The sequence below is a fragment of the Streptomyces sp. NPDC034103 genome (genome assembly GCF_055575395.1).
Genome location: NZ_JBVISS010000002.1, coordinates 446,861 through 503,727 on the forward strand (window position 1 = coordinate 446,861; position 56,867 = coordinate 503,727).

The 56,867-nt window shown below is 70.5% G+C and carries 49 protein-coding genes and 1 pseudogene (2 of these 50 running past the window's edge); 20 read left to right on the forward strand and 30 right to left on the reverse strand.

Translation table 11 applies throughout. The annotated features are described in order from the left end of the window. Both ACZ56U_RS05200 and ACZ56U_RS05205 read right to left on the reverse strand, forming a co-directional pair. On the reverse strand, positions 1-339 hold the 5' portion of the coding sequence (locus tag ACZ56U_RS05200; RefSeq protein WP_469082663.1) for a DJ-1/PfpI family protein. Its footprint begins 423 nt before the window's first position; only the first 339 of its 762 coding nucleotides appear in the window; its start codon is at positions 337-339; its stop codon lies beyond the left edge, outside the window. Next, positions 336-1,322, reverse strand: coding sequence for a GlxA family transcriptional regulator (locus tag ACZ56U_RS05205; RefSeq protein ID WP_469082851.1), 987 nt, complete (start codon positions 1,320-1,322; stop codon positions 336-338). The genes ACZ56U_RS05200 and ACZ56U_RS05205 overlap by 4 nt, the downstream gene beginning before the upstream one ends. A 374-nt stretch (positions 1,323-1,696) precedes the next feature. Here ACZ56U_RS05205 and ACZ56U_RS05210 point away from each other — a divergent pair, with 374 nt between their 5' ends. The 4 genes from ACZ56U_RS05210 to ACZ56U_RS05225 all read left to right on the forward strand — a co-directional run bounded on the left by ACZ56U_RS05210 (position 1,697) and on the right by ACZ56U_RS05225 (position 4,151). Next, complete coding sequence (locus tag ACZ56U_RS05210) at positions 1,697-2,053, forward strand: PRC-barrel domain-containing protein (protein WP_469082664.1); 357 nt, start codon at positions 1,697-1,699, stop codon at positions 2,051-2,053. A gap of 184 nt (positions 2,054-2,237) precedes the next feature. Beyond that, a complete protein-coding gene (locus tag ACZ56U_RS05215) occupies positions 2,238-2,552 on the forward strand; it encodes a hypothetical protein (protein WP_469082665.1) in 315 nt (104 codons plus the stop codon). A 58-nt stretch (positions 2,553-2,610) separates the two neighbouring features. Further along, positions 2,611-3,387 carry an ANTAR domain-containing protein gene (locus tag ACZ56U_RS05220; RefSeq protein ID WP_469082666.1) on the forward strand — a complete coding sequence of 259 codons (777 nt, stop codon included), beginning with the start codon at positions 2,611-2,613 and terminating at the stop codon, positions 3,385-3,387. Then, positions 3,384-4,151 carry an ANTAR domain-containing protein gene (locus tag ACZ56U_RS05225; protein WP_469082667.1) on the forward strand — a complete coding sequence of 256 codons (768 nt, stop codon included), beginning with the start codon at positions 3,384-3,386 and terminating at the stop codon, positions 4,149-4,151. The genes ACZ56U_RS05220 and ACZ56U_RS05225 overlap by 4 nt, the downstream gene beginning before the upstream one ends. A 7-nt stretch (positions 4,152-4,158) precedes the next feature. On the opposite strand, the gene ACZ56U_RS05230 is transcribed toward ACZ56U_RS05225, so the two are convergent. Genes ACZ56U_RS05230 through ACZ56U_RS05240 form a run of 3 tightly spaced genes read right to left on the reverse strand, consistent with a single transcriptional unit; the run spans position 4,159 to position 6,098 of the window. Next, positions 4,159-4,644 carry a DUF5994 family protein gene (locus tag ACZ56U_RS05230; protein WP_469082668.1) on the reverse strand — a complete coding sequence of 162 codons (486 nt, stop codon included), beginning with the start codon at positions 4,642-4,644 and terminating at the stop codon, positions 4,159-4,161. Positions 4,645-4,646: 2 nt separating this feature from the next. Then, positions 4,647-5,048 carry a DUF5994 family protein gene (locus ACZ56U_RS05235; protein ID WP_469082669.1) on the reverse strand — a complete coding sequence of 134 codons (402 nt, stop codon included), beginning with the start codon at positions 5,046-5,048 and terminating at the stop codon, positions 4,647-4,649. 45 nt (positions 5,049-5,093) lie between these two features. Further along, positions 5,094-6,098 (reverse strand): acyl-CoA desaturase, encoded by a 1,005-nt coding sequence (locus tag ACZ56U_RS05240; protein ID WP_469082670.1) that lies wholly within the window; start codon positions 6,096-6,098, stop codon positions 5,094-5,096. Between the two features lie 359 nt (positions 6,099-6,457). On the opposite strand from ACZ56U_RS05240, the gene ACZ56U_RS05245 reads away from it, so the two are divergent. Together ACZ56U_RS05245 and ACZ56U_RS05250 are read left to right on the forward strand one after the other, a co-directional pair. Next, complete coding sequence (locus ACZ56U_RS05245; protein WP_469082671.1) at positions 6,458-6,802, forward strand: hypothetical protein; 345 nt, start codon at positions 6,458-6,460, stop codon at positions 6,800-6,802. A gap of 273 nt (positions 6,803-7,075) precedes the next feature. Further along, complete coding sequence (locus tag ACZ56U_RS05250; RefSeq protein ID WP_307031245.1) at positions 7,076-7,246, forward strand: DUF5670 family protein; 171 nt, start codon at positions 7,076-7,078, stop codon at positions 7,244-7,246. 158 nt (positions 7,247-7,404) lie between these two features. On the opposite strand, the gene ACZ56U_RS05255 is transcribed toward ACZ56U_RS05250, so the two are convergent. Next, a complete protein-coding gene (locus ACZ56U_RS05255; protein ID WP_469082672.1) occupies positions 7,405-7,896 on the reverse strand; it encodes a hemerythrin domain-containing protein in 492 nt (163 codons plus the stop codon). A gap of 347 nt (positions 7,897-8,243) precedes the next feature. On the opposite strand from ACZ56U_RS05255, the gene ACZ56U_RS05260 reads away from it, so the two are divergent. Beyond that, positions 8,244-9,089, forward strand: coding sequence for an RNA polymerase sigma factor SigF (locus ACZ56U_RS05260; RefSeq protein ID WP_469082673.1), 846 nt, complete (start codon positions 8,244-8,246; stop codon positions 9,087-9,089). 530 nt (positions 9,090-9,619) lie between these two features. On the opposite strand, the gene ACZ56U_RS05265 is transcribed toward ACZ56U_RS05260, so the two are convergent. The 3 genes from ACZ56U_RS05265 to ACZ56U_RS05275 all read right to left on the reverse strand — a co-directional run bounded on the left by ACZ56U_RS05265 (position 9,620) and on the right by ACZ56U_RS05275 (position 13,181). Continuing rightward, positions 9,620-10,552, reverse strand: a complete 933-nt coding sequence (locus ACZ56U_RS05265; RefSeq protein WP_469082674.1) for an anti-sigma factor RsbA family regulatory protein — start codon at positions 10,550-10,552, stop codon at positions 9,620-9,622. After that, entirely contained in the window at positions 10,552-10,908 is a 357-nt protein-coding gene (locus tag ACZ56U_RS05270; protein WP_469082675.1) for an STAS domain-containing protein, read from the reverse strand. Before ACZ56U_RS05270 ends, ACZ56U_RS05265 begins: the two co-directional genes overlap by 1 nt. A 302-nt stretch (positions 10,909-11,210) precedes the next feature. After that, a complete protein-coding gene (locus ACZ56U_RS05275; protein ID WP_469082676.1) occupies positions 11,211-13,181 on the reverse strand; it encodes a potassium transporter Kup in 1,971 nt (656 codons plus the stop codon). Positions 13,182-13,381: 200 nt separating this feature from the next. Between ACZ56U_RS05275 and ACZ56U_RS05280 the strand changes: the two genes are divergently transcribed. Beyond that, a complete protein-coding gene (locus ACZ56U_RS05280; protein WP_469082677.1) occupies positions 13,382-14,185 on the forward strand; it encodes an NAD-dependent epimerase/dehydratase family protein in 804 nt (267 codons plus the stop codon). Positions 14,186-14,260: 75 nt separating this feature from the next. Here ACZ56U_RS05280 and ACZ56U_RS05285 read toward each other — a convergent pair whose 3' ends face one another. The 7 genes from ACZ56U_RS05285 to ACZ56U_RS05315 all read right to left on the reverse strand — a co-directional run bounded on the left by ACZ56U_RS05285 (position 14,261) and on the right by ACZ56U_RS05315 (position 23,592). Continuing rightward, a complete protein-coding gene (locus ACZ56U_RS05285) occupies positions 14,261-14,692 on the reverse strand; it encodes an ATP-binding protein (protein WP_469082678.1) in 432 nt (143 codons plus the stop codon). A gap of 288 nt (positions 14,693-14,980) precedes the next feature. Further along, the gene (locus tag ACZ56U_RS05290) at positions 14,981-15,655 is read right to left on the reverse strand and encodes a lytic polysaccharide monooxygenase auxiliary activity family 9 protein (RefSeq protein ID WP_469082679.1); all 675 of its coding nucleotides are present in this window, start codon (positions 15,653-15,655) and stop codon (positions 14,981-14,983) included. A 290-nt stretch (positions 15,656-15,945) separates the two neighbouring features. Continuing rightward, the gene (locus ACZ56U_RS05295; RefSeq protein ID WP_469082680.1) at positions 15,946-18,990 is read right to left on the reverse strand and encodes an FG-GAP repeat domain-containing protein; all 3,045 of its coding nucleotides are present in this window, start codon (positions 18,988-18,990) and stop codon (positions 15,946-15,948) included. Between the two features lie 295 nt (positions 18,991-19,285). Further along, positions 19,286-20,173 (reverse strand): adenosine deaminase family protein, encoded by an 888-nt coding sequence (locus ACZ56U_RS05300; protein WP_469082681.1) that lies wholly within the window; start codon positions 20,171-20,173, stop codon positions 19,286-19,288. After that, a complete protein-coding gene (locus ACZ56U_RS05305) occupies positions 20,170-21,174 on the reverse strand; it encodes a class I SAM-dependent methyltransferase (RefSeq protein WP_469082682.1) in 1,005 nt (334 codons plus the stop codon). The genes ACZ56U_RS05300 and ACZ56U_RS05305 overlap by 4 nt, the downstream gene beginning before the upstream one ends. Positions 21,175-21,467: 293 nt before the next feature. Then, positions 21,468-22,787 (reverse strand): prenyltransferase/squalene oxidase repeat-containing protein, encoded by a 1,320-nt coding sequence (locus ACZ56U_RS05310; RefSeq protein ID WP_469082683.1) that lies wholly within the window; start codon positions 22,785-22,787, stop codon positions 21,468-21,470. Between the two features lie 280 nt (positions 22,788-23,067). Beyond that, positions 23,068-23,592 carry a MarR family winged helix-turn-helix transcriptional regulator gene (locus tag ACZ56U_RS05315; protein ID WP_469082852.1) on the reverse strand — a complete coding sequence of 175 codons (525 nt, stop codon included), beginning with the start codon at positions 23,590-23,592 and terminating at the stop codon, positions 23,068-23,070. A gap of 40 nt (positions 23,593-23,632) precedes the next feature. Between ACZ56U_RS05315 and ACZ56U_RS05320 the strand changes: the two genes are divergently transcribed. Next, positions 23,633-24,658 carry a DMT family transporter gene (locus ACZ56U_RS05320; RefSeq protein WP_469082684.1) on the forward strand — a complete coding sequence of 342 codons (1,026 nt, stop codon included), beginning with the start codon at positions 23,633-23,635 and terminating at the stop codon, positions 24,656-24,658. 65 nt (positions 24,659-24,723) lie between these two features. On the opposite strand, the gene ACZ56U_RS05325 is transcribed toward ACZ56U_RS05320, so the two are convergent. After that, entirely contained in the window at positions 24,724-25,308 is a 585-nt protein-coding gene (locus ACZ56U_RS05325; RefSeq protein WP_469082685.1) for a phosphorylase family protein, read from the reverse strand. 108 nt (positions 25,309-25,416) lie between these two features. Here ACZ56U_RS05325 and ACZ56U_RS05330 point away from each other — a divergent pair, with 108 nt between their 5' ends. After that, the gene (locus tag ACZ56U_RS05330) at positions 25,417-26,244 is read left to right on the forward strand and encodes an SAM-dependent methyltransferase (protein WP_469082686.1); all 828 of its coding nucleotides are present in this window, start codon (positions 25,417-25,419) and stop codon (positions 26,242-26,244) included. Between the two features lie 104 nt (positions 26,245-26,348). Here ACZ56U_RS05330 and ACZ56U_RS05335 read toward each other — a convergent pair whose 3' ends face one another. The 10 genes from ACZ56U_RS05335 to ACZ56U_RS05380 all read right to left on the reverse strand — a co-directional run bounded on the left by ACZ56U_RS05335 (position 26,349) and on the right by ACZ56U_RS05380 (position 37,829). Then, positions 26,349-27,920: an ABC transporter ATP-binding protein gene (locus ACZ56U_RS05335; protein ID WP_469082687.1), complete on the reverse strand. Its 1,572-nt coding sequence runs from the start codon at positions 27,918-27,920 to the stop codon at positions 26,349-26,351. Continuing rightward, positions 27,917-28,792 (reverse strand): ABC transporter permease, encoded by an 876-nt coding sequence (locus ACZ56U_RS05340; RefSeq protein ID WP_469082688.1) that lies wholly within the window; start codon positions 28,790-28,792, stop codon positions 27,917-27,919. Before ACZ56U_RS05340 ends, ACZ56U_RS05335 begins: the two co-directional genes overlap by 4 nt. Then, the gene (locus ACZ56U_RS05345; protein WP_469082689.1) at positions 28,789-29,742 is read right to left on the reverse strand and encodes an ABC transporter permease; all 954 of its coding nucleotides are present in this window, start codon (positions 29,740-29,742) and stop codon (positions 28,789-28,791) included. Before ACZ56U_RS05345 ends, ACZ56U_RS05340 begins: the two co-directional genes overlap by 4 nt. Next, positions 29,739-31,388, reverse strand: a complete 1,650-nt coding sequence (locus ACZ56U_RS05350) for an ABC transporter substrate-binding protein (RefSeq protein ID WP_469082690.1) — start codon at positions 31,386-31,388, stop codon at positions 29,739-29,741. The genes ACZ56U_RS05345 and ACZ56U_RS05350 overlap by 4 nt, the downstream gene beginning before the upstream one ends. Before the next feature lie 117 nt (positions 31,389-31,505). After that, a complete protein-coding gene (locus ACZ56U_RS05355; protein WP_469082691.1) occupies positions 31,506-32,315 on the reverse strand; it encodes a class I SAM-dependent methyltransferase in 810 nt (269 codons plus the stop codon). A gap of 14 nt (positions 32,316-32,329) precedes the next feature. Then, entirely contained in the window at positions 32,330-33,592 is a 1,263-nt protein-coding gene (locus ACZ56U_RS05360; protein ID WP_469082692.1) for an MFS transporter, read from the reverse strand. Beyond that, the gene (locus tag ACZ56U_RS05365) at positions 33,576-34,637 is read right to left on the reverse strand and encodes a dipeptide epimerase (RefSeq protein WP_469082693.1); all 1,062 of its coding nucleotides are present in this window, start codon (positions 34,635-34,637) and stop codon (positions 33,576-33,578) included. The genes ACZ56U_RS05360 and ACZ56U_RS05365 overlap by 17 nt, the downstream gene beginning before the upstream one ends. After that, the gene (locus ACZ56U_RS05370) at positions 34,634-35,731 is read right to left on the reverse strand and encodes a PLP-dependent cysteine synthase family protein (protein WP_469082694.1); all 1,098 of its coding nucleotides are present in this window, start codon (positions 35,729-35,731) and stop codon (positions 34,634-34,636) included. The genes ACZ56U_RS05365 and ACZ56U_RS05370 overlap by 4 nt, the downstream gene beginning before the upstream one ends. Continuing rightward, positions 35,728-36,576: a Rossmann-like domain-containing protein gene (locus ACZ56U_RS05375; RefSeq protein ID WP_469082695.1), complete on the reverse strand. Its 849-nt coding sequence runs from the start codon at positions 36,574-36,576 to the stop codon at positions 35,728-35,730. Before ACZ56U_RS05375 ends, ACZ56U_RS05370 begins: the two co-directional genes overlap by 4 nt. Further along, positions 36,573-37,829: an ATP-grasp domain-containing protein gene (locus ACZ56U_RS05380; protein ID WP_469082696.1), complete on the reverse strand. Its 1,257-nt coding sequence runs from the start codon at positions 37,827-37,829 to the stop codon at positions 36,573-36,575. The genes ACZ56U_RS05375 and ACZ56U_RS05380 overlap by 4 nt, the downstream gene beginning before the upstream one ends. A gap of 314 nt (positions 37,830-38,143) precedes the next feature. Here ACZ56U_RS05380 and ACZ56U_RS05385 point away from each other — a divergent pair, with 314 nt between their 5' ends. The 6 genes from ACZ56U_RS05385 to ACZ56U_RS05410 all read left to right on the forward strand — a co-directional run bounded on the left by ACZ56U_RS05385 (position 38,144) and on the right by ACZ56U_RS05410 (position 44,762). Beyond that, entirely contained in the window at positions 38,144-38,437 is a 294-nt protein-coding gene (locus ACZ56U_RS05385; protein WP_469082697.1) for a hypothetical protein, read from the forward strand. Positions 38,438-38,687: 250 nt separating this feature from the next. Beyond that, complete coding sequence (locus ACZ56U_RS05390; RefSeq protein WP_469082698.1) at positions 38,688-39,692, forward strand: TIGR03885 family FMN-dependent LLM class oxidoreductase; 1,005 nt, start codon at positions 38,688-38,690, stop codon at positions 39,690-39,692. Then, on the forward strand, positions 39,683-41,383 hold the full coding sequence (locus ACZ56U_RS05395; RefSeq protein ID WP_469082699.1) for an alpha-amylase family protein: 1,701 nt from the start codon (positions 39,683-39,685) through the stop codon (positions 41,381-41,383). The genes ACZ56U_RS05390 and ACZ56U_RS05395 overlap by 10 nt, the downstream gene beginning before the upstream one ends. A gap of 847 nt (positions 41,384-42,230) precedes the next feature. Beyond that, positions 42,231-43,136, forward strand: a complete 906-nt coding sequence (locus tag ACZ56U_RS05400) for an NADP-dependent oxidoreductase (RefSeq protein ID WP_469082700.1) — start codon at positions 42,231-42,233, stop codon at positions 43,134-43,136. 73 nt (positions 43,137-43,209) lie between these two features. Continuing rightward, positions 43,210-44,271, forward strand: coding sequence for an alkene reductase (locus ACZ56U_RS05405; protein WP_469082701.1), 1,062 nt, complete (start codon positions 43,210-43,212; stop codon positions 44,269-44,271). 11 nt (positions 44,272-44,282) lie between these two features. Continuing rightward, entirely contained in the window at positions 44,283-44,762 is a 480-nt protein-coding gene (locus tag ACZ56U_RS05410) for a MarR family winged helix-turn-helix transcriptional regulator (RefSeq protein ID WP_469082702.1), read from the forward strand. A gap of 82 nt (positions 44,763-44,844) precedes the next feature. Here the strand turns inward: ACZ56U_RS05410 and ACZ56U_RS05415 are convergent. Both ACZ56U_RS05415 and ACZ56U_RS05420 read right to left on the reverse strand, forming a co-directional pair. Continuing rightward, positions 44,845-45,102: pseudogene (locus ACZ56U_RS05415) on the reverse strand (RICIN domain-containing protein); the annotation flags it as partial. A gap of 93 nt (positions 45,103-45,195) precedes the next feature. Further along, the gene (locus ACZ56U_RS05420) at positions 45,196-47,964 is read right to left on the reverse strand and encodes a glycosyl hydrolase (protein WP_469082703.1); all 2,769 of its coding nucleotides are present in this window, start codon (positions 47,962-47,964) and stop codon (positions 45,196-45,198) included. A 550-nt stretch (positions 47,965-48,514) separates the two neighbouring features. Here ACZ56U_RS05420 and ACZ56U_RS05425 point away from each other — a divergent pair. Further along, on the forward strand, positions 48,515-49,348 hold the full coding sequence (locus ACZ56U_RS05425) for a PIG-L family deacetylase (protein WP_469082704.1): 834 nt from the start codon (positions 48,515-48,517) through the stop codon (positions 49,346-49,348). A gap of 449 nt (positions 49,349-49,797) precedes the next feature. Here ACZ56U_RS05425 and ACZ56U_RS05430 read toward each other — a convergent pair whose 3' ends face one another. Then, positions 49,798-50,403, reverse strand: coding sequence for a dihydrofolate reductase family protein (locus tag ACZ56U_RS05430; RefSeq protein WP_469082705.1), 606 nt, complete (start codon positions 50,401-50,403; stop codon positions 49,798-49,800). Positions 50,404-50,618: 215 nt separating this feature from the next. Between ACZ56U_RS05430 and ACZ56U_RS05435 the strand changes: the two genes are divergently transcribed. From ACZ56U_RS05435 to ACZ56U_RS05445, 3 genes are all read left to right on the forward strand, one after another. Then, a complete protein-coding gene (locus ACZ56U_RS05435; RefSeq protein WP_469082706.1) occupies positions 50,619-51,887 on the forward strand; it encodes a cation:proton antiporter in 1,269 nt (422 codons plus the stop codon). Positions 51,888-52,023: 136 nt separating this feature from the next. After that, entirely contained in the window at positions 52,024-52,149 is a 126-nt protein-coding gene (locus ACZ56U_RS05440; RefSeq protein ID WP_469082707.1) for a hypothetical protein, read from the forward strand. A 231-nt stretch (positions 52,150-52,380) separates the two neighbouring features. Beyond that, a protein-coding gene (locus tag ACZ56U_RS05445) for an amino acid adenylation domain-containing protein (protein WP_469082708.1) crosses the window boundary here: on the forward strand, positions 52,381-56,867 show its 5' portion. The gene runs 1,807 nt beyond the window's last position; 4,487 of the gene's 6,294 nt are visible here — the first part of the coding sequence; it begins with the start codon at positions 52,381-52,383; its stop codon lies beyond the right edge, outside the window.

The following is a 56,867-nucleotide window of genomic DNA, read 5'->3' on the forward strand; positions in this document are numbered from 1 at the left end:
GCCGCGGTTGCCCGCGCCCGGCACGAGCAGGACATCGAGATGGTCCACCTCACTGATGGACTTGTCGGCGACCACGGCCACGTCTGCCGTGTCGGTGCGGACCGCGCCGCGCCGCTCGGCGATCATCGTCACGGTCGCGTCCGGTAGCCGGGACAGCACCTCGGCCGGTCCGGTCGGGTCCAGCAGGCTGTAGCCGTCGTACAGCAGGATTCCGATGTTCGGTCCCGCACCGCCCCGCGGAACGGCCTGAGCCCCGGTCGGGGGCGCGGCCGTGGCGGCGAGGGCGGCCGTGGCCACGGTTCCCCGAAGGACGTTTCTGCGTGTCGTCGCATGCGTCATGGCCCGGGAGTCTTCTGCCTCGGCGCGATGCGCGCGGCGGGCATGTCCGGCATCCTGCGAATCCTGTCCCCCGTGACCCCGTAATGGTCGAGGAACGCCTGCCGCAGCGTCTCCGCGGACCCGAAACCGCAGCGACGGGCGATCGCCGCCATGGACAGTCCGCTGGACCGCACCAGATGTGCCGCTGCTTCGGTACGAGCCCCACGCACGGCTCGTGCAGGAGTCGTTCCGAGGTGCGCGGTGAACAGGCGCGTCAGGTGCCGAGGGCTGACTCCCGCCCGAGCTGCCAGAGCGGCCGGCGTGAGGTCCTCGGCCAGATGGCCGGCGATATGGCCCACCAGGTCCCGCACCAACCGGTCCTCAGGCGGTGGAGCGGCCAGGAACAAGGAGATCTGCGCCTGATCGGCCGGCCGGTGCAGGTACGTGACGAGTTCCCGGGCAACGGCACGAGCCAGCGTCGGCCCGTGGTCGTCCTCGATCAGCGCCAGCGTCAGGTCGAGCGCACTGGTCACACCGGCCGAGGTGTAGACGTTTCCGTCGCGTATGTAGACAGGAGCGACATCCACGGCCACGGTGGGGTGACGCTCGGCGAGTCGTTCCCCCCACCCCCAATGGGTCGTCACCCGCCGGTGGTCCAGCAGGCCGGCCGCGGCGAGCACATAGGCGCCGGTGCAGACCGAGGCCACCCGTCGACTGAGTCCGGCCAGCCGACGCACCTGACCCAGGAGCCGCTCGTCCGACGCCGCGCTCTCACAGCCGATACCGCCCACCACCAACAGGGTGTCCAGATGCCCCGCGACCATCTCCAGCCCCTGCCCCGCTCCCATCAGAATCCCCGCCGAGCTACGGGCGGCCCGACGTCCCAGGGTCCCCAACTCGATGGAGTACGGCGGCTCGGCGCCGTACCGGTTGGCGATGTCCAACGCGCCGCTGGGACAGGCCACGTCGAGAATCTGCGCGCCGTCGTAGGCGATGATCAACATGCGCCGGTGGTTGTCCATGCCCCGATACCAGCACAGCGCGCGACGCCAACTACCGGCGGGGCAGCGAGAGTTCTGACCGGCGGAGCTTCTGGGGACAGCCTTTGACGAGGCGCCGATGGGCGGTAAAGCCGGAGATTCGCTGTGGCAGTCCGGGGCGTACGCGATCCCGCGCGTGGCGGCGCGCGGCGGGCCTCGCGGCTCGGGTGTCGTCGCACGGAGGTGGGCGATGAAAGAGGCCCGAAGGGCCCTACGGCCGGCGGACGAACGGCTCCCACCCACGCGTTTCGACACAGCCCCATCGGGTCAGTCGTACAGCCCGGGGGAAGCACCGGCGACGGCAGGATGTTTCGGTCATACGACGACAGGGAGCGGCCATGATCCGTGCAGCCGACATCCGTGAGTGGCGCGACCATGACGTGGTCGACCCGAAGCAGCGCAAGATCGGCCTGCTCGAAGCGGTGTACGTGGACACGGTCACCGACGAACCGGCCATGGCCACCGTCCGCACCGGGCTGCCCACCCGCCACCGCCTGGTCTTCGTGCCCCTCGACGACGCGGTCCTCGGGCCCGACTACGTCAAGGTCTCCTACGACAGGGGACAGGTGCGCAAGGCCCCGTCGATCGGGACGGACGACGTGCTGCCGGCCGAGCAGGAGGAGGAGATCTTCCGGCATTACGAACTGGCGTACCGGCCGGGAGTCGGGGGCGAGCGTCAGCTCGCACGCCGCTGACCGGTTGCGCGCCGACGTACGTCTGGCACGTCAACCGTCCCCCGCCCGCATCACCCTCCGTGTGTGTACGGCAGTACGCTGGGTACACGGCGGCCCGTGACATCGGCCCTCTCCGTGCAGCACCGTCCGCGCAACAGAGGCCCTGCGCACAGCTGAAGCCACTCCCTGGAGGAGATGAGCGCAGATGAGCCCGCACCCCGCCGCTCTCTTCGACGGCTCCCGCGCGATCCCCACCGACGGTGAGCTGGACATGATGACTGCGCAGGCCTCGGCGCACGACCAGGAGGCCGCCCGGCGTGACGGCGTCCTGAATCGCCTGCGCGCGACGCGGCGTGAATGCCGTCGCCGGGGCTGGGCGCGCGTCATCCAGGTCCACCCGGGCACGCCCCTGCCGTTTCGGTCCCGCGGCCCGAAGGCCCGCCTTCTCCGGTACGTCGGCCCCCGGCACGCCTGGCAGGGCATGCCCGTGGGCCGCACGACGCCGGCCCGCCTCACATGAGGGCCGGTCGTTCCGCGCCGCGCGGCTCGCAGCCCGGCCCGTGGCAGACTCGGCCCTTGTGATCAGCGATGGCATGTCCGAGGTGCTGCGCCGGCTGCACCTCGACGGGCCCGGTGACTCGTCGTCGGCCTGGGCAAGGGCCCTCGGCGCCGAGGGCGTCGCGCTGACCCTGCTCGTCGGCGCCGAGCGGACGCCGGAACCACTGTGGTGTCACCCCGGGGTGAGCGCGCGGTTCGAGGAGCTCCAGTTCACGCTGGGCGAGGGCCCGGGCCCGGAGACGGTCCGCACCGGCTCGCCCGTGCTGGAGCCGGACCTGGAGCGGGTGCGCCCCGAGCGCTGGCCCGCGCTGCTGCCTGCCGCGGTGAAGCTGGGTGTGCATGGTGTCTGCTGCTTCCCGCTCGGCATCGGCGCCATCCGGGTCGGCGTACTGACCGTGCTGTGCGCCAGGGAGCAGCGGATGGGCGGGCAGCAGCACGCGGACGCCGGCGCCCTGGCGGCAGCGCTGACCGGCGCACTCCTGGGCGGGGAACTGCGACGCGACGGCAATGGTTCGGGGGGTGTCTCAGAACCGCCGTCGGGGTTGCACCGCCCGGCCGTGCACCAGGCCACCGGCATGATCAGCGTCCAGCTCGGCGTGTCCATGCAGGAAGCGCTGCTGCGCCTGCGGGCGCACGCCTACGGCAGCGCACGCCCTCTCGGTGAAGTGGCCCAGGACGTGGTCGCCCGAAGACTCCGATTCCGCGATGACCGCGCCGGCGACCTCATCGGCGACTTCACCGACGACTTCGACGACGATGGAAGCGGGCCTAATTCGCCCGACGGACGAAAGGGATGATCGGCATGGCCCGCGAACGACGTCTGGCCGAGATCTTCGTGGAGGTCGCGGATTCCCTCGTCGACGACTTCGACGTCATCGACCTACTGCAACGGCTGTCCACGCGCTGCGTCGAGCTGCTCGACGTGTCGGCGGCCGGCATCCTGCTCGCGGACGCGCACGGCGAACTCCAGATCATCGCCGCGTCGGACGAGCACACCCGGCTGCTGGAGTTGTTCGCGCTCCAGCACGCCCAGGGCCCGTGCGTCGAGTGCTACCGCACCGGCAATCCCCGCACCAACATCGACCTGACGCGCCCGGAGACGACCATGGCCTGGCCGCGCTTCGCCGCGCGCGCCCGCGAGACCGGGTACGTGGCCACCCACGCCATCCCGCTGCGCCTGCGCAATCGGGTCGTCGGCGCGCTCAACCTCTTCCAGACCGGGGCGCACCGCCTCGGCGACGACGACATCGCGCTCGCCCGCGCCCTCGCCGACGTGGCCACCATCGCGATCCTCCAGCAGCGCACGCTGGAGCAGTCGCACGTCGAGAACAGCCAGCTGGAGACCGCGCTGAGCAGCCGCATCCTGATCGAACAGGCCAAGGGCGTGCTGGCGGAGCGCTGGGACACCTCCGTCGACGACGCCTTCGCCGCGTTCCGCTCCTACGCCCGCAGCCGTCGCCTGCGGCTGGCGGAGTTCGCCGCGCAGATCGTCACGGGCGAATTCGACACCGCGGACATCCCCCCACCGGCACCGGAAAGTTCCGGGGACGGCCGCGGCTGACCGACGCTCATGCCCTGGTGTCCGTCCGAGTGCCGGTGTCGATGAGGATCTGCGTGGCCTGGACGGCGTTGTCGACGCGTACCGCTGCTGCCATCGCGGCGCGTGCCGCCCCGGGGGTGGTGTGCGGTGGGACCACGAGGAGGGAGAAGTGGTCCTGATCGGCCCGTGTGATCAGGACCGTGTTGTCACCGACCGGGAAGGAGTCGACACGGACGACGTGCTCGCCGAGGACCACCCGCGTCGGCAGCTCCTCCCAGGCGCTTGCGTCCAGGCCGACCCGCGTGATCGGGCCCAGCAGCTCGGTCAGCGCGCTGATCAGGGCGGGAAGCTCGGCCGCGATGTCACGCGAGCGCGGCCACCACGCGCCGTCCAGAACGCCCTGCCGGTCAGGCGTCGTCTCCAGCCGCACGACGGCCGTACCGGGCTTCACGGTCCGGTGGACGGCGTCCGGCGGGAGCGGGGTCACCCGCGGGGAGGCGCGGCCGGTACCCATGGTCAGTCTCCTGCGGCGGTGCCCGCCGCGGCCGTCATGAGCGATTGCGCGGCCTGCTCGCCGGTGTCCGGGGGGACGACGAGCAGGTCCCAGCGTCCCTGGCCGGGGGCGAGCAGGACGACGGTGTGCGGAGCGGCCACCGCCGGGTTCCTGTGCAGCCGTACGACCTGGTTGGACACGAGGATCCGGCCGGGCGACGCGGCCCACGTCGCCCCGTTGACCGTGACACTGCTGACATGGCCCCATTCCCGTGGCAACCCGGCCAGCAGGCGCGGGAGTTCGGCGAGGAGGTCGTAGGAGCGCGGCCACCACGCCCCGTCGAGTGGCCGGGGCAGGTCGGCGCGGGGCGCCAGGCGCAGACGCAGGACGGGGTGCGGGGGAGGCGGGGGTTGCAGTGTGGTCATGGGCCGGGCTCCTGTCGACTGCCGTGCGTGAGTGGGCCGTTGACGTCAGGCGCGACGGCGGGCCGCGACCCGCTCCGGCGTCGGCCAGCGCACGTCGTGCACCCAGCCGAGGCGTTCGAGGAGGCGGATGACGGCCGCCGACGGGTCGATCTGACCGCGGTCGACGCCGTGCCGGGCGCTGGTGGGGTCGGCGTGATGAAGGTTGTGCCAGCTCTCACCGAAGGAGAGCAGCGCCAACGGCCACAGATTGGTGGCGCGGTCGTGGCGCCGGGTGCGGAACGGACGGTCACCGATCAGATGACACAGGGAGTTGACGCTCCAGGTGACGTGGTGGAGCAGGGCGATGCGGACAAGTCCCGCCCACAGCAGGGCGGTCACGCCGTACAGCCAGCTACCACCGATGGCCCAGCCGAGCCCGAAGGGCACGGCGAGGGTGAGGACGCACAGGGCCGGGAAGGCGCGGGCGACGGCCCTGATGTCCCGGTCGGCGAGCAGGTCGGGGGCGTACCGGTCGGCGGGTGTGCGCTCGTTGCGGAACAGCCAGCCGACATGGGCGTGCAGCAACCCGCGCAACTGCCCGCCCAGATGCGTGCCGTAGCGGTACGGCGAGTGCGGGTCACCGGGCCGGTCGGTGAAGGCGTGGTGGCGGCGGTGGGTGGCGACCCAGCCGATGACATCGCCCTGGAAGCTCATCGAACCGGCCACGGCCAGCGCGATCCTCACGGGGCGGACGGCCCGGTAACCACCGTGGGTGAGCCCGCGGTGGAAGCCGACCGTGACACCGAGACCCGTGATCGTGTAGAGGACCGCGGCGAGCACGATGTCGGTGGGGTGGATCAGGCGCCCCCACAGCAGCCAGCCGGCGAGGCCGACGGCGACGAAGGGCAGGACGACGATCATCGCGGTCACGGACACGTACACGCGGTCGGCGCCGGTACGGGCGGGGGGCGAGGCGTCCGCGGGGAAGGGGGAGGTGCCGTCGTAGCGCTGGGGCGGCACGGCGGTGTCCGTCGGGGGCGCTGTGAGAGGCGCGACCGGGCTGGGTGACATGGACGGGGCTCCTGACCTCGGTGAGGCCGCTCTGACGGAAGTGCGGCCGGGGTCACGGGCTGCCCATGGGGCGGGTGGTGTGCTGATGACGGCCTGATCGCCTGGCACGACACACCCGCGTTCTCTCCACCCTACTCCTCGCGCCGGTGAACGGCCGGACACCGCTGGTCGGCGCCCTCCGGCGGGCGCGCCCCCGGCCGTCGGCGCGTTGACACCCACCGCCGCCGGAAGTTGACTGGCACAACGGCGCGGGGCCGGCAAGGACAGACCGGCTCTCCCGAGCCCGCAGCAGACCGTCGAGAAGACGAACGGCGTCTTCGGACGGTGTTCCCTTCCCCAGGAAAGCGGTACATACGACGATGTACGACCAGACACGCGCCCAGCAGCCCGCGGACCGGCCCTCGGCTCCGGACGAACGCCGCTCCACGGGCCCGGAGCCGCTGCTCCCCTCGGACGGGCGGGAGGAGATCGCGCGCCGCCTCGGGCATGCCGTCAACTCCTTCGCGGACAGCCCGCGCGAGGCGCTGGAGGAGGCCGAGGGCGCGTTCGACGCGGCCACCGCCCAGCTGGTGGAAGCCCTCGCGGAGCGGCGGCGGGCGCTGCGCGAGGGGTGGGCGGACCTCGACCCCGAGGGCCAGTCCATGGAGTTGCGGCTCGCGCTGCGGGAGTACCGGGAGCTCACCGGACGGCTGCTGCGCGCGTAGGCGACCGCGGGAGGCGATGCGCGCGGTGCCGCGACGGCACCGCGGGAGGTGACCGCCCCGACCTCGCTTGCCCGGGGTCATGGGGCGCGCGCAGCCCTCAAGGCTGCCGAACGGTCCGACCGCGCGAGAGCACGACAAGCCCGCCGGGTGGCGATGAGGTGGGTGCTGAGGGGAAACTAATGTCAGTTCCCGGATGCGCCGTGAAGAAACCATGAAAATCGACCGCGTGTTCCCGTATTCACGGGGCATGAGGAGCGACGGAGGTTGATAACTATGGTTCCCCTGCTTCTCGTTCTTCTGCTGGCTCTGATTCTCTTCGGTGCGGGTTTCGCATTGAAGGCACTGTGGTGGATCGCCGTCGTCGTCCTGGTCGTCTGGCTGCTCGGCTTCGTGATGCGTTCCGCGGACACAGGTGGCCGCAAGGGACGCTGGTATCGCTGGTAATCCGCTTCCAAGCGGCGAACATGCCTGTGGGCCCCCGAATGCATCGGGGGCCCACAGGTATGTCCTGGAAAACATCCGCCCGGAAAGACGGTGCGGTCAGCTACCGACTTCCCGGGAGTCGCCCACGCGAGGGGCGAGAGCCCGGCGACGGGGCGCCGTCAGGAGGCGACGATGCGTCGCACATTGTCGACGTCACCGCAGCCTTCCTTCAGCTGACGTGCGCGTTCTTCGGCGAACGCCTCGCCCAGCTCCTCCCGGCGCTCCATGGCCACGTTCTCGCGCGCTCCGTTGAGAATGGTGCGCTCTTCCTCGTCGGCGTGGTGGGTGACGGCCTGCACGAGCTCTTCCAGCTTCTCGTCCCACTCCTCGGAGCCGACCTCGTCGACCTCCAGGAGTTCCAGAAGCGCCTTGTTGCCCTCCTCGTGCTCCTCCTCGCCGTGTTCCACCTCTTCGTCGTCGATGTTCTTGTAGCGCCTGAGGGCGGGATAGACCTTGGCCTCTTCCGCCTGTGCGTGCGCGATCAGCAGATCGGAGAATTCCCGGAGGGCGGCGGCCCGGTCGGCTTCGACGCTGCGCATCTGACGAAAGAGTTCCTCCATCTTCCGGTGGTCCTGGAGAATGAGTTCAACGACGTCTCGAGTCTGCGCCATGGGATCAGGCATCGCTTTCTTGCTCGGGAAACCTTGCTGGCAATCATGCGGGAAAACCTTGCCGGAATCCTGTTACCCCGTCCGGCGCGGTTCAGCAGCCGGCCTGACCACGGGCGAGCGGGGTTCTGGCGCGGCGGCGAGGCGAGATGCGGCGCGGCAGCGAGGCGAGATGCGGCGGGGCGGCGAGGCGAGATGCGGCGGGGCGGCGAGGCGAGGTGCGGCGCGGGGGAGAGGTGAGAGTGGCGCGGGCCGAAAAGTCGTAGGCATGACCGCGGGGCGAGGGGGTAGACGCGCCAGCGGTGAGCTGAAAAGGCCGGAGTCGGCAGGAGCCGACAGGGGAGGGACACATGATCACGGGTACGGCAGCGAAGACGGATGCGCACTGCGATGCACTGCCGGAGGTGACCGACCCGTCCAAGGTCGCTCCCAAGGACGCGCGTGAGCTGACCCGCGTGTTCTTCCAGCAGCTCGCCCGGCTCGAGGAGGGCACGCCGGAGTACCAGTACGCGCGCAACACCTTGATCGAGATGAACATCTCCCTGGTTCGCTACGCGGCCTCGCGGTTCCGCAGCCGGGACGCGGAGGAGATGGAGGACATCGTCCAGGTCGGGGTGATCGGTCTGATCAAGGCCATCGACCGGTTCGAACTCTCCCGCGAGGTGGAGTTCACCTCCTTCTCGATCCCCTACATCGTGGGCGAGATCAAGCGCTTCTTCCGTGACACCACGTGGGCCGTGCACGTCCCCCGCCGCCTCCAGGAGGCCCGCGTCCAACTGGCGCGTGCCACCGAGGAGCTGAGCAGCCGCCTGGGCCGTACGCCGACCGTGGCGGAGCTGGCCCAGCTGATGAACCTGGAGGAGGCAGAGGTCATCGAGGCGCGGCTGGCCTCCAACGGCTATCGCTCCTCCTCCCTGGACGCGGCCATCAACAACAGCGAGGACGGCGAGACGGCCCTGGCCGACTTCATCGGCAACGAGGACGGCGCGCTGGAGCTGGTGGAGGACTTCCACGCACTGGCTCCGATGATCGCCGGTCTCGATGAGCGGTCGCGCAAGATCCTGCACTGGAGGTTCGTCGAGGAAGCGACCCAGGCGCAGATCGGCGAGCGCCTCGGCGTCTCCCAGATGCATGTCTCCCGGCTGCTCTCACGCACCCTGACCCAGCTCCGCGAGGGCATGCTCACCAACAACTGACACCGCCCGGCAAAGCGGGGCCTCCGCGGAGGTGGCGTGGTGTCCGCCCCCCTCTGGCGTGCCCCGTCGCATCCGTGGGCGTTGGCGTGAGCTGCGTGGCCTGGCAGAGTGCCGGCCGCGCAGCTCATTGCTGTGTCTTGCTGGAGTTTCGGGTTTCGGGTGCGCGACAGGCGTCGGCCGTTCCCAGCTGTGGTCCGTCCGTAACCGCTCGCTCGACCTCTGCCTGGTATCCCTGTGCATCGAACCAGAACCCAGGCAGGCCGACGCCGAGCTCGTCGGGGTTGCGCCACTCGCTCCAGATCACGTGGTCGCCGGCACGCCGGATGGTCACGTGGAGGGCGCCGGAGCATGCCTCGGTGCATGCTGCCTCGGCCAGGTCTTCGCCACGCTCGGCGAGTGCGTACCGAAGGTCGAGAGCCAGAGAGAACGCCTCTGTCCGGGCTGCTTCGCCATGACTCGTCGATCAGTGCCGCCTGAACGCAGGCTGGGCGGGCGGCCGCCCGGACAGGGCAGGCCGCCCACGCATGCTGTTACAGGCCGAGGTAGAAGCGCACCGTCGTACCGTCGTCCCTGGTGTGCACGCGCACCAGGTCGGACACGTAGTTGACCAGAATCAGGCCCCGGCCACCCACCTGCCCACGCTCCGGCGGGCGGCGGCCGGCCAGCGGGTCGGTCAGGCGGCCCGTATCGCGGACCTCGATCACGAGCTGATCCTGCTCGGCCCAGACCGCGAGCGTGCCATGGCCCCCGCCGTGCACCACGCTGTTGGTCGTGAGTTCCGCGACCGCCAGCTCCGCGTCCATCAGCCGCTCACCGGTCAGACCCAGCCGCGTGGCCTGGTCCAGAGCGAAACGGCGGACTGCCGGAAGGTCCTCCTCGCCGTAGGAGAAGACCGCGGCGTCCGGCACCGTCGGCAGCTCCTGGTTGTAGCGGGAGACGAGCGCCTGCCAGTCGTAGACGTCGCTGGCCCACTCACGGCCCTCGCCGTCGATGAGGGTGGGGTGCGTGACGCGGGCATCGGCGATCACCTGCTCATCCAGCCGCACCTCGTCGTACGGGCACAGGATCGTCACCGCCCTGCCCTCGAAGGCGGCGTTGATCAGAGCCTCGTGCTGCGCGCACGCCGGGTACTCCACCGCGCTGCGCCCGGCCCAGATCGGTTCACCGATGATGCGTACCCGGCCCTGCGGGTGCGCGTCGGCGAATCCGCGCAGCACCTTGGGGATGATCCGCCCGGGATTGCGGCCGGCCTCGGTCATGTCCAGGAACAAAATGTCCTCGGCATCCGCGCCCAGCCCGTTCCTGATCAGTTCGAGGTTGGGACCGGGCACCGCGACGGCCAACGGCTCGCCCTTGTCCAGCCCTTCGCGCAGGAACGACACCGTCTGCCGCGTGTACTCGTCAGCGGTGCGGTAGAACAGGGCAGGGTGTACGAACGCCTCGTCGGTGGTCACCGTGCTCATCACAGAGCCACCTCGATCCGGTCCAGACCCGGCCAGAACAGCTCCAGAACCCGAGGCAACTGCGGCGGCGGATGTTCCACCACGACCCGTCCGTCCGGCAGGTTCATGGCGGTGACCGCCAGCGCGCTCACTCCGGCCACGTCGACGAACGCCACATCCGACAGCTCCAAGTACGACACGCCCGCGTGCCGCCGGGCCAACTCCGCAAGGGCCTGTTCCCAGGACGAACGTGTAAGGGCGCTGATCTCGCCACGAGCACGTATCCCAGAACGACCGCCGGGCAACGGACTCACCTCCAACGCCACCTCCCCACGCGTTACCGGGCCGGTTCCGCCCACCACATGTGGGGTATCCACGCTCGGACTCCTTCACCCTTCAGGCCAACGGCCGACCGCCCAGGTACGGGCGGACGGATCCCCAGCGGGCGAGTCTATCCCTACACGGAGGCCGACCCCGCTGTTGCGGGCGGTGCATCGCGTGAACGGCGTTGGCGTTCAGGGCTCTGGGCGACCGGACGGGTACGGGGAAGCCAGGCCGGACTCAGGTCGCAGAGATGTCGGAAGCCTCCACAAGGACGTGCACTTTCCACGGGCAGTCGGTGCCGATGTGCGAACGGTGAGGCAGTCGATGCACGGCCAGGCCTCCCCTCATCGCACATCTACACCTCGATGTGCGAGCCCATGATGACCGTGCGGTCCCGGGGCAGGCTGAAGTGCTCGGCGGCGTCGGCCGTGATGTAGGACGTGGCGATGAACAGCCGCTTGCGCCAGGGCGCCATCGTCCGTTCCTTTCCACGCCGAAGCTCGATCTTCGACAGGAAGTAGGAGGCGTCGTCGAGCTGCAACCGCCCCTCGGTCTCGTCCGGCGACAGCATGGCCAGCGTGCCGGGCACGTCCGGTGTCTCCATGTAACCGAAGCGGGCGGTGACGTGGACGATCCCGTCGTCGGTGTAGCCGAGGTCGTCCACGACGATCCGCTCGTCGGCCGGGATCCGGGGGATCGGTTCCGTGGTCAGGGAGAGGATCACGACCTGCTCGTGCCGCACGTGGTTGTGCTCGACGTTGGCCCGCATGGCGAGGGGGGCGGTCGCCTTGTCCCGGTTCAGGAACACGGCCGTGCCGGGGACCTGGCGCGTGGCGGCCTTGCCGCTGCGGAGGTCGTCGACGAACTCGGGCAGTGCTCCTTCGGCGCGCGCTCGTTGCGCGGTGACGATCTCGCGGCCGCGCTGCCAGGTCGTCATGACGGTGAACGCGGTGAGGCCGATGAGCAGCGGCAGCCAGGCGCCGTGCACGAGCTTGGTCATGTTGGCGGCCACGAACAGCAGGTCCACCAACAGGAGCAGGCCCCCGCCGACGGCCAGCAGCCACGTGGGCGTGCCCCACTTGAGTCGGGCGACGTAGAGGAACAGCAGGGTGGTGATGGTCATGGTTCCGGTGACCGCCATGCCGAAGGCGTAGGCCAGCTCCGCGGAGCTGCGGAAGGCGAAGACCAGGGTGAGGACCGAGAACATCAGCAGCCAGTTGATCCAGGGCACGTAGATCTGGCCGATGGTCGACTCGGAGGTGTGCGCGATGCGAAGCCTCGGCAGATAGCCGAGCCGGGCGGCCTGGGAGGCGACCGAGTAGGCGCCGGTGATCACCGCCTGGGAGGCGATCACGGTCGCCGCCGTCGCGAGCAGGACCATCGGCCAGCGTCCCCAGTCGGGCACGAGCAGGAAGAACGGGCTGCTGATGTTGTCCGGATCGTCGAGGATCAGCGCGCCCTGCCCCATGTAGCTGAGGACGCAGGCGGGCAGGACGAGGAACAGCCACCCCCGGGTGATCGCCCGGCGGCCGAAGTGGCCCATGTCGGCGTAGAGCGCCTCCGCGCCGGTCACCGCGAGGACGATCGCGGCCAGGGCGAAGAATGCGGTGCCCCAGTGGCCGAACAGGAAGCCCAACGCGTACGTGGGGGACAGCGACTTGAGGATGTCCGGGTGGTCGCTGATGCCGACGACGCCGCAGGCGCCGATGGCCAGGAACCACAGGATCATGACCGGTCCGAACACCCGCCCCACCGCCGCGGTTCCTCTGCGCTGCACGAGGAAGAGGGTCACGATGATCACCGCGGTGATCGGCACGACCGCGTCCCCCAGGGACGGTTCGACGACCTTGAGCCCTTCGACCGCGGAGAGCACAGAGATCGCCGGGGTGATCATGCTGTCGCCGAAGAAGAGCGACGCGCCGAAGATGCCGAGCGCGGCCAGAGCGGCGGCCGCCTTGCCGCCGCGCTGCGAACTCCACCGTCGCACCAGGGTGATGAGCGCCATGATGCCGCCCTCGCCGTCGTTGTCGGCGCGCATCGCGAGCAGGATGTAGGTGACCGTGACGATGATCATCACCGACCAGAACACCAGCGATACCACCCCGTACACGTTGTCCGTGCTGACCGGGACGGGATGCGGGTCGGCCGGGTTGAACACGGTCTGGAGGGTGTAGATCGGGCTGGTGCCGATGTCGCCGAAGACAACGCCGAGCGCGCCGACGACCACAGCCAGGCGCACCGTGTCGCGCGTCCGGCCCCGATCGGCCTCCTGCACCCGCGATGCGGCTCCGTGAGCCGACTCGGTTCCCTGCGGGCCATCGGTCATGGCGCTGGCTCCTCCTCGTGCGGACCGCTGATCCGCGGACCGGGCTGTCGGGCGGACGATACCGGGGCATGCCCCAGGCCCGGAGCAGCCCCCCACGCGTCCACATGTGCTGATCGTGCGGTGCTCCGAGATCCGGATTCGAAACCCGGAGGAGGAGATGGCTGGCAGAATCGGGACCTTGTCGAGCATGCGGGGGCGTAGTGGATCTGGGAACGGTGGCGGTCACCGGCGCGGCGGGCACCATCGGGTCTGTGGTCCGGGTGGCTCTGAGAGGCGATGTGGACCGGCTGGTCCTGTTGGACCGTGTTCCGCTCCGGGCGGAGACGGCAACGGAAGAGGTGCGCCTCGTCGACCTGCGTGACGCGGCAGCGGTGGAGTCGGCACTGGCCGGTGTGGATTCGGTGCTTCACCTGGGCGGAGTGCCGGATGAGGCGCCTCTGACCGATCTCCTGCAAGCGAATGTGTTGGGCACCCATCATGTGCTGGAAGCAGCGCGGCGGGTGGGAAGCCGGCGTGTGGTGCTGGCCAGCAGCAACCGCGTCACGGGGTTCTATCCCACTGCCCATCGCACAGGTCCGCTGGAGCCTGCGCGGCCGGACGGCCTGTACGGGGTGAGCAAGGTAGCTGTTGAGGCCCTGGGCCAGCTGTACGCGGACAAGTTCGACCTCTCGGTCATATGCCTGCGCATCGGCAGCTTCGAGGACGCGCCCACAGAACCTCGCCACCTGGCGACCTGGCTCAGCCCGCGTGACGCCGTAGGGTATGTCCGGGCGGCACTAACCGCCCCGCAGTCCACCCGCTTCGCCACGGTGTATGCGGTCTCCGCCAACTCCCGACGGTTCTGGGAACTCCCTGACGAGTCAGTGCTGCCTTACACACCTGTCGACAACGCCGAGGCTTATGCCGCGCGCGTAACCGACGCGGACGTTCCCGTCGATCCCTCGGCACCTCAGGCCGGCCCCTATGCGACGCCTGAATTCACCCTGAAGCACATCTGGCCCTGACTCTGGTCGGCCAGACGGCGGCCGTTACAGGTCTTGTGCCGGACCAGCCACAGCCGGCGTCACCGGTGAGCGGACTCAACTGTGGCTGTCCTCACGGTCGGCGGCGGCCGCGGGGGAGCCGGGGCGGAAGCACGCTGTCACGGTCTTGCCGTGGCGTTGGCACTTCGTCGCCCAATCGTCGGCGAGCGTGCGCACGATGGAGACCCCTCGACCGGAGACCGCACCCGGCTCCGGTTCGCGCTGCTGTGGCAGCGACGGATCATCGTCGTGGACGCTCACCTGAAGACAGTCGCCGTCCCATGTGAGGACCAGATGTGCGTCGCTGTGGGCGTGGATGTGCGCATTGGTGATCAGTTCGGACACCGCCAGCACGATGGCGTCCACCGTGTCCGGTTCGTCGGCGGTCCAAGGCAGGGACTCGAGCCGGCTTCGTGTCCACTCCCGGCCGACGCGGACTCCTTCGGACATGGGAAACGAGTGCGCCCACCCCATTGCTTTGACCGCCACTGTCCGACTTCCTCTCCTTGGCCCACCAAAGGTCACGTGCACGCACCGTGTACCCGAACCCCGAGTCGACAGGCACGACGACGCCTTTCGTCGAGGACGCGGTGGCAATCAGGGGCACCAGCACCGGCGCCTCCGCCGGAGGTGTCAGAGCAGCACGCCTACGAGCGCGGGAAGCTCCGTCGGGGCGGGGTGACCGTATGGGTCCCCTGCCCCGACGGAGCTCGGTCGGGCGGATGGCGCGTTACCGGCGCCCGGCACAGGCGGGTGCCGTGTGCGATGCTCCTCGGCTCAGCCGAAGTTCACGTCGCTGCACCACATGTAGGTCTGGTCGAGGTGTGAGGCCTGCCAGATCACGAACAGGATGTGGTGTCCGCTGTAGCCGGAGGTCCGGACGGGGAACGTGATGTCCTTCGCGGGGGCGTAGCGGCCGGTCTGCGTGATGAAGTCGAGGTTGCTCCAGCCCAGGGTCTGGGTCTTGGGGTCGAAGCCCTGCTTGCTCACGTAGACCTTGAAGTAGTCGGCACCGTGGGACGCCTGGTCGTACAGGTGGACCGAGAAATTGCTGCTGACGTTGGTGGTCTTCCACGGCCCGGGCTTGTTCAGGCTGGCGTTCCTGGAGAGGTTGTTGCTGCAGAGCGTCCCGTCGGGGGTCCGCGCCTGGAACTGGCCGCCGAGGCCGTCGCGGAGGGCGCTCATCCAGTTCCACATGGTGTCGGCGTTGGCCTGGAAGGCCTGCCAGCACATGGGGTCTTGGGTCTGCATGGCCGGGTTCGTGTGGTTGCTGCCCCACGTCTTCCAGCATTGGTAGGCGCGGGTGGCGGGGTCGACGACGGTGCCGTGGGCCTGGGCGGGGGTCGACCAGGTGAGCGCGCCGACCACCAGGGCGAACAGCATGACGAGCGCCTGGAGAGGCCGGCGGAGCGATGACCGCGAACGCCCGGTTAACGGACTCTGGTTGCGCATGTGGGGGGACTCCTTCCAGTTGCAAGGCTGTTATGGGAGCGCTCCCAACGCTAGGACTTCTGAGGGAGATGTCAATGAAGCAAACGGAGTTGATTACAGGGGTGGACGGCGACCTGGGAATCTGGCGTGAGCCGGGGGTCAGAACCGTTCCCGGGACCGGAAAGCGGGGATGCGGCTGGGACTGGCGCGCTTGACCGGGCGGCCATCGTACGACTTCCGCACGGTGGTCGCCCGGGGCCCGACCGGCCTCGGCTAAAGCCCGGTCAGCCCGATCACCCCGGGCAGCCCTGTCAGAACACGCCCTTGTATCCCTGCCACCCGGTCGCGATTTTCGTACGGGCCCCGAACGACCCCTTGCCGTCGCCGTTGTTGCGCCACACCGTGCCCGAGGTGTCCCGGGAGATGATGTCCGCCTTGCCGTCGCCGGTGAGGTCGCCGACGCCGACGACGACGTTGTACGACGAGCCCCAGTTCGCGGCGACCTTCACCCGAGCCTTGAAGCCACCGGTGCCGTTCCCGTCGTAGCGCCACAGGGTGTTCGACTTGTCCTGGGCCAACAGGTCCCCGCGGCCGTCGCCGTTGAAGTCGCCGACGCCCACGACCTTCTTGTACGTCTTCCAGTTGTCGTAGAGCTTCACCCGCGCCGACAGCTTGCCCGCGCTCGTGCCCTTGTAGAGGTACACGGCGCCGGTGGAGCTGTTGCGGGCGATGAGGTCGGGCCGCCCGTCGGCGTTCACGTCTCCCGGCGAGGTCAGGACGTCGTACTGGTTCCAGCCGTTGCCGAGCGAGGTGCGCGGGGTGTCCGTGCCGAACACCTGCCCCTGCCAGGTGCGGTACACCCTCAGCTCACCGCTGCTGAACCGGACGAGGACGTCATTCTGGCGGTCGCCGTTCAGGTCGCCGAACGGGACCAGGGTCACCGAGGAGGGCCAGCCCGAGGCGGACATGGCCTTGTCGAGGCCCCCCGTCCCGTTGCCGGGGCGGTAGCTGATGACACCGGACGGGCTGAGGGTCATCACGTCGCCGATGCCGTCGGGCGTCCAGGTGTCGTAGTTGATGAAGTCGCGGCGTACGGCGGCTCCCTGGGACACGCGCACCGTCTTGGTGACGGTCAGCGCGGGCCCTGACCCGTCGGCCGGCGGGGCCGTCAGCTTGAGGGTGTACGTGCCGTTGGGGACGTACACGCCCTTGCCGTCGCGACCGTCCCACCGCACGGCCAGGTTGCCCGACACCTCCCCGCCGGAGAACGTACGGGCCACCGCGCCGGTAGCCTTGCTGGTGAGCGTGGCCTTCCAGGAGGCGGCGGGCTTGGAGAGCAGCCCGCGCCACTGCCACGACCAGTCGCGGCCGTATTCGGAGGTCACCTCGGACTCGATCACCCCGAGCGCCTGGGTGGCGGTCCCGCTGGGCACCAGGTGGATCCGCCGGTCCGCGTCGACGTAGGCCGCGGGACCGCCGAACTTGTCCACGGTCCAGGTCACCCCGCGCCGGCTGGAACCGCCCGCCGCGAGATCGCCGATTTTATGGGTGGCCGCGGTGCCGTCGGCGAAGGAGGTGAGCAGGAGCGCGCCGGCCGCGGTGTCGTGCCGTACGACATAGCCGTCGCCGAGCAGGGCCTCGCCGGACGGGACGGTGATGTTCTTCTTCGCCGTACGGTCCCACACCCCGGCCGTCGAGGTCGGGCCGCAGGACCAGTAGATCCAACGGCCCACCGTCTGAAGGTCCTTGGCCACGCACGGGGCACCGGTACTGATCGTGTCGGTGACCTCGCCGGTCTTCAGGTCCTTGGCGGTGACGACACCTGTGCTGGAGCCCGGCGTCCAGACCTTGGTGCCCCAGACGGAGGCGGCCGTGACCGAACGGGTCACGATCGGCTGGAGGTCGGAGTACACCCCGAGGTCGCCGATGTACTGCTTGGCGGGGGAGGCGCCGTTGACGATCGCGTAGCGGCCGGTGACGTCGAGGAGGGCTCCGGAGGCGGAGGGCACCCGGAAGAAACCAGCCACGTCGTTCTTGAAGACCGACTGGACGTATGAGCCGCCGGTGGGGTCGGAGTCGGCGGTGAACGTCACCGCGCGGCCGTCCCCGGTGGCGTACGGGCCCACGTTGTTGCCGTCCCAGGCCTGCCAGGTGGGTGCGCCCGGCGTGCCGTCGGCGGCGATCGGCCGGGTGTAGTACGCGCCCATGAAACTGGCGTCGGCCTCGTCGGTGGCCAGCATGCCGTTCTGAAGCGACAGCCGGTCGATCCTCGCGGCGACCGGCGGTACCGCGGTCAGTTTCGTCGGCGTCGGGGCGGCCGCCCCCGTGTCGGCGAACCGGCGCACCGCCCAGTCGCCGGAGTCGGTGCCGCCCACGGCCAGCAGACCGCCGTCGGGCGTCGTGACGAGGGAGGTGTTGGCGTGCCGGAGCAGAGTGACCGGGTCACCGCCCGTCAGGGGTATGGCCATCAGCCGCTCGCCGGACTTGTCGACCCAGTCCTGCGGGCTCGCCGGCACGGAACGGGCCACCAGCAGCCAGTTCCCGGCGATGCCCACGGACGGGGTGCCCTCCGTGCCGGGCAGCTTCAGCGCCGTCCCGGGGGCGGAGAGGTCGGCGCGGTCCAGGACGTGGGCGGACCACAGGCCGGACCACCAGACCAGCCGGTCCGCGCTCAACGCGACACCGGTCGGCACGACGTTCAGGGTCACGTCGCCGGTGACCTTCGCTGTGGCCAGGTCGACCAGCATCAGGTGCTGCATGCCGTTCGGCGGTGCGTAGGTGAGGACTGCGGTGGTGCTGTCTCCGCCCAGGACGGTGAAGTTGGTGGTGACGCCGGTCGGCCATCCCTCGACGGGGGTGCCCTCGGCGGCCGCGCCCGGACCGTAGAGCCACGGCGTGCGGTTGCCGTCGGTGTCCCGCGCCTGGGTCAGCACGTGGGTGCCGAAGGCGGCTTGGTAGGTGCCGTGGGTGAGGACGACGTCCGTGCTGGTCCCGGCGGCCATGTCCTTGAGGACGACCTTCTTGGTGGGCGGGACGACCTCGGCGACGACGTCGGACGACGAACCCAGGTACCCGGGGATGTCCAGGGAGGGCAGGTTACCCAGTTCGGTCGTCGCGCCCGTGGCGTACGACGTCCACAGGTAGCCGGAACGACCCTCCTGGGCGTGCAGATAGCCGGTGGGCCCCGCGCTGCGGATCCGGTCCACGCGCGGGGCGTAACGGTTGGACTGGAAGACCTTCTCCGCCGCCAGGGTGGTGCCCGCGGAGGCGGTGGCCGCGCCGGTGATCCCTGCGGCGGTCGCGGCGAGGACCGCGATCGCGGCTATGACCCCGCGGGTAGTGGTAGGTCTGGTCAACGTCGGCTCCTGGGCCTCTGGTCGGGACAAAGGCAGAGCATGACGGGACGACGATGGCCCAACAGGCGCACGTCACATGAACGGTGGAAAGTCCCCGGCCCCCCGGCCGTCCCCCCAAGCACAGCCGCATGAGGCTAACACCGGCCTGCGCGGCAGCGTGGCCGACCCTCACCGGACGCGCCACGCGCCGCAATTGGGCGTCGGCTTCCCCTCCCGGGGTGCCCCCGGCCGCTCGGAGGGTGGGCTGCCCGTGAGACCTGGGACCGTGCTCGGTACGCAGATCCAGACCAAGGGGTCAATCGATGGGGAACTCGGTGAAGCAGAACGGCAGCGCTCGCTTCTGCAGGGCGAGGACCTCACTGGTCGTGCAGTGAAGCACTTCCGCGGCCGTGGAGATCTCCGCCGGGAATGACCGTCCGGTGTGGAGCGGCACGTCGGCGTTGAAGGAGACCAGCACACCATGTTCGATCATCGTCCGTACGGGATGCTCTTCGATGTCCCGTACTGCGCCCAGTGCCTCGTTGGAGGTCAGCGAGACCTCGACGTGTATGTGGTCGCGTGCCAGGCGGTCCATGAGCGCCTTGCTCGACGCGGCGGCGATGCCGTGGCCTATGCGCTGCGCACCCAGTCGGTCCAAGGCCGACCAGATGTGCCGATCGGATCCGAATTCGCCGGCGTGGACCGTCACTCCACGACCGGCCGAACGCGCCGCCGAGCAGAACGTCTGAAAGCGGTCGACATCCGGGTGCCTTCTCTCGTCCCCGGCGAGATCGACGCCGACGAAGGTGGAGGGCAGGCGAGCCAGCGCTGCTGCGCACTCCTCCAGCGTCTCGTCAGGGCAGTCCCGGTTCAGCAGCAGCACGGCTCGTACATACGGGTCACGTAGGTGGTCAAGCACTCCGTGCGTGATGCCGAGGACGTCCTCCAGCGACAGCCCGTCGGTGAGGAAGCGCCTGGGCGACACGCGCAGTTCGACGTAGTCGACCCCCTGGGCGACGTGCTCGGCATGCACGTCCCGCAGGAACCGTCCGAGATCGTGACCGCTGACCCGGACCCGGTCCGGTGTGTCGACCCGGTGGGCGTCGAAGAACGCCGCACTGGAACGGGGACGCCGACTCGGCAGGCCCACTGCCCGGCGTTTGCGCTCCTCTGGCTCCAGATGCAGGTGCAGGTGCGGTATCACGCCGGCTTCCTCAGGAGAGCCTTGATCCAGCGCTGGACGTTTGAGGAGGAGTCCAACTCGTCCTCCGACCAGGTTCTGAGCACCTCGAAGCCACTCTTGTCCGCCAGGCTCCGGAGACGGTCGACCCGGTAGAAGTAGAAGTGCCGCCGAGGCGACCCGTCACCGGCCATCGGCAGCGCGACATGCCCCTCTCCCTCTTTGACCGAGACCTGCGCGACCCCCCCGGGCCGCAGTACACGATGGAACTCCTGCAACGACCGTAGAAAGTCCTCCGACGGAAGGTGCAGCAGCACGGCCGAACACCAGACCGCGGCCACGCAGTGGGCGGGAAGGGGCAGACTCCGCACGTCACCCAGGACCGGCAGGGTCCGGTCGTGGACCGGCGCGTGGGACAGCAGTGACCCACTGGCGTCCAATGCCAGCACATGCTTTCCCCGCTGCGCGAACCGGAGTGCGTCGCGTCCGGCACCGGCCCCCGCATCCAGTACGACACCGTCGACGGTACCGGCCAGTTCGTCGATCTCGCCGGGAAGGGCGGAGCCCGGTGCGAACGAAGCCGTCCGGCGGGCGTAGGACTCGGCCGCGCTGTCGTAGGCGAGCACGGTTTCCTCCATGGGCCCCAGAGGCTGTGCCTGCCGCGCCTTTTGCAAGGCCGCGGTGGTCCAGCGGGCATTGCCCAGGAAGGGGAACGCCGCCCAGTCCCACAGGTCGGGCTCGTTGAGCAGACCGGCCCACACGCGTCGTGCGTACTGCGAAGGTAATTTCGGATCGATCAAGAGATGGCCCTCGTCCTGTTTCCAGGAGCAGTAGTAGTAGTTGCTGTGCCGCGCTGCCGCGGCCGCCAAGCCCGCCGAAGTGGTGATGCGTCGACTTCCGGGAGGGACGAACGACTCGGGGTCCATGCCATGCTCAAGCGGGAACAGGTGGAGATGCGCGTGGGTGACGCACGAGCCGCCGCCTCCCTCGCGTGAGCCGGAGGAGCCGTGCTCCACGAGGACCACGGCCCCGCCGAAGGTACGACGTATCAGCTCTGCGGCTCCCCATGCCGTGCGGAAGACATGGGTGCGTTCACCTCCGGGTAACTCGCCTACGCTCAGCGCGTGATGGTGAGGCACCACGAGTGCGTATCCAGGCACCACGCAGCCCAACCCGGACAGGACGTCAGCGGCCCTGGTGCGCATCACCAGCCGGGAGAAGGCGTCGTCCAATCCAGGAAGACGCGGGTCACCGGTCGCCGCGCTCCCACTCCAGCGCACCTCGTCACACAGCTCGCAGGGTCCGTCGGCATCCCTCCTCACGGCCCCGCCCCCACTCCGGGGGAGTGCCGCCGTTGCCATAGATAATCGAAAAGCATGAGTAGTAGCGGAACTATGAGCGACATCAGGAATTCCGACAAAGACAGGCTTCCGCTGATCAACAGTCCTAGCGGAATACCCGTGGCCGCGACGGAAACCAACCACAGTATGGCAGTCAGGCGTTTCGTCCGGATCCAGTCCCGCAGAATGCTCCGCACCAGCAGACCTCGCGAGAAGCGCCGCCCCACGTCTTCGTTCTGCACGATCACACAACCGGGAAAGAGCAGCGACGCCCTGCTGTTCGGCGTCGTGAGGATGGTCGACCTGGCCAGCGCCAGAGCGTTGACGAACGGCCAGATCGCCCATATGGACGGCCGGGTCGGACTGCGAGGCAGTTCCCACACCCCGCTTTCCTGCTGCGTATCGAGTATTCCCTGGAGCGTTTCGAAGACCTTCGGCTGAAGCGGATCGACCACACCCGCCGACAACAGAGCACTGATCGCGAGAGGCCCCGCGAAGTGCGGCAATGAGTTCTGGAAGACGGCGGTCGCACCGGCCTGCGCGAACGGCACGTCGTACTCCTCCACCGTGGTGCTGCGCTCGACGTGGGTCCCGGGGCTCAGCCCCTCGAGCAACCACTCCGTAGTGCGACGGATGGTGTTGACGCTCAACGCGCCCGGAATGCGAGTCAGAGCCATGAGGGCCCAACTCGTGTGGACCAGCGTGGGCTCAGCATCCGGCAGCGGGCCCCAGGCGGGCACCCCGGGGTTCTGGGCGTCGATGAGCCAGCGCTGCGCCTGGGCCAGCGCGGCCCGGTCCCCGCCGCACTCGTCGAGCGCCAGAACGGCGAGCGCGGTGTGGAACACACGCGAAGGCTGCCCGGCGTACGATCCCCAGCCGCAGTCGACGTTCTGGTTGTCCCTGATCCACTCGGCACCGCGCCGCACACTCGCACCGCCGCTGAGCAGTCCCACGTCCGGCCTGCTCAACGCACGGACCACCCATGCCGTGGCCTCGAGGATGGGAAAGCCGTTGGTCGTGCGCACAGACCAGCCACCGCTGTGCGGATTTCCCGGGTGGGTCTGCTGGCCGATCAAATAGGCCAGCACGTCAGGAGCCCTCTCGAACACGACCCCGGGAACGCTGAAGGTGAAGAGCCCGACAGCTGATGCGGTGATCCCTGGAAGGGGATCATCCAGGTAGTGGTACCAACCCGCCGCCCCGGAACCGGACCGGAAATTCCGCCGCAGACAACCATGCGCACGATCGATTGCTTCAGTTAACGCATAACCGTCCAGATCGGCCGTCGATCGCGCCATGACATCCCCCTGAAGTGCCACGGAATTGCTCTCGTGCCGCCATGATGCCCATCGCACCGGGGCATGATTCGCCATCGGCGGCAGACGGCCCGAAAGACGCATGATCCGGGGCTTGCCGCTTGCCTTCCGTCCTCAGAACGGCCAACGGGACTGCTGTCGTTGCCGTCGCACCGGTGGTAGGTCGGTTCGATCCAGGTGACGATCGCGACCCGCACCTCCTGGTGGGTGGCCAAGGCGCGGAGATTGAGGGCGTGCTTCTGTGGCGGTGTGAGGCAGTTGATCAGTCGCCGCCAGCAGGGTGCGGATGCTCCATGCGGGAGAGCCATGCCGTCAGCAGCGTTTCGAGTGCCGAGGCCTCGGTGGGCGACAGGAGATCGAGCAGGCGCCGCTCGTTGTGCATGTGGTCGGTGAACGCGCGGTCGATGAGTTCCAGTCCGGGTCTGGCAAGGGCGACGATTCGGCCCCGTTGGTCGCCGTTGGACCGGCGGCGGGTGACGAGTCCGGCTCGCTCCAGGCGATCGATCCTCTTTGTCATCGCGCCGGTGGTGACCATGGTGTGCGCGGCGAGCTCGCCGGGTGCCCGTTCATACGGCTCGCCCGCGCGCCGCAGGGCGCACAGGACGTCGAATTCTCCCTCGCTCAGGCCGTAGCGGGCGTAGACGAGGCGGAGTTCCTCACTGAGGTGGTCTGCCAGACGGTGGAGTCGGCCGATCACTCCTTGCGGCGTGATGTCGACCTCAGGTCGTTCGCGGCGCCACTCTTCCTGGATGCGGGCTACGCGGTCCACGGGTTGCCGGTTGTCCATGACCCCCATATTAACTTCCCGGGAAGCTATGTTGTCTTCCATGGAAGCTAATGTCCGTTGGGTTGTGCTGACCGCAGTCGCGCCGGTGGCCTGGGGGTCCAACTACTTCGTCACCCGTGAGTTCCTCCCGGTGGACAGCCCGGTGTACGGGGCTGCCCTGCGAGCGCTGCCCGCCGGCCTCGCCCTACTGGCCTTCCGCCGACGACGGCCCCGTGGTGCCTGGTGGTGGCGGTCCGCCGTACTGGGCCTGGTCAACGTGAGCGTGTTCTTCGTCCTCGTCTACGCCGCCTCCCAGCTGCTGCCCGCGAGCGTCGCCTCGACAGTCATGGCGGTGTCTCCGCTGACGATGATGTTGATTGCGTGGCCCCTGGTGTCCGAGCGGCCCCGGGCCGCACACCTGGCCGGTGCCCTGGTCGGGCTCGGCGGCGTATGTCTCATGCTGCTCACGGGGGCAGGAGCGACAAGCGTGCCGGGGATCCTTGCCGCGGCGGCGGCCGTACTCGTGTCGTCCTTCGGGCACATCCTGGCCAAGCGGTGGGGCGGCGAAGCCGACGTGATAACCACGACCGCCTGGCAGCTCACCGCAGGGGGTCTGCTCTTGCTTCCGGTTGCCGTGGTGGTGGAAGGCGCTCCGCCCACGCTCTCCGCATCCGCGCTCCTCGCCTTCTGTTACGTCGCCATGGTGGCTACCGCATTGGCCTTCACCGCCTGGTTCGTCGGCTTGCGATACCTGCCTGCGGGCACCGTGGGGCTGATAGGACTCCTCAACCCGGTCACCGGCGTGCTGTTCGGCACAGCACTCGCCGGAGAAGTGCTGACCATTCAGCAACTCTGCGGACTCGCCCTGGTCCTGGCAGGCGTCACCCTCGGTCGCCCCGTGCCTGCCGGCCCACGTGTCCGTGATCAGGCATCCGGTTATCTTGAACCTGGGCCAAGAGCGAACGACCGAGTTGCCTGCGGGGAGGCGTCGCTCGAACAGGGCGGCCAAGTCGCTGTTCCACAGACCGGTGACATCCCTGACGCTCTAGAAGGCGCTGGTGGCGCAGGAGCTGAGGATGCCAAGTAGGAAGGCGTTCATATGGGGCTCTGGTCGGGGGAGCTCTCGTGTAGTTGTGCCGGTGCCAGGATGGGTCAGCAGAGGTAGGGGAGCAGGCGGTTGAGGACGTGGGCGGCGTTTCGGCTCGCGAGTTCGTGGTGGCTGTGGCCCTTTTGCTCGTCTGCGTTGTCGGACACGCCGCGGATGACGATCCAGCCGGGATTGGCCGTGCCGTGGACCGAGTTCTCCTGCCAGTACTGGCTGAGGCCGCCGGCCTCCATGTCTACGGCGAGGACTTTTTCGTGGTAGGCGGTGAGGTAGGTGCGGATGTCACTGGCCCGGTCGGCGATGACGGCCTCGCCGGACCCGATGACCCCGGGGTAGATCTCATACTGCTCGTCGGCGTGTGCGGTCATCTGACCGTTGATGCGTGCAGGCGTCCCGTGGTCGGTGAAGTAGGCATTCACGGCGTGCACGATGTGGGCCGGCGCCTGCCGGTGTTCGCCGCGGCGGCGGGTGTCCCCCCGAGGATTGATACTGCGGTTTTCGTAGTAGACGACGTCGGTGGAGACGATGACGTTGCCGATGCGGGCGTGGTCGTCATGGATGCCGCCGGCGATGCCGACGAGCGCCCACAGGCGGGGGTTGTAGTGGCGGCGGAGGTTTTCCAGGGCGGCCATGGTAGACCGCTGACCCTGGCTTTGCGTCTGCGTGGGCCCCCGCCACGCGCTGCCTTGAGTGATTGGAGGCGCTCAAAACAGGCGTGCGCAAGCGGTGTTGACGGGAGAATGACCGCCATGATGTACAAAGGCTCCCCCATCGACCCGACCAAGCCCAGCATCGCCCGCGTCTACGACTACCTGCTCAACGGCAAGGACAACTACGCGGTGGACCGTGAGATCGGCGACGTGTTCAAGCGCGACCTGCCCGGCTCGGTGGCCATTGCCTTTGCCAATCGGGCGGCCTTGGCCCGGGCGGTCAGAGAGATCGCGAGGACCACCGGTATCCGGCAGTTCGTCGACCTGGGCAGTGGCCTGCCGACGGCGGACAACGTTCACCAGGTCGCGCAACGGCACGCCCCGGAATCCCGGGTGGTCTACGTCGACAACGATCCCCAAGTCCTGGTCCATGGACGGGCATTGCTGGAGAGCAACGAACGGACCCGCGTCGTCCCGGGCGATGTGCGTGACCCCGAAGCCATCCGCACTCACCCAGATACCGCCGAACTCATAGATTTCGCTCGACCGGTGGCTGTCATGCTCAGCGCCATCCTCCACCACGTCAACGATGACGAGGACCCTGCCGGTATCGTCCGCTACTGGCGCCGGCACGTCCCCTCGGGAAGCTACTTCTTCATCAGCCACTTCCGCTCGGGCAACAACCCGGAGACAACGGAGGCCGAGGCTGTCCTCCAGCAGACGTTCGGCCGCGGTCGGTGGCGCACCGACGCCGAGATCGCCTCACTGCTGGACGGCCTGGAGATCCTCGATCCAGGCGTCGTTCCCGCGTCGTTGTGGCGTCCCGATGAGAACGGTGAGCCATGGGACATCGGTCAAAGGAAAGAACTCACGGTCTGGGAGCAACTCATCGTGGCCGGGCTGGCCCGGAAGGTCTAGGGTCCGTCTTCAAAGATCATCGGGCGGTGGATCACGGTGGGGTGCTACGCCGCCATGAACTGCCGCGGTCGGCTCGTGTCCCACCACGTCCACCGGGCGACCGGTCACGTGCCCGTTCCGGCTGCCAGGCGTGCCGTGGTTTCCATGAGCGAGATGGTGAACGGGTGGCCGGGGGTGGTCAGGACGCGTTCGGCTGGGCCCTGTTCGACGAGTTCGCCGGCGTCCAGGACGGCGATGCGGTGGGCGAGGGCCGCGGTGTCCAGGTCGTGGGTGATCAGCACCAGGGACAGGTCGTCGCGGTCGCGGACCAGTGTCGTAAGGATGTCGAGGATGCCCCGGCGGGTGATCGTGTCGAGGCCGGAGGTGATCTCGTCGCAGATGAGGACGCGAGGGCGGGCGAGGAGGGCGCGGGCGAGGGCGGCGCGCTGGAGTTCGCCGCCGGAGAGCTGACCGGGGCGCCGGTGGACCAGGTCTTCGGGGAGGCCGAGGCGGGTCAGGGCGGTTCGGGCTTCCCGGGTCGCGGTGTCCGCGTCGGTGCCGCGCAGGCGGATCGCGGTGCGGGCGACCTGGTGGAGTACGGGGCGGTGTTCGTCGAAGGCGGCGCCCGCGTCCTGGAAGACGTACTGCACGGCCGCGAGGTGCGTGCGGCTGCGGTCGCGCAGGCTGTGGGGCAGCGGTGTGCCGTCGAGGAGGACCTCTCCGTCGTGGTCACGGTGGAGACCGGCGAGGCAGCGGGCGAGGGTGGTCTTGCCGCTGCCGGAGCGGCCGACGACGGCCAGGCATTCGCCCGGGTGCAGGTCCAGGCGGGGGGTGCGCAGCACCACGGTCGTGCCGTGCGCGCCGTCGTGGTGGCGGGCGGTGAGGTCGCGTACCCGCAGGACGGGCCGCTCGGTGCCGGTCGAACCGGCCGGTGCCGGGAACTGCGGCCGCTCACTGAGCAGTTCGCGGGTCCATTCGTGCTGGGGCGCGAGCAAGACGCGTGGTGCCGGGCCCGACTCGACGACCCGACCCGCCCGCATGACGATGAGCTCGTCGGCGAGTGCGCGTACGACGTCCAGGTCGTGGCTGAGCAGGACGACGGCGATGCCGCGTGCCGCGAGGGCCGCCAGCTGGTCGACGATACGGCTCTTGGTCAGGGCGTCCTGGCCGGTCGTGGGCTCGTCTGCCACGATGACCCGGGCGCCGAGCAGCAGGGCCTGCGCGAGGACGACCCGCTGCTGCTGACCGCCGGAGAGCTGGTGCGGGTAGCGCCGCAGTAGGTCCTCGGCGTCCGGGAGTTGGGCTTCGGCGAGGGCGTGCAGGACGCGTTCGCGGGCCGCCGACCGGCGCCGCCCCAGCGGAAGGTGGGCGACCTGGGCGCGGGCGATGTCGGTGAGCAGCGCGGCGATACGGCGGGCGGGGTTGAGGACGGCTGCCGGGTGCTGGGGGATGTAGCCGACCAGGCCGTCGGCCGTCAGGCGTACGTCGCCGGTGACGTGGGCGCCGGGCGGGTACTCACCGAGCAGGGCGAGGCCGGTGGTGGTCTTGCCGCTGCCGGAGGCGCCGACCAGCGCCGTGACCTTCCCGGGCAGGGCCTTGAGGCTGACTCCGTCGACGATCGCCCTGCCGTCGATCTCGACGCGCAGGTCGCGGATCTCGGCCACGGGATCCGGGGTGGTGTCGTTCTCGTGGTTCACGGACGTGCTTCCTTCTCTGTCCGGCTTCGAAGGCTGCCGCTCGCACCTCCGGATGTGGCCGTGCGCGCGGGGGCGCCCTGTCTCCCGCCCTTGTCGAGCGCGGCGTCGAAGAGGAGGTTCGTGCCCATCGTCAGGCCGACGATCATCAGGGCGGGGACCACGACGGCCCACGGCTGGACGAACAGACCGGTGCGGTTGCGGTCGACCATGACCGCCCAGTCGGCGGCGTCCGGGGCCACGCCGACGCCGAGGAAGGCGGCCGTGGCGACCAGGTACAGCACCCCGGTCAGCCGGGTGCCGGCGTCGGCGGCCAGGGTGCGCAGCATGGAGCGGCCGACGTAGCCGACGGCCATGCGCCACCACGTCTCGCCCTGCATGCGCAGCGCCTCGACCGCGGGGCGGGCGGCCGCCTCGGCGGCGGCAGCGCGGACCAGGCGGGCCGCGTCGGGCACGTTGACCGCCGCGACCAGCAGGGCGAGGCCGACGGCGCCGGGGGAGAACACCGTCGCCGCCAGCAGGATCAGCAGCAGCGACGGGACGGCGAGCAGCACGTCCAGGGGCCGCATCAGCAGCTCCTCCAGCCAGCGGCGGTGGGTGAGCGCGCTGAGCAGTCCGACGGGAAGGGCCACGAGGTAGGCCAGGGCGGTAGCGGCGAGGGCCGTCAGTACGACCGGCCGACCGCCGTGGAGCACCTGCTGCCAGACGTCACGGCCGACGAAGTCGGTGCCGAGCCAGTGCCCGTCGCCGAGGGTGAAGGACGGGGCCCGGGGGCCCGGTTCGCCGGCGAACAGCGGGCCGAGGAGCGCCAGGGCGAGGGGGAGAGCGATGACCGCGATGCCCAGGTTGAAGCGGCCCGTACGCAGGTTCCTCACGCGGCCACCCCCGCCCGGGGCGCGAGCCGGTGGGTGACCAGGTCGGCGCCGAGGTTGAGCATCACGGTGAGCACGCCGAACACCACGGCGAGACCCTGGACGACGGGCACGTCGCGTTCGGCGACGGCGTTGAGCAGGACGGTGCCGAGTCCGGGGATGACGTACAGCGCCTCCACGACGATGACGCCGCACAGCAGCCAGTCGATGGTGCGGGCGAGTTGCTGGGCGGCGGGAGCGAGGGCGTTGGGCAGGGCGTGGGTGTAGCGGATGCGGGCGCCTGCGATGCCGTAGCGGCGCGCCTGCGCCACGTACGGGGAGGCGAGCGCGTCGATCATGCCGGCGCGTACCAGACGGACCAGGGAGCACACGGGCCGGGCGAGCAGGACGAGGACGGGCAGGACGAGTGCGGCCGGGTGGGCGAGCAGGTCGGTGCCGTAGCCGACGGCGGTCGGTGGCAGCCAGCCCAGCTGGATCGCGAGGACGGTCACCAGCAGCACGCCGAGGGCGAACTCGGGCACCGCGTACACGGCGAGCGTCGCGGAGCTGATGAGCCGGTCCGCCAGGCGCCCCTCGTGGCGGGCGGCCAGAACGCCTAGGCCGAAGCCGACGGGGATGAGCAGGGCGACGGTGAGCGTGGCCAGCAGCAGGGTGGGGCCGAAGCCGTCGGCGATGTACTGGCTGACCGGGCGGCCGGAGGCCAGGGAGGTGCCGAAGTCGCCGTGCAGCAGGCCCGCCGCCCAGTCGGCCAGCCGCTCCACCGCCGGCCGGTCCAGGTGCATGGCCTCGCGGATGGCCTCGATGCGGGCAGGGTCGGGCTGGTCCCCGGCGAGGGCGACGGCGGCGTCGCCCGGCAGCGCCTCGGTGAGCGCGAAGACCAGCAGCACGACGGTCACGGTCTGCGCGACGCCGAGGAGCAGCCGCCGGGCGACGAAGGAGCGCAGTCCGCTCACGCGAGCCACACCTTGTCGAAGCGGGCCCAGTCGATGGTGTTGGCGGGCGCCTTGGTCTCAACCCCCTTCACCGTGCGGGCCGTTCCGATGATCCAGTCCGCGAAGCCCCAGATCAGGAAGCCGCCCTCGGAGTACAGGCGGCGCTGCATGCGTGCGTAGACGGCGGCGCGTTCGGTCTTGTCGGGGGTGGACTGGGCCTGCTGGTAGAGGGCGTCGAAGTCCTTGTGCTGCCACTTGGTGGCGTTGGTGGTGGAGTCGGTGAGCAGGCGCTGGGAGATGTGTGCCTCGATGGGCATGGCGCCGGAGCGGTAGCAGCACAGGGTGCCGCCATCGAGGATGTCGCTCCAGTAGGAGTCCTTGCTGCCCATCTTGACGTCGATGGTGACGCCTGCCTTCTTCGCCTGGTCGCGGAAGATGCTGGCGGCTTCGGTGAATCCGGCGGCGACGGCCGAGGTGTCGAGGGTGACCCTGAGGTTCTCGGCGCCGGCCTGCTTGAGCAGGGCGCGGGCCTTGTCGAGGTCCTGCTCGCGCTGGGGCAGGCCGTCGGCGTAGTACTCGTAGCCCTTGCCGAACAGGTCGTTGCCGATCTCCCCGGCGCCGGACAGGGCGCCGTCGACGAGTTCCTTGCGGTCGGCGATGAGGAAGAACGCCTGGCGCACCCGCTTGTCGTCGAAGGGAGCCCGGTCGGTCTTCATGCAGAAACCCTGCATGGCGCTGCCCCGCAGCCGCACGATCTCGATCTGTCCCTTGCCCTCGTGGGCGCGGGCGGTGGTGGGGTTGAGTTCGTGCGCGTACTCGACCTGCCCGCCGATGAGGGCGTTGACGCGGGCGGACTCCTCGTTGGCGACGACGAACTCGATCTCGTCGAGATGAGGGGCGCCCTCCCAGTAGTCGTCGTTGCGGCGGAAGACCGCTGAGCGGCCCGGGGCGAACGACACGAACCGGAACGGTCCCGAACCGATCGGCTCCTTGTCGAACTCGGTGGCGTTCTCGGGCACGATGTATGCGCCGAACGCGGCCAGGACGTTGGGGAATTCGGCCGTCGGGCGCTTGAGGACGAACTCGATCGACCGCTCGCCGGTGGCGCGGCTGGCCTTGAGGTCGATCGGTTCCAGGGAGGCCTTGGCTCTGAACGCCTGCTTCGGGTCGGCGATGCGGCGGTAGCTGTAAAGGACGTCCTTCGCGGTGACCGGTCTGCCGTCGTGGAAGGTGGCCTCGCGCAGGGTGACCTGCCAGCGGTCCAGGGTCTTGTTGGACTCCCACCTGTCGGCGAGGCGGGGTTGGGCGGAGAGGTCGGGGCCGTAGTCGGCGAGCTTGTCGTAGAGGGCCTTGGCGCGGGCGACGTCGGCGAACAGGTTGGCCAGGTGCGGGTCGAGGGTCTCGCTGGCGCCGCCGCCCGCGAACGCGGCGCGCAGCCGGCCGCCCCGCTTCGGTGTGCCGTCGCCCTTGCTCTCGCCGTCTCCGGAGCCGGAGCCGGAGCCGCCGCATCCGGCGAGGGTGAGTGCGCCGAGCGAGGCGGCACCGGTGGCGGCGAGGAAGCCGCGTCGGCGCAGGCCCGGGAAGCCCCGGGACGAGCGCAAGGGGGCCGGGGTCTCCGCCGACGGCAGGTCCGGAGAGGGGAAAGAGCGGGCGGATTCGTCGTGCATGCGTGGTTCCTCAGGTGTGTGGATGCGCCATTGCGGCGCGGGGGTGGCAGTTCTGGGGCGTCAGGACGCGCGGACGTGCCCGGTCAGGTTTGGGGCGTCAGGAGTCGGGGGGCCCGGTCAGGAGGGTTGGGTCAGGCGGGCCACCACGTGCAGCCGGTCGGCGTCGGCGGCACGGCCGGGAAGGAGACCGTCGTGCCACGGCGGCTCGGTGCGCGGGCCGGGACCGTCGTGGAGCTCGAGGACCTCGAAGCCGTGCGCGGCCAAGAGGTGGCGCAGCTCCTGCGGGAACAGCAGCCGCCATGCGGAGCGTTGCTCGACGGGCTCCGACCCGTCGTCCGCGGTCCACACGCGCGTACGGCGCAGAAGTTGGGCCGTACGGTCAACGGCGAGGGTGGTGGTGGAGCGGTAGGCGATGCCCCGCCAGGCGAACTCGTCCGTCCTGGGTGTGTCGAGCAGGTCGGTGCGGCCCAGGAAGTAGGCACCGTTGCGCATCTCCGCGACGAGCAGTCCGCCCGGGGCCAGGGCCCGGCGGCAGGACGACAGGAAGGCGTCGAGCTCGTCGTTGGTGTGGCAGTACAGCAGGGCGCTGTCCAGGCACACGACGGCGTCGAACGCGTCCTGACCGAGGTCGAATCCGCGCAGGTCGGCGCGCACGTACTCGGGGCCGGGATGGTGCGCGCGGGCGTGCGCGAGCATCGCCTCGGAGAGGTCGGCGCCGGTGACCGTGCGGTCGGCGGAGTGCAGGTGTGCTGCGTCGCGTCCGGTGCCGCAGCCCATGTCCAGCACGCGCGAGCCTGCCCCGTGCCGTCGCAGGCAGTCCTCGGTCCAGCGTCCGGCGAGCCGGTCGGGGTCGGGGAAGCGGGCCTCGTACAGCTCGGGGTTGTCCGTGAGCAGGTTGTGCGTACGCGCGGTCGTCGTCGAGGTCATGTCGGTGTCCTTCCTCAGGCGGTCGCGGGTACGGGGGGCTTCGACGGTGTCGGCAGCGATCCCAGCCGACGCAGCCAGGCCACGCCCAGCGCGGACGCGAGCCCGAACAGCGCGCAGCACGCCCACGGCAGCCAGTCGGCGCCGCCGTGCCTCCCGGTGTCCATGGCCCAGCCGACGACGGTGTTGCCGACGGCTGCGGCGACGCCCGAGACGACGTAGAAGATCCCGAAGTAGGTGCCGGTCAGCTCGGGGCGGCCGAAGCCGGGGATCAGCTCCATGACGAACGGCTGGGCGACCATCACACCGAGGTAGAGCAGCAGGGCCCCCGCCAGCACGGGCAGGGCGCGCAGTGCCGCGTCCACCGTGCCGTCCGGCCCACCGGAGCCACCGGCCACCATGGCGGGTGGCAGGAACGCCAGCGCCATCAGGCCGAGGCCGATGGAGATCCAGCGTGCCCTGTTCCCCCGCTCCTTGAGGGCGCGGGTGATGCGCAGCTGCAAGGTGAGATTGGCGAGGGTGCCGACGACGAAGACGAGGCCGGCCGCGCCGTCCCAGCCGGTGGCCTGCCGTGCGCCGTCGGGCAGCAGCAGGTACAGCTGGTTCTCCAGGGTGAACATGCCGACCATGGCGAGCGCGAAGGCGAGGAAGGCGCGGTTGCCGAGGACCTCGCGCCAGTCCGCGAGCACCGTGCCCTTGCTCGGTTCGACCCGCCGGGCGGGCAGGACCAAGGCCTGCGCGACGGTGAGGACCGCGAAGATCGCGGCGGCGGTCAGGGCCGACGTGCGGAAGTCCACGAGCAGCAGTGCGCTGCCCAGCAGTGGCCCGATCAGCGCCCCGATGGTGGCGAACACGTTGAACAGGGCGAACGCCTCGGCCTTGCGCTCGTCGGCCTCCTGGGCGATGTAGGTGCGTACGGCGGGGTTGAACAGCGCCCCGGCGAAGCCGCTGAGCACGGAGGCGGCGAGCAGGACGGCCAGGTGGTCGCCGAACGCGAACAGCGCGAACCCAACCGTGCGCAGCGCACAGCCGGCGATGATCACACCGCGCGCGCCGAGCCGGTCGGAGGCCGAGCCGCCGATGATGAACAGGCCCTGCTGGCTGAGGTTGCGCACGCCGAGCACGACACCGACGACGGCGGCGGACATGCCCAGGTTCTCGGTGAGGTGGGTGGCGAGGTAGGGGATGAGGAGGTAGAAGCCGGTGTTCACGCCGAGCTGGTTGACCAGCAGCAGCTGGACCGCGAGCGGGAAGCGGCGCATCTCACGCCACGTCTGCACGGCTCACCTCCCGCAGCTCGACGCCCAGCCCGGGCAGGCCACTTGCCCGTACGTAGCCGTCCTCGCCGCCGATACCGGTCCACGGGTCGTGGGCGAGCAGCAGGTGTCCGTCGAGGTCGGCCCAGCGGGCCCGGTCGGCGAGGTGGACGGCGGGCGCGAGGCCGAGGCTGCTGGCGGTCAGGCAGCCCAGCATCAGGCCGGTGCCGCTGCCGTCGATCAACTCCGCGATGCGCAGGGCCGAGTGCACCCCGCCGCACTTGGCGAGCTTGACGTTGACGCCCTGGACGCGCCCGGCCAGCCGGCGCACGTCCTCCAGGTCCACGGCGTCCTCGTCGGCGATGACCGGCAGCGGCGAGCGTTCGGCCAACGCGCCCAGCGCCTCCGGATCGCCGGGGGCGAGGGGCTGTTCGACGGCCTCGACACCGAGGTCGGCGAACCGGGGCAGCAGGGCGTCGGCCTGGGCCGTGGTCCAGGCGCCGTTGGGGTCGAGGAGCAGCCGGGCTCGGGGCGCGGCGTCGCGGATGACGCGGACGCGCTCGACATCGTCCTTTGGATCGGGCGCCCCCGCCTTGACCTTGATCACCTCGAAGCCGCTCGCGGCGAGACGGCGGGCCTGCGCCGACGCGTGCGCGAGGGACGTGATGCCGATGGTGCGGGCGGTCGCGACGACTGGTGCTTCCACGGCACCGAGGAGCCGGTGGACGGGACGGCCCGCGCGCTTGCCGACGAGGTCGAGCAGCGCCGCCTCGACGGCGGCCGTCACGGCCGGGGGAGTGCCGTCACCGGGCAACTCACCCGCTCGCAGGGCCTCCAGGGCGCTCTCGGGATCGGAGAAGCGGGCGAGCTTCGTACCGGCCGCAGCGAGGAGCCCTTCCAGGGACTCGGCGTCCAGGCGGTAATAGACGCTGGTGACGGCCTCACCGTGCCCGGTGACGCCTTCGTGCTCGACGGTCAGCCACACGGCGTCGCGGGCCGACATGGTGGAGCGCGAGATGCGCAGCGGCTCGGTGAGGTCGAGGCGTACGGTGCGCCGGCTGGCCTTCACGGGTTCCTTTCCGAAGGGGGGACGGCCTTCAGCGGGTCGGCGACTCGCGTGCACCGCACCCAGCCGGTTGCCTCGGCCGCGTGCGGGTGCGGGATCTCGACGGGCCGGGTGGCCGCCGTGGCGGGGTCGAGGCCATGGGCGGCGGCGAAGTCGTCGTCGTACACGGTGCCGAGGTAGCGGTGCGGGCCGTCGGGGAAGACGGTGGCGACGACCGCCCCGGGGTGGACGCGGGCGGCCCAGGCGGCGACCCGGGCGGCGGCGCCGGTGCTCCAGCCGCCGCTGACGAAGGCGCCGCGCGCCAGTCGGCGGCAGCTGTCCACGGCCTCGGCGGGGCCGATCCAGTGGACCTCGTCGAAGGCGTCGTAGACGACGTTGCGTGGGTGGATGCTGCTGCCCAGGCCGCGCATCAGGCGGGGCCGGGCGGGCTGGCCGAAGATGGTGGAGCCGGTGGCGTCGACGCCGATCAGGCGCAGCGCGGGCCAGTGCCGCCGCAGCGGGCCGATGATGCCGGCGCTGTGGCCACCGGTGCCGACACTGCACACCAGGATGTCGAGATGGTCGAGCTGGACGGCGAGTTCGGCGGCCAGGGAGGCGTAGCCGGCGGTGTTGTCGGGGTTGTTGTACTGGTCCGGCCAGTAGGCGCCGGGCAGCAGGGCGAGCAGTTCCCGCAGCCGGGCCAGCCGTGCGGCCTGCCAGCCCCCCTGCGGCGCCGGGCGGTCCACGAGTTCCAGGCGGGCGCCGTGGGCGCGCAGCAACTGCCGCATGGACGGCTCCAGTTCACTGTCGCCGACCAGCACGATGGGATGCCCCAGGGCCTGGCCCGCGAAGGCGAGCCCGATGCCGAGCGTGCCGGAGGTGGACTCCACCACCGGGGCACCGGGCCGCAGCTCGCCGCGCTCACGGGCGCCCATCAGCATGGACACCGCGGCCCGGGCCTTCATGCCGCCCGCGGCGAGTCCTTCGAGTTTTGCCCAGAAACCGGGGTGCGGTTCCGGCAGGCCGGCGGTGATGCGCGCGACGGGCGTACGGCCGAGCAGGGTGAGCAGTTCCGGGCGGGCGACGGAGGGTGGGGCGGCTGCGGTGGTCGGGGTCACCGGGGACCTCCCGTATCGCCGGCGCGGTAGCGGTGGACGGTGCCAGGACCGCCGTCCAGCCAGAAGAAGGGGTACGGCTCCGCACACACCGCGCTCACCCCGTGGCCCAGGAAGCGGGGCAGCACGGCGCTGCCGGTCTGGGCGAACATCACCAGCTGCTTGCCCTCGCGCAGCGCGTGCTCCCGCAGCGGCTCGAACGTCCCGTTGCCCAGCGTCATCCCGGACACCAGCAGCGCGTCACACCGGTCGGCCTGGGCCGGCGCATCGGTGACGACCGTCTCGTCCCATTCGGTGAGCCCGCCCTTGAGGTCGCAGGGAACGTAGGCCAGTTGCCGTGACCGCAGCGCCTCCAGCAGGGAATTGACCACTCCGACCACGAGCACCGTCGCTCCCGGCGGCAGATCGAGCAGCTCGACCACCGCCCGCGCCCGGGCCCGGGACTTCTCCAGCGACGTCCCGGCCGGCAGCGGTACGGGCCGGGCGCCGTTGTCCTCGGTGTGCGGGGTGACGTGCATCAGGTAGGCGTCGAGGGCGGCCACGCGCACGGGCGCCAGCGGATGCTCCAGCAGCCGGGCGGCGTTCGCGCCGACGCAGTCCTCGACCGCACGGTCGGGCAGCGCGCCGGGTTCGACCGCGCAACTGCCGACGGCTTCCGCCAGGCGCAGGCTGAGCACCTCGTTGCGGTAGCCGCTGCCGCGTCCGTCGTGCCGTACGGCCTGCCGCGTGGTGAAGGCCACCGCGATCCGCAGGGCGGCCGGATCAGGGCCGAGCTCGCCGGCGAGGACCTGCGCGACGAGTGCCTCGTGCGGCGTCACGCGAGTGGACGCCGGGGTGGCGGAGGTCATCGGATCACCAGCCCGGACCGCAGCTCGCCGAGCAGCGCCTCGACCCGGTCGCGGGCGCCCGGCCCCTCGGCATCGCCCACCATGACGTGCCCGAGGTACTCGTTGTTGCTGCCCGCGGCCTTCACCTGTTTCCCGGGCTCGGCGAGCTGCACCTCCAGGACGCCGGGCCGGTCCCGCAGTCCGCTGCCGTCCAGGGCTTCGAGCACGCCCGCGGTCTGCGGCACGAGGAAGCCGATGGCGGCGCTGCGCAGCCCGGTGTCCGTGCGCCGAAGGTCGGGGGAGAGGCCCAGGGAGACGTCCACGAAGGCGGCGGCGAGGTCGATGCCGGTGACGTGGCGGACCAGCTCGGTGATGCGGTTCCCGGCGGGGCGGGGGTTGACCTCGATCACGCGCGGCCCGGCGGAGGTGAGCTTGATCTCGGTGTGCGCCACGACGCCGTCGGTCAGGCCGAGCGCCTTGAGCGCACCGAGTGCGGTGTGTTCGGCGGTCTCGGATTCCGCGGCCGACAGGGCGGCGGGGAACATGTGGCCGGTCTCGATGAACGCGGGCGCCCCGCCGATGCTCTTGTCGGTCACGCCCACCACGTGGACCGCGCCCGCGTGAGAGACGGTCTCGACGCTCACCTCCGGGCCGTCCAGGAGTTCTTCGAGCAGCACCACGGGTGCCCGCCGCTGCCCGCGCGCGTTGACCGGGAAGTCGGCCAGCGCCCTGACGGCGGCGGCGAGTTGCTCCTCGTCGTCCACCCGCCGTACGTACATGCCCGCGCACAGGTCGACGGGTTTGACCACCAGCGGGTAGCCGATCTCCCGTGCCGCCCGCGCGATGTCGGCCCACTCCTCGTGCACGGCGAAGCGCGGCCCGGGCACTCCGGCGTCGGCCAGGACACGGCGGGCGGCGTCCTTGCGGCAGGCGTTCTCCACCGCCTCGGGGCTCGACGCGGGCAGACCGAGCCGCCCGGCTATCCGCGCCACCGTCGACAGGTAGTAGTCGCAGGACGTGATCACGCCGTCGAACCCGAACACCGCGTGCAGCCGCTCGACTTCGGGCAGCAGGGCCTCTGTGTCGTTGGTGTCGGCTGTGATCACGTTGCGCGCCCCGAGCAGCGGGTGCGCCGCTCCCTCGGGCGCCGATCGCAGGTAATGGTGCAGATCGCGGGTGAGGAACGTGAACTCGTGCCCGCTCTCCCGTATCGCCCGCGGCAACAGCCTGCTCATCGATCCGACCCAGCTCTCGACCACCAACAGATGCGCCACAACTCCCCTTTTCGCGCGGTGCGGTTCAGACCTCAGGACAGCCCGATGAAGCCTCCGTGAGGAGACGGGCCGGCTGCGCCGTGGACACGTTATCGGTAATCATTTTCATTGTCAGTATCTCGGTGGATCCCCCTGAAGACGCTCTGTGACACCAGGCATGCGGACACCAGGCATGCGGACACCAGGCATGCGGACACCAGGCATGCGGCCGTCCCGCCCCGCACTCGCCGCCGTGCAGGTCGTCGTCCACCGGCCGCTGCGACAAGTCACCCTCAGGCTGATCGAGAGGAGAGATAGGGGGTACACGGCTGCGCATGGCACCGAAGAACGATCACTCGAAGTTCCTGCGGGCGGTACGGCAGATGCGCCGCATCCGAGCCTTCTACGCGCTGGGCGCTCTTCTCTGGGCGGCGACGGCCGCCTGGGGAGGCTGGCAGAACCCCGGCAGTCGGCAGATGTGGGTGCCCGTACTCCTGTTGGTGGTCTTCGCCGCTCTGCTGACCGCGACGACCCTGTGGCTGCGGCAGCACCGGTCCGAGGACGCCGACCGGCCCACCCACCACGCGGCTCCACGGAGGACGGCTGTCCGTCGCCACGCGAGCGCCTGACACGCGGACCTGCGAGAGCCCGGGGGTCTGAGGAATCGCGGCGCTCGGCCGGAGGACATCTCCTTGGCAGCCACTTGAGGCCCCCATCCGGGGCCGACCGCCGTGGACGTTCTCCGAGAGCACCTCCCGAGGCCCCCTCTCGCGCCCCTCACCCCCACCACGCGCATCGTGCGGTGCGGGAGTGGTGACGGCCCCAACACCCGTGGGGTCGACGCCCGCTGAGGAACCGTGCCGGGGGTACTCGCTCGCCATGACTGTCTACGGAGTACACGCCTCGCACGAGCAGATCCCACCCGCGGATCTGCTCGACGCCGTGGTACGCGCGGAGCAGGCGGGCTTCACCGCCGCCATGTGCTCGGACCACTTCTCGCCGTGGAGCGTGCGTCAGGGGGAGTCCGGCTTCGCCTGGTCATGGCTCGGAGCCGCCCTCCAGGCCACCGACCAGGTGCCGTTCGGTGTCGTGAACGCGCCCGGCCAGCGCTACCACCCCGCCGTCATCGCCCAGGCGATCGCCACCCTCGCGGCCATGAACCCGGGCCGGTTCTGGACCGCGCTCGGCACCGGAGAGGCCTCCAACGAACACATCACCGGCGCGGGTTGGCCCCGCAAGGACACCCGGTCCGCGCGCCTGCGGGAATGCGTCGACGTCATCCGGGCGCTGCTGCGGGGCGAGGAGGTCAGCCACGACGGGCTGGTGACCGTGGACCGGGCCCGGCTGTGGACGCTGCCGCCCGAGGAACCGCCGCTGCTGGGAGCCGCGTGCAGCACCGCCACCGCGGCCTGGTGCGCCGAGTGGGCGGACGGGCTGATCACGGTCAACGCCCCGCGCGAACGCCTGCGCGAGATCATCGGCGCCTACCGTGACGCGGGCGGACGTGGACCGCTCCACCTCCAGGTGCACCTGAGCTGGGCGCCCGACGAGGCCGAGGCGCTCGCCCTCGCGCACGACCAGTGGCGGACCAACGTGCACGCCCCGCCGGCCAGTTGGGACCTCGACTCCGCGGAACTGTTCGACGTCGTCAGCGAGCACGTCACCCCCGAGCAGGTGGCGCAAACGGTCAACGTCTCCTCCGACCTCGGTCGGCACGCCGCCCAGCTCCAGGAGTACGCCGACCTGGGGTTCGACGCGGTGATGCTGCACCACGTGGGCCGGGAACAGGCCGCGTTCATCGACACGTTCGGCGCCGAGGTACTGCCGCGACTCGACGTGACCCGCCCGATCCCCGCCACGGCCAAGGAGTACCGATGCGTCTGACCCGCACGTCCGACCTGTGGTGGAAGAACGCGGTGGTGTACTGCCTGGACGTCGAGACGTACCAGGACGGCAACGGCGACGGCATCGGGGACTTCGCGGGGCTCACCCAGCGCATCGACCACCTGGTGCGCCTCGGCGTGACCTGCGTGTGGCTGATGCCCTTCTACCCCACGCGGGAGCGCGACGACGGCTACGACATCACGGACTTCTACGGCGTGGACCCGCGCCTGGGCACCCTCGGTGACTTCACCGAGTTCGTCCGCACCGCGCGCGACCGCGGCATCCGCGTGATCGCCGATCTCGTCGTCAACCACACCTCCGAGGACCACCCCTGGTTCAAGGACGCCCGCTCCAGCCGCGAGTCCGCCCACCGCGACTGGTACGTCTGGAAGGACGAGCCCCCCAAGGACGGCCCCCAGGGCGTGGTCTTCCCCGACGCGGAGGACAGCCTGTGGGAGTACGACGAGGGCAGCGGCCAGTACTACCTGCACCGCTTCTACAAGCAGCAGCCCGACCTCAACGTCGCCCACCCCGAGGTCCGTGACGAGATAGCCCGCATCATGGGCTTCTGGACCCAGCTCGGGCTGTCCGGCTTCCGGGTCGACGCCGTGCCCTTCCTGCTGGAGACCGACGGACAGAGCGACGCGGGGGAACTGCCCGACCCGCACGAGTACCTCGCCGACCTGCGTGCCTTCCTCGGCCGCCGCAACGGTGAGGCGGTCCTGCTCGGCGAGGTCAACCTGCCCTACGACGGCACCACCCGCTTCTTCGGCGACCCCTCCTCGGACCGCGGTGACGAACTCACCATGTGCTTCGACTTCGTCGGGATGCAGCAGATGTACCTGTCGATGGCACGCCACGACGCCAGGCCGCTGGCCGCCGCACTGCGCGACCGCCCCGCGGCGCCGCGCGACGCCCAGTGGGCCGTGTTCGTGCGCAACCACGACGAACTCACCCTGGACAAACTGAGCGACGACGAACGGGCCGAGGTGTTCGCGTCCTTCGGCCCGGAGAAGGACATGCAGTTGTACGACCGAGGGCTGCGGCGCAGGCTCCCGCCCATGGTCGACGGCGACCGACGCCGCGTCGAACTGGCCTACAGCCTGCTGTTCACCCTGCCGGGCACGCCCGTGCTCTTCTACGGCGAGGAACTCGGCATGGGCGAGAACCTGGCCGCGGAGGGACGCCAGGCCGTACGCACCCCGATGCAGTGGACCCCGGAGAAGGCCGCCGGGTTCTCCACCGCCGAGCTGGACGCCTTCCCCAACCCGCTGGTGGAGGGCGCGTTCGGTCCCCAGAAGATCAACGTGTACGAGCAGAGCCGCGACCCTGCTTCCCTGCTGAGCCGCATGCGTCTGTTCATCGAACGCTACCGGGAGGCCCCCGAACTGGCCTGGGGTGACTACCGTTTGCTCCCGACGGGGCAGGACGCCGTGCTCGCGCACGTCTGCCGCGCGGGTGACGGCACCGTGCTGGCCGTACACAACTTCGCGGACCAGCCTCACACCGTACGGCTGGAACTGGCCGAGGCCGGATCCTGCGGACGGCTGACGGACCTGCTCGACGAGGGACACACCGGTCTGAAGGCAGGCGAGGACGGCATGTTCCACGTCGACCTGCCCCCGTACGGCTATCGGTGGCTCCGCGTCGGCACCCCGGCGGACGACCCCGAAAGCATCGCGTCCGCCTGACAGGCCCATGAGTGGGGCCCCGAGCCATCGCCGGGGCCCCAGTGTGCCGCGTCCGGGGCCAGCTCTACTGCTGGCCCTGCCAACCCCCTTGCAGTGTCACGGTGTACGGGGAACCAAGCTCCGCCGGGCACCTCCGCCTGCCCCGGTGACGGCCCCGTACCGACGGTTCGGGACGTCGGGTGTCAGCCGATACACGTGTCCAGCCGCTCTCCCACTCCGGGCGGCGCCTCGGGTCGGTGCCCTCCCGGTGTCTCCAGGCGACACCCGGCTCGGCTGTGGAGGGAGCGCAGTGGAGACCGGGTGTCGCCGGGGTCCGGCCTCCACGCTCAGAAGGCATTTCTCTTCTTCAGGATTCCGGCCTCAGCCGCTTCGGCTGGTCGTTCGCGGTCACCGCGCTCGGTCTCGTGGTGCCGCCCCCGTGCCGGCTCGGAGAGGTTGTCACCGACCACGTTCTCCGTTGAGCTGCATCCCCCCGGCAGGCCGGGCCGACCCGCACCCCTCTCCAGGGTCACCGCGACCTGCTCCCCTCATCCACGCCGCCAGACGGCAACCCTTTGCCTCGGAGCCCGGGACCAGGCCCGAGGCGGCCCCTGAATCAGAAGGGATTCGCGGGCCGCCAGGCCCCCGGGCAGGCCATTCGGCCCCCGGTCGGGGTAGCCCTCGGCTGCGCCAGGCGCGCTCTGGCGGAGTCCTCTCCGGTCCGGGGGCCGTTCCGAGGACGCCGCTGCGACCCTGACCGATCCCGCGCGCAGCCCTCAGCGGGAAATACTTGGCTAGCCACATGTTTCCTGTTACGTTGATTATGTGTCCAGCCACCTAAATGGGTGGTGGGGCGAGAGGAGTCGTCATGAAAGCCATCCTGTTCGACCGCTTCGGCGGCACGGACGTGCTGTACGAGGCGGAGATCGAGACCCCGCAGCCCGCCCCCGGGCAGATCCGCGTCCGCGTCAAGGCCGCCGGGCTGAACGCGCTGGACGGCAAGATCCGCTCCGGAGCGATGCAGGCGGCGTTCCCCACGCCGCTCCCCGCCGTCCCGGGTGCCGAACTCGCCGGCGTGGTGGACGCGCTGGGTGAGGGCGTGCAGGACGTACAGGTGGGCGACGAGGTGCTGGGCTGGTCGGACACCGGCTCGTACGCCCAGTACGCACTGGCCACCACCGTTGCCCCCAAGCCCGCCGCCCTCGACTGGCAGCACGCGGTCGCGCTGCCGGTGGCGGGCGAGACGGCCGAGCGGGTCCTGGACCTGCTGGGCGTCGCCGCCGGGGAGACCGTGCTGATGCACGGCGCGGCCGGAGCGGTCGGCACCCTGGCGGTCCAGCTCGCCACGGCCCGCGGAGCGCGCGTCATCGCCACCGCCGGCCCCGGGAACCAGGGCTACCTCACCTCACTCGGCGCCACCGCGACCCTCTACGGCGAGGGCCTGATCGAGCGGGTCCGGGAGCTCGCCCCCGACGGCGTGGACGCGGTGTTCGATCTGGCCGGGAAGGGCGCACTGGAGGACTCCATCGCCCTGCGCGGCGGCACCGAACGCATTGTCACCATCGCCGACTTCCGCGCGCACCAGCTCGGCATCACCTTCTCCAGCGGTGGCCGGGAACACTCGGCCGCCCGCCTGGACGCGCTGGCGCAGGACGCCGCGTCCGGCAAGGTCGTCACCACCGTCACCCCCTACCCGCTCACCCAGGCCGCCACGGCCCAGCAGGTCAGCGACGCCGGGCACGGCCGGGGCAAGCTCGTCCTCACCCTCGACTGATCCCGCCCGCCCTTCCTCTTGTTCTTCCTTGTTCTGCTCATCACCTGGCCGTCACCGTACCGAAGGACCCCTCATGCTGAACGCCCTGTGGACATCGACCACCGTCGGTGACCTCGCCCTCCCGCACCGCCTGGTCATGGCCCCCATGACCCGTGACCGCTCCACCCCCGAAGGCGTACCGACCGAGCTGAACGCCGAGTACTACGCCCAGCGGGCCTCGCACGCGCTGATCATCACCGAGGGAACGCAGCCGAACGCCGACGGCCAGGGCTACCTCCTCACCCCCGGCATCCACAATGACGAGCAGATCGCCGGGTGGCGCAAGGTCACGGACGCCGTGCACGCGGCCGACGGCCGGATCGTCATCCAGCTGATGCACACCGGACGTATCTCCCACCCCGACAACACGCCGCACGGCCGCCAGCCGGTCGCCCCCTCGGCCATCCGGCCGCAGGGCACGATGTTCACCGCGTCCGGGCCCCAGGAGATGCCGACCCCCCGGGCCCTGTCGACGCAGGAGGTCGCGACGACCGTCGAGGACTTCCGCCGCGCCGCAGCGGCCGCTGTCGCGGCAGGCGCCGACGGCGTGGAGATCCACGGCGCCAACGGCTACCTCGTGCACCAGTTCCTCGCCGACAACGCCAACCAGCGCACCGACCAGTACGGCGGCTCCATCGACAACCGCATCCGCTTCGCCGTGGAGGTGGCCGCCGCCGTGGCCGAGGAGATCGGCGCCCACCGCACCGGTCTGCGCATTTCCCCCGGGAACCCCTACAACGACATCACCGAGTCCGACACCGCCGAGCTGTATCCGGCGCTCCTGCGCGCCCTGAGCCCGCTCGGCCTCGCCTACCTGCACATCCTCCACGCGGGTGACGAGGAGCTGCTGGCCACCCTGCGCGCGCTGTGGCCGACCACGCTGATCCTCAACCGGGCCGGCGCCGACCTGCCCACCCGTGCGAAGGACATCGACCACGGCACGGCCGACCTCGTCTCTGTCGGTGCTCTCGCGCTCGCCAACCCGGACCTGGTGGAGCGGCTACGCTCGGACGCGCCGCTGAACACCCCCGACCCGGCGACCTTCTACGGCGGCGGAGTGGCCGGCTACACCGACTACCCCACCCACACCGTCTGAGGAACCGCACCATGCCCGCCTCCACCCACCGCACCCCCTCCACGGCCAGCGACGGGCCGATGAGTTACGCGATCTTCCAGCTCGCCCGCGCTCACCGCGCCCGCGCCGCCGCCATGCTGCGCGAGATGGACCTGCATCCCGGACAGGAACTGCTGCTGATGCAACTCCTGGACCGGGACGGCCAGACGCAGTCCGAACTGCTCGAAAGCGTCGGCCTGGACCACTCCACCGTCTCCAAGTCCCTGCGCCGCATGCAGGACGCCGGCCTGCTCGTGCGCGAGCCGGCCGCACACGACCGGCGCGTCATGGTCGTCCACCTCACCGACAAGGGCCGAGCCATGCGCGAGCCCATCGCGGCCATGTGGCAGGCACTGGAGGAGACGTCCGCGCGAAACCTGTCGGCGCAGCAGGCAGAGTCCTTCGTCCGCACCGCCTACACCATCGCCGACGCGATCAACGGCAGCGCTCTTCCGCGGGAGGATTCCGAGTAACTCTCGGGCCGCACCTGAGACGACCGTCCGCCCCTTCTCCTCGACGACACCGCAGTCGGGGAAAGGGGGGGCGGAGGGCAGGTCAGGACGGAATGATCCGCCATTGCTGCCGTGCTTGTGACGCATACGGCTGCTGTTCGATGTTGGCTCCGTCGGCCGTGCTGCCCTCGTCGACGCCGAGGGACAGCCCGCTGTAGCGGTTGATGAGGAAGTAGTGACCGTCACCGGTGGGCGTGACGGCCCAGTGCTGCTCGGGGGCGCGGGCGTCTGCCCAGATGACGACGTTGCCGCCGTCCTCGCGGGAAAGACCCGCGACCTCCAGAAGCTTGCCGCTGCCCACAGGCTGTCGGCGAGATCCTGTCGGGCACGTCGGGCACGTCAGTTTGGCGGGCAACGGACTGGCGCCGTTGCCCGCCGAACTGTCTTCACCGGTTCAGTTGTAGGGGATCACCACCACGGACTTGTCCGTGCCCGTCTGGAGTTTGGAGGTGCCGCTGCCGATGGCGCTCCAGACTTCGAGTCGGACGGTGCCGCCCTGAAGGGTGCCCAGGGTGCCCGTGGACGCCTTGAGGCCGCGCGTCTGCGTGTACTCCTCCCACCCGGCGACCGGGTCGGTGGCGAAGTAGTTGTACGTCTCGGTCCGGTCGAAGGTCCCGTCCCCGGTGAAGTCGTAGCTGACGCGCACCTGTTGGCCGAGACCGACCGTGGTGCCGGCGTCCACCTGGAGCCGGAACGTGGTGCCGGCCCCCGGGGTGAGCGTGCCGTTGACTCCTCGGACCTCGTAGACGAGGGGCTGGTACGGGGTGCCGTCGTGGTTGGTGCCTCCGGCGGAGGCGATCGTGTCGCTGCCCGGGGTGCCGCCGGTCGCCGTGGTCAGGACACCGCCACCGCGCAACTGGAAGGTGTTCCCGGTCGGCGGATCGGGGTCGGGGTCCGGTGACCCGGAACCTGTGCCGGTCGCGGTGGACCGAGCGGGTACGGACAGGGTTTTGCCGTCCGAGAAGGTGACGGTCCGGGTCGATGAACCGTGGTTGTGGGCGACGTAGGTGCGGGTCGTGCCCTTGGCCAGGACGGCGGAGGTGGGGATGTCCCCTGTCACGGTGGTGTCGGGCGCGCCCAGCGCGTCGAGGGTGGTGATCCAGTGGTAGGTGTGCGCCTTGGACTCTCCCTGCTCCGGTGTGTAGGCCGCGTTGCCCGCGTCCCACTTGGCCTTGGCCGCGGTGGGGTCGGCCAAGGCCTGGAACTCCCAGAGGATGTCGCGCCATTCGACGGCCGGGCCCCCGTTCTCCCGCTCCATCTCCGTGATGTTGCGCCGCACGGCGGCCTTCTCACCGCCGAGATGGAGCGATCCGCCGGTGACGGGCAGGACGTTGATGCCGTGGATCTCCTCGGGGTTGGCGGTCCACCAGGTGGCGTAGGCGGCGCCGCTGCCCCAGACCATGCCCGCCGTGTCGTGCCCGAACGAGGAGGGGAAGACCTGCTCGTCGGCGTCGAACCAGTACTGGGCTATCGATTCCGATTCGGTGGTCAGCAAGTAGGTGCCGAGGTCCCGCAGCGAGGTGTCGCCGGTGGCGGAGCCCCACAGGACGAGGGCTGCGCTGAGGTTGGTGGACTCGGAGGAGGATTCCTGGTTGTTGCCGGCGGCGAAGCCTTGATGGCCGGATGCCCAGCTGTGGCCCGCGTACACGTCGAAGCCCCGCAGGAAGGGGAAGGAGCTGTCGGTGCGACTGGGGTTGGCGGTGTCCCGCACGAGGGCCTTGACCATGCCGCCCCATGCGGAGTCGGCGGCCCATCCCTGGTCGTACTGGGCGACGATCGCCGCCGCGTAGATGTAGTAACCGTAGTGGAAGTGGTGGTCGTTGAGCTCGGTGTCGCTGCCGTAGGAGGCGGGATAGCCGGTGAGGGTCTTCCAGTCCTTGTCGTAGCTGAACTCGTTCGCGCCGCCCGCCGTGAACCAGTCCTGGAGTTTGCCCTTGATCAGGCCGAGAAGCTTGTCCCGGATGCCGTTCTCACCGATCTGCTCGGCCACTGGGACGAGTTGGGCGAGGCGTCCGAGGGCTTTGCCGGTCCAGTAGGTGTCGGTTGCGCCGGAGAAGGGGTCGGTGGCGTTCGCGACCTCGTTCAGGTAGCCGCGCAGCCGGGCGGCGTCCACAGCGTCCGACTTCGGCAGTGCGGGCAGCACCGCCGCGGCCTTCTGGGTGGTGGTGAACGTGGTTGACTCGCGGACCTTCATGGTGCCGCGCGGTGAGACGTAGGTGTAGGAGGTGAGGGCGTCGCTGGTGTTGAGCCATTGATGGCGGTAGAGCGCCTGGAGTGTGCCGCGCTCGGTGCCTTCCTTCGCCTCCGTGGTGAGGGTGTACGTGGCCTTCGCGGTGCCGCCGGTGTAGCTCCAGGTCACCTTGGAGTCGGTGACGAAGCTGTAGGCGTACTTCTTGAAGGTCGCCAGCGCGTCGGTGTTCGGCAGGACGGCGACGGAGAAGTAGTCCTTGGAACCGAGGCCGGTGCTGATGGTGGAGCCGGCCACGTTCCAGTCGCTGCCGGTCGGTGCGAAGAGGGCGTAGTGGTGTCCGCCGACGGTGATGCCGAGGACGTTGGTCTGGTCGGCGAAGACGGTGGGGGCGGCGGCGGTGGTGATCTGGGCGTTGCCGCCGGAGCCCCGGGCGTATACGAACGGGGAGCCGTGGCCGATGGTGGTGCGCAGGGTGCGGGCACCGTCGGACCACAGGGGAGTGACCGTCCAGTCGGACCAGTCGTCGGCCTTGGTGTCGGGGGAGTTGAGGCCGGTCAGCCCGATGGTGAGGTCGCGCTTGTGGGCGTACTCGTACTGTCGCCCGTCACCGACGATCGCGGGCGAGGTCGGGTAGCCGATGTCGAGCCCGGCGGCCGTGGCCTGGTAGGTGAGGGGGTGCCCGTACATGGGGGTCGACCAGGGATTGTCGCCGTAGCGCTGGAAGGCGAGGGAGGACCACCAGTCGTTGGTGGGTACCGGCCGGTTGCGTGCGGCGGTGGTCAGCTTGGGGATGACGGGTGTTCCTGTGTTGGTGGTCGGTCCCGACGTGCCGGAGGGGCGGGTGTCGGAGTAGCTGCCGGAACCTACGGGAACGGTGGCCGCGGCCGCCGGTGCGGCGGCCGGGACGAGGCCTACGGCGGCGAGGGCTGAGGCCAGTAGCAGGATGACTGCCGGTCTGCGTGGGGATGGCATGCGGCACCTCAAGTCTTCACAGAAGAGGAGTCTGAGAGCGCTCTCAGATGGCCGGAACGTAAAGCCTCTGTAATGCACGTGTCAATGCACTGAACGCGTCCGGTAGTTGACGAGTGATGAAGCCCGTTGTGCCTTCGCCCCTTGACGGCTGTGCCTACGCGCCTTGACGGCGCAGGCCGGTGAGGGTGGCGACCGGCAGTGAGTGAAGCGCGTTGGATCTGCTCGGCACCCGCATACTCGACGGCGACATCCACGTACTCATCCACCGGCCCACCGCATGCCTGGGACGCCCGCAGCAGGTGCCCTGTCCCGACGTGCGCCGTGGACGTACGGCGTAGTTCCGTCTCATCGGCGCGGCGGAGGCAGACCAAGCGCTCTCGTCGGGAACAGTCGGTCCAATCGGCAGGTTGCATCCACCGAGGGCCCGGCGCCGCAGGGCGGGAAACACGGAGACCGCGAGGTCGTCCGCCCCGCTCGGGTCCGGTCCCAGGACCGCGGTATGCCCGCTGTACGGCTTGGATCAAGACGCGTTTTCGCAGGAGGATTCTTCATGACCGATCGGCCCCTGACGCTCATGGCAGTACACGCCCACCCCGACGACGAGGCCACCGGGACCGGTGGCGTCCTCGCGCGATACGCGGCGGAGGGCATCCGCACGGTGCTGGTGACGTGTACCGACGGCCGCTGCGGGGACGGACCGGGAGGCGTCAAGCCGGGCGATCCCGGGCATGATCCGGCGGCGGTCGCCGTGATGCGACGGCGGGAACTCGAGGCGAGCTGTGACGTGCTGAAGGTCAGCGATCTGGAGATGCTGGACTACGCGGACTCCGGAATGATGGGTTGGCCGACCAACGACGCTCCCGGCTCCTTCTGGCGGACCCCTGTGGAGGAAGGCGCTGCCCGCCTAGCGGAACTCATGCGGCATTACCGGCCCGATGTGGTCGTCACCTATGACGAGAACGGTTTCTACGGCCACCCCGATCACATCCAGGCGCACCGCATCACCATGGCGGCGCTGGAGATGACGGCGCCGGCACCGAAGGTGTACTGGACGACGGCGCCGCGTTCGATGATGCAGCGGTTCGGCGAGCTCATGCGCGAGTTCGATGAGGACATGCCGGAGCCGGATCCCGCCGAGGCCGCCGCGTTGGCCGAGATCGGCCTCCCCGACGACGAGATCACGACGTGGGTGGATGCGACCGGGTTCAGCGATCAGAAGTTCGACGCGTTGGCCGCGCACGCCAGCCAGGGCGAGAACATCTTCTTCCTCAGGATGGGCAAGGAGCGGTTCGGCGAGTTGATGGGCATGGAGACCTTCGTCCGCGTCCAGGACGCCACCGGCGCGGCCGTACCCGAGAACGATCTCTTCGCCGGGCTGCGCTGACCGCCCGTCCGGTCGCCCTGGGAGGGGCGTCGGCCGCCGATGCGCGTGCTGCTGGGCACAGGCGCCCCCTTCCGGATCGAGAGCGGGACGCGTGGACGGGACCGACGGCCGGCTCGACCCGGACCTGGGATCGGTAGGAGTCCATGCGGCGAGAGCCACGCCGCATGGACCTGCAGAAGGTGCTCGGGCTGTGGTGGACGGTGCCCGCGGGGGCTGGCGTTGGTGGGTTACGCGTGTTCGCCGGCCGGGCTGACCCGGCTCCAGCGGGCGGTGTGGGTGACGGCTCGGGTCGTGGAGGCGCATCCGCCGGGACACGGCGAGTCGGGGGAGCACGGGATACCGGTGACGATCGTGTCCATCTCATGCTGGACAGCGAGGGGCGGGCCTCCGGATCTCCCCGGCCCACGACCCGGCCGTGCCGACGCCCTACGCGTTTTCGCGGGGCGATGTCATGCGGGCGTGCCGAGCGGCGGGTGGTCGAGTACGCGGGGCTTGTACTCGACCAGCTGGATGCGGCCGTCGAAGGTGCGGTGTTCGATCATCTCGAGGGCGACGTCCGGATAGCCGTCGTAGATGCGTTCCTCTCCCGTGGCCCCGGTGATCACCGGGAACATCACGACCCGGAAGCGGTCGACGAGTCCGGCTCGTAGCAGCGACCGGCACAGGCTGAGGCTGCCGATCGTGCTCAGGAGCCCGGAGCCGCTCGCCTTCATGGCGCGGACCGTCTCGACGGCGTCGTCGCGGACGAGTGTGCAGTTGGCCCATGTCAGTGGATCGTCGAGCGAGGAGGAGAACACCACCTTGGACGCCTGCGTGAGCTCGTCCACGGACGCCTCTTCCTCGGGCCTGAACTCGTCTTGGCCACCGGGGACCTCGCCTGCGGCGAAGCCCGACATCAGGCGGTAGGTGTTCGCTCCCATCAGGTAGGTGGCCTTGGGCTGCTCGCCGAGCCAGGCGAGGTACTCCGGGCCCTCCAGGCCCCAGAAGCCGGGCCATCCCTCTCCTGAGGCGTGGCCGTCGAGGGAGGTGATGAAGTCGACGAGAAGCTCCGACATGGCGGTGCCCTTTCCTAGGTGTCATCAGCTTGGACCGGCCGGGAGCCGCGAACTCATCGGCCGCGCCGTGGAGCAAGGAGGAAACCCGCGACGCTGCGGCCGGCAGCACCGTGCGAATGGCCAGGCCGCGAGTCTGGCCACGCGCTCGGGCGAGGGGGCGGGGGAACGGGGTACACACGGGGCCTGGGATTGATCTCGTGGGGCAGGAGGTCGCAGTGACGCTTTCGGACGTGGTCTACGTGTGTCTGGGCCTGGGAGCCCTGGGTGCGGCCGTGCTGCCCCGTGTGGTCTCCAAGCGGCCGCTGTCCCTGCCCATGGTGTTCCTCGCCGCGGGAGTTCTCGTCGGGCTGCTGCCGGTGGGCGTGCCGGTCGTGGACCCCGTACGTGATCGGCTGTGGGTCGAGCACACCACCGAGGTGTGTGTGATCGTGTCGCTGATGGGCGCAGGACTCGCCATCGACCGGCCCTTCGCTTGGCGCCGCTGGTCCGGTACGTGGCGGTTGCTGGGCATCACGATGCCGCTGACCGTGGCGGCCGTCGCCCTGCTGGCCTGGGGGCTGCTGGACTGGCCGCCCGCCGCCGCACTGCTGCTGGGCGCCGTGCTCGCGCCCACGGATCCCGTGCTGGCCGGTGAGGTGCGCGTGGGCGAGCCGCTGGGTTCCGAGCGGGACGAGGACGAGGTGCGGTTCTCCCTGACCAGTGAGGCCGGGCTGAACGACGGGCTCGCCTTCCCGTTCGTCTACGCGGCGATCGCCCTCGCCGCGGCTGCCGGGACGGGGTGGTCGACGGACTGGATCGGTTCGTGGGCGCTGACCGACCTGCTGGTCAAGTGCGCTGTCGGGCTGGCCGTCGGGGGCGGCGTCGGGCGGCTGCTGGGGTGGATGTTCTTCCGGGTGCGTGCGTCGGAGCTACGGCTGTCCGAGCACATGGAGGGCTTCGTGGCCCTGGGAGCCACCTTCGTGTCCTACGGCGTCGCCGAGGTGCTCCACGGCTACGGCTTCCTGTCCGTGTTCGTGACCGCCTGTGCCATCCGGGCCGCCGAACGCAGCCACGGCTATCACAAGGTGCTGCACGAGTTCACCGAGCAGATCGAACGGCTGCTCACGGCCGTGCTGCTGTTCCTGCTCGGCCGTTACTTCGTGGAGGGCGTCCTGCCGGCCCTGACGTGGGCCGGCGTGGTTGTCGGTGTCCTGCTGCTGCTGGTCGTGCGGCCGCTCACGGGCTGGCTGGCGCTGGTACGCACCGCCATGGGGAAGAAGGAGCGGGCCGTGGTCGCCCTGTTCGGGATCCGGGGCATCGGTTCGCTGTTCTATCTGTCCTACGCGCTGGGCCAGGACTCCTTCGGCGGCTTGGAGCGGGAGCTGTGGGCCGTCGTGGCCCTCACCGTCGTGATCTCGGTGGTGCTGCACGGTGTCATGGCGACCCCGGCCATCGGCTATCTGGACCGGCGGCGCGACAGGGCGGAGCTCGGCGGCCGGTCGTAGGCGGCCGTCCGGACGGGCCGCGGGCCGTAGGCTCACGGGCTGTTCCAGTACTCCCCGGTGCAGACGTCGATGTACCGCCCGGGGTCGAAGGTCCGGCCGTGCTGCGGGAAGAAGTTGATCTTCCGGTAGGTCTGGAATGGTCGCCACGACCGGGACGGTCCGCGGCGGCGATCCCGCCTCGGGGCGGGTGAGCAGCAGCGCGCCCACGATCACGGCCGCGGTGGTGATCGCCGTCGCGGTGGCCTTGGCCATGGGGCGATGAAGGGGAAACGCGGTGACTGGAACGGCGTCCCAGGCTCTGCCGTCCGAACTGGGCCCGCTGGTCCGGGAGAACGGGCGCCCCGCCGGGCCCTGACTCGGTCCGCGATACCTGACCTGCGGACAGCCGGTCAGGCAGCGGGTTCTGCGTGCGGTGCTGCGTCTTCTTCCCTATGGGCCTCCTGGCTGCCGACGGCAGTCTGCTGCAAAACACGGCACGGCTTGGAGGCTCACAGTGACAGCAGGACCGGCCCCCGAGAGGGCCCTGGACGGCGTCGACACCCGCATCGCATCCTTCGCCCAGCGCCGACTGTGGTTCATGGACCAGCTCGCCGGCTCCTCCAGCGGGTCGATGCTCCCGCTGGTGCTGAGGCTGAGCGGTTCCCTGGACGTGGACCGGCTGCACCGGTCGCTGTCCGCGATCGTGGACCGGCACGAGGTGCTGCGGTCGAGGTTCACCGCCGTCGACGGTGAACCCGTCCAGGTGGTCGACGCCCCGGCCGGTATCGCCCTGGAACGCGCCGAGGTGAGCGGCCCGGACGAGCTGTACCGCCGGTACCTCGGGCGGCCCGTCGACCTGGCCGCCCAGCACCCGGTCCGTGCCGTCCTCGCACGCGTCGCGGCCGACGAGCACCTGCTGCTGGTCGAGGTGCACCACATCGCCGTGGACGGCTGGTCCTGGGGCGTCCTGCTGGAAGAACTCGCCGCCGGCTACCGCGGTGAGGCCGTCGCCGCCCCCGCCGTCTCCTACAGCGACCTGGCCCGCGCCCAGCGGGAACGGCTGCGTGGCCCGCGGCTGGAGCGCATACTGGCGCACTGGCGTGAGCGCCTGGCCGGTCTCACCGCACTGGAGCTGCCGACGGACCGGCCGCGACCTCGCACCTGGGACGGCGCGGGGGACGTCGTCCGCTTCGACCTGCCCGCCGACGTGGTAGCCGCCGTCGACGCCTTCGCCCGTTCCCGCCGTGCCACCCCGTACATGTTCCTGCTCACCGCCTACCAGGTGCTGCTCGGGCACTGGGCGGGCCGCGACGACGTCGCCGTGTGCAGCACCCTGGCCGAGCGCTCCCGGCCCGGCGCCGCCGGACTCATCGGCCCGCTGGTCAACACCGTCGTCCTGCGCACCGACCTCGGCGGAGCGTCGGGCTTCGGCGGCCTGCTGGAGCGGGTGCGCAGCCGCGTCCCGGTCGATCTCGCGCACGCCGAGGCACCGTTCGACCTCGTCGTCGGCGCCCTCGGCGGTTCCCGTGACCTGTCCCGCCACCCGCTCGCACAGGCGTCGTTCACCCTCCTCAACGCGCCGATCCAGCCGGTGCGGATGCCCGGCCTGGACGTCTCCCTGGTCGAACCGCCGCTGTCCGAGACCCCGTTGGACGTGTTCCTCGACCTCACCCTGCGGGCGGACGGCAGCATCGCCGCGCTCCTTCAGTACGCCACCGCCCTGTTCGACACCGCTACCATGCGCGGCTTCGCCCAGGCGTACGTCGCTCTGATCCGGGCCGTGCTCGCCTCTCCCGAAACGCCGGTGCGGGAGCTGGTCCGGTCCCTGCCCGCGCGTCCGGGCGCGCTCGCCCGACCCCGCCCCGCCTGGCACGCCGCCCCCGACCGTCCCACGGGCCCGGCACCCGACCTGGCGTTCTGCGGCGATCCCTCGGCGCTCGCGCTGCGGTGCGGTGCCGAGAGCGCCACGTACGCCGAACTCGAGGCAATGACCGGCGGTCTGGCGGCCGCGCTGCGGGCGGCGGGTGTCGGGCCGGGTGACGCGGTGGGTGTCCTGCTGCGCCGGGGCCTGTGGTCGGTGGCGGCCATCGAGGGCATCTGGCGGGCAGGCGGCGCCTATGTGCCCCTGGACCCCGAACTGCCCGCCGAACGCCTGCGGTACATGGCCCAGGAGGCACACCTCGCCTGTGTCCTCACCGACCCGGTGACCGCGCCCGACGCCGCCGCCCTCGCCCCGGTCCTCGTCGACACCAGCACCGTGGTTCCGTGTGCGGACGGACCCCGCCACCGGCCGCACCCGCGGGAGCTGGCCCACGTCATCTTCACCTCGGGATCCACCGGACGTCCCAAGGCCGTCGGTGTCGAACACGCCGCGCTCGCCTCCCACGTGGCCGCCGCCCGCGCACGCCTCGGCATCACCGCCGCCGACCGCGTCCTGGCCTTCGCCTCGTTCTCCTTCGACGCCTCCCTCGACCAGGTGCTGCCCGCCCTGACCACGGGCGCGGGCGTCGTCATCCGGCCCGACGAGCCGTGGCTGCCCACCCAGGTCCCCGAGATCGTCCAGCGGCACGCCCTGACCGTCGTCAATGTGCCGCCCACCTACTGGGCCGAACTGACACTCTCCCTGGACCGCCGTCTCGCCGCCGCCCTCGGTACCCTGCGCCTGCTGGTCCTGGGCGGCGAGGCCGTCCCGCCCGACACGCTCGCCGCATGGCGCGCCGCCGTCCCCCATGTCCGCGTCTGCAACGCCTACGGCCCCACCGAGACCACGGTCACCGCCACCACCTACGACGCCGACGACCCGCCCGCCCACACCGTGCCCATCGGCCGGCCGCTGGGGGAGCGCCGCGTGTACGTCGTCGACGGCGACGGTGAGCCCGTCCCGGTCGGCGTCGGGGGTGAACTCCTTATCGGCGGGACGGAGGTGGCGCGCGGCTACCTCGGACAGCCGGCGCTGACCGCCGACCGCTTCGTGCCGGACCCGTTCGGGCCGCCCGGCGGACGCCTCTACCGCACCGGCGACATCGTGCGCTGGACACCCGGCGGGGACCTGGAGTTCCTCGGCCGCCGCGACGACCAGGTCAAGATCCGCGGCTTCCGTATCGAGCTCGGGGAGGTGGAGACGGTGCTGCGGGCCTGCCCGCTGGTCGCGCAGGCCGCCGCCCGCCCCGACCGGGCCACGGGGCGCAGCCTCATCGGCTACGTGGTCCCCGCCGCGGACGCGGAGACCGTTCCCGACCGGGCCGAGCTGCGTGCCTGGTGCGCGCGCCACCTGCCGCAGCACGCCGTCCCCTCCGACTTCGTCGTCCTGGACGCACTGCCGGTCGGTGTCTCCGGCAAGCTCGACCGGTCCGCGCTGCCCGATGCCGCCCACATCCGCACCGCGGCCGGACCCGCCTACGCCGCCCCGCGCGACGAAACGGAACGGATCGTCGCCGAGGTGTGGGCCGACGTCCTGGGCCTGGACCGGGTCGGCCTCGACGACAGCTTCTTCGACCTCGGCGGCCACTCCCTGCTCGCCACCATGGCCGTCTCCCGGATCGCCCAGCGCCTGGGGCGGGAGGTCGAGCTGCGCACCGTCTTCGAGCACCCCACCATCCGCGGCTTCGCCCCGGTGGTGGCCGACGCCCGCCTCTCGGGAGCCACCGAAGTGGTGCCCGTCGACCGTGACCGACCCCTGCCGCTGTCCTTCGCCCAGGAACGCCTGTGGTTCCTGGACCGCACCTCCGACACCGGTGAGTCCTACCTGCTGTGGTACTGCTGGCGTATCCGCGGCGGCCTGGACCGCGCCGCCTGGCAGCAGGCCCTGGACGACCTGGTCGCCCGCCACGAGGTGCTGCGCACCGCCCTCATCGAGAGCGACGGACGCCCCGTGCAGGAGGTGTGCGCGCCGGTCGGGGTACCGCTGCACTGGGAGCGGGTGCCCGAGTCCGCCGACGGGCAGGACCGCGTGGCGGAACTGCGCCCGCACGCCGCGGCCTTCGCCACCCGCCGCTTCGACCTCGCCCGGCCGCCACTGCTGCGCTCGGGCGTGTGGGAACTGGCCGACGACGACCACGTCGTCCTGATCAGCCTGCACCACGCGGTGACCGACGGCTGGTCCAAGGGCGTCCTGCTGGACGAACTAGCCGAGCACTACCACGCCCGCCTGCGGGGCGAACGCGCCGCGTTGCCGCCCCTGCCCGTGCAGTACGGCGACTTCGCCGTCTGGCAGCGCGACCGGGCCGACAGCGGGGCCATGGAGCCCCAACTGGCCTACTGGGAAGCCGTCCTCGACGGCGCGCCGGTACTGGACCTGCCCACCGACCGGCCCCGTCCCGCCGCGTTCACCGGCCGCGGTGGCGCCGTCGAGATCGAACTGCCCCGGGACCTCGTCGACCGTGTCGACGCCTTGGCGCGGGAGCACGGGGCCAGCCGCTTCATGGTGCTGCTCGCCGCCGCGCAGGCGGTGCTGGCCCGCTGGACCGGCCAGAGCGACATCTCGGTCGGCACGCCCGTCGCCGGGCGCGACCGGCTCGAACTGGAGCCGTTGGTCGGCTTCTTCGTCAACACGGTCGTGGTGCGCACGGACCTGTCCGGGCGGCCGACGCTCGCCACCCTCGTCGACCGGGTCCGCGATGTGGTCCTGGGCGCCTTCGGCCACCAGGAAGTCCCCTTCGAGCAGGTCGTGCAACGGCTGCGCCCCGAACGTGACCTGTCCCGCAATCCGCTCTTCCAGGTCATGGTCGACGTCCAGGACGCCTCGGCCGGCGGTTCCGCGCTGCCGGGCCTGGACGCCACCGACCTGGCCCTGCCGTGGAGTTCGGCCAAGTTCGACCTGACCGCGACCTTCGTGATCCGGGACGCCGCTTTCGCGCTCAACGTCGAGTACGCCTCCGACCTGTTCGACCAGGCCACCGCCCTTCGCTTCGCCGACCACGTCGGCCGCCTCCTGCACACGCTCCTGGACACTCCGGACGTCCGCGTCGACGAAGCGCCCCTGCTCTCGACGGACGACCGCCG

Excerpts from the sequence above, each read along its gene's own strand:
- ACZ56U_RS05355 (WP_469082691.1), bottom strand. The coding sequence starts at position 32,315 with ATGACCTCGACGACGACCGCGCGTACGCACAACCTGCTCACGGACAAC.
- ACZ56U_RS05215 (WP_469082665.1), top strand. The coding sequence starts at position 2,238 with ATGAGCCCGCACCCCGCCGCTCTCTTCGACGGCTCCCGCGCGATCCCC.
- ACZ56U_RS05210 (WP_469082664.1), top strand. The coding sequence starts at position 1,697 with ATGATCCGTGCAGCCGACATCCGTGAGTGGCGCGACCATGACGTGGTC.
- ACZ56U_RS05240 (WP_469082670.1), bottom strand. The coding sequence starts at position 6,098 with ATGTCACCCAGCCCGGTCGCGCCTCTCACAGCGCCCCCGACGGACACC.
- ACZ56U_RS05350 (WP_469082690.1), bottom strand. The coding sequence starts at position 31,388 with ATGCACGACGAATCCGCCCGCTCTTTCCCCTCTCCGGACCTGCCGTCG.
- ACZ56U_RS05325 (WP_469082685.1), bottom strand. The coding sequence starts at position 25,308 with ATGGCCGCCCTGGAAAACCTCCGCCGCCACTACAACCCCCGCCTGTGG.
- ACZ56U_RS05390 (WP_469082698.1), top strand. The coding sequence starts at position 38,688 with ATGACTGTCTACGGAGTACACGCCTCGCACGAGCAGATCCCACCCGCG.
- ACZ56U_RS05315 (WP_469082852.1), bottom strand. The coding sequence starts at position 23,592 with ATGGACAACCGGCAACCCGTGGACCGCGTAGCCCGCATCCAGGAAGAG.
- ACZ56U_RS05260 (WP_469082673.1), top strand. The coding sequence starts at position 8,244 with ATGATCACGGGTACGGCAGCGAAGACGGATGCGCACTGCGATGCACTG.
- ACZ56U_RS05385 (WP_469082697.1), top strand. The coding sequence starts at position 38,144 with ATGGCACCGAAGAACGATCACTCGAAGTTCCTGCGGGCGGTACGGCAG.
- ACZ56U_RS05225 (WP_469082667.1), top strand. The coding sequence starts at position 3,384 with ATGATCGGCATGGCCCGCGAACGACGTCTGGCCGAGATCTTCGTGGAG.
- ACZ56U_RS05250 (WP_307031245.1), top strand. The coding sequence starts at position 7,076 with ATGGTTCCCCTGCTTCTCGTTCTTCTGCTGGCTCTGATTCTCTTCGGT.
- ACZ56U_RS05425 (WP_469082704.1), top strand. The coding sequence starts at position 48,515 with ATGACCGATCGGCCCCTGACGCTCATGGCAGTACACGCCCACCCCGAC.
- ACZ56U_RS05245 (WP_469082671.1), top strand. The coding sequence starts at position 6,458 with ATGTACGACCAGACACGCGCCCAGCAGCCCGCGGACCGGCCCTCGGCT.
- ACZ56U_RS05265 (WP_469082674.1), bottom strand. The coding sequence starts at position 10,552 with ATGAGCACGGTGACCACCGACGAGGCGTTCGTACACCCTGCCCTGTTC.
- ACZ56U_RS05400 (WP_469082700.1), top strand. The coding sequence starts at position 42,231 with ATGAAAGCCATCCTGTTCGACCGCTTCGGCGGCACGGACGTGCTGTAC.
- ACZ56U_RS05320 (WP_469082684.1), top strand. The coding sequence starts at position 23,633 with ATGGAAGCTAATGTCCGTTGGGTTGTGCTGACCGCAGTCGCGCCGGTG.
- ACZ56U_RS05405 (WP_469082701.1), top strand. The coding sequence starts at position 43,210 with ATGCTGAACGCCCTGTGGACATCGACCACCGTCGGTGACCTCGCCCTC.
- ACZ56U_RS05235 (WP_469082669.1), bottom strand. The coding sequence starts at position 5,048 with ATGACCACACTGCAACCCCCGCCTCCCCCGCACCCCGTCCTGCGTCTG.
- ACZ56U_RS05290 (WP_469082679.1), bottom strand. The coding sequence starts at position 15,655 with ATGCGCAACCAGAGTCCGTTAACCGGGCGTTCGCGGTCATCGCTCCGC.
- ACZ56U_RS05430 (WP_469082705.1), bottom strand. The coding sequence starts at position 50,403 with ATGTCGGAGCTTCTCGTCGACTTCATCACCTCCCTCGACGGCCACGCC.
- ACZ56U_RS05420 (WP_469082703.1), bottom strand. The coding sequence starts at position 47,964 with ATGCCATCCCCACGCAGACCGGCAGTCATCCTGCTACTGGCCTCAGCC.
- ACZ56U_RS05410 (WP_469082702.1), top strand. The coding sequence starts at position 44,283 with ATGCCCGCCTCCACCCACCGCACCCCCTCCACGGCCAGCGACGGGCCG.
- ACZ56U_RS05205 (WP_469082851.1), bottom strand. The coding sequence starts at position 1,322 with ATGTTGATCATCGCCTACGACGGCGCGCAGATTCTCGACGTGGCCTGT.
- ACZ56U_RS05275 (WP_469082676.1), bottom strand. The coding sequence starts at position 13,181 with ATGACCGATGGCCCGCAGGGAACCGAGTCGGCTCACGGAGCCGCATCG.
- ACZ56U_RS05330 (WP_469082686.1), top strand. The coding sequence starts at position 25,417 with ATGACCGCCATGATGTACAAAGGCTCCCCCATCGACCCGACCAAGCCC.
- ACZ56U_RS05440 (WP_469082707.1), top strand. The coding sequence starts at position 52,024 with ATGGTCGCCACGACCGGGACGGTCCGCGGCGGCGATCCCGCCTCGGGG.
- ACZ56U_RS05310 (WP_469082683.1), bottom strand. The coding sequence starts at position 22,787 with ATGGCGCGATCGACGGCCGATCTGGACGGTTATGCGTTAACTGAAGCA.
- ACZ56U_RS05395 (WP_469082699.1), top strand. The coding sequence starts at position 39,683 with ATGCGTCTGACCCGCACGTCCGACCTGTGGTGGAAGAACGCGGTGGTG.
- ACZ56U_RS05375 (WP_469082695.1), bottom strand. The coding sequence starts at position 36,576 with ATGACCTCCGCCACCCCGGCGTCCACTCGCGTGACGCCGCACGAGGCA.
- ACZ56U_RS05230 (WP_469082668.1), bottom strand. The coding sequence starts at position 4,644 with ATGGGTACCGGCCGCGCCTCCCCGCGGGTGACCCCGCTCCCGCCGGAC.
- ACZ56U_RS05255 (WP_469082672.1), bottom strand. The coding sequence starts at position 7,896 with ATGGCGCAGACTCGAGACGTCGTTGAACTCATTCTCCAGGACCACCGG.